We start from the raw sequence: 55,887 nt of genomic DNA, 5'->3' as shown, positions 1-55,887 counted from the left end.
TCCTCGGCGACGTCGTCGGCGAGCTCGTCGGCGACCAGGTCGACGTCGTCACCCTGATGCCCCCGGGCGCCGACCCGCACTCCGTCGAGATCTCCGCCCGCGAGGCGGCCGAGATGCTCGACGCCGACCTCGTCGTCTCGAACGGCCTGGGCCTCGAGGAGGGGCTGCAGCAGCACGTCGACGCGGCCGGGGCGGCGGGCGTGCCGGTCGTCGAGGCGGGCGACCTGATCGAGCCGCTCGCCTACGTCGACGGCGACGCGGAGGGCGAGCCCGACCCGCACCTCTGGACCGACACGGGGCGCGTGCTCGACGTCGTCGACGGGCTCGAGCCCGTGCTGGCGACCGAGGTCGACGGGATCGACGTCGACCGCCTGACCGCCGCCACCGCCTCCTACCGGGCCCAGCTCGAGACGCTCGACGCCGAGCTGACCGCGACCTTCGCGGCGATCCCGGCCGAGCGCCGCGCGCTCGTGACGAACCACCACGTCTTCGGCTACCTCGCCGAGCGCTGGGGCTTCCGGGTCGTCGGGGCGGTGCTGCCGAGCGGCACGACCCTGGCGGCGCCGAGCGCCTCCGACCTCGCCGACCTCACCGACGCGATCGAGGAGGCGGGGGTCGCGACGATCTTCGCCGACTCGTCCCAGCCCGACCGGCTGGTGCAGGTGCTAGCCGACGAGGCCGACGTCGACGTCGAGGTCGTCGCCCTGCACACCGAGTCGCTCAGCGCCCCCGGCGGGGGCGCCGCCACGTACCTCGAGATGATGCGCTCGAACGAGCAGCTCATCTCGCACGGCCTGTCTCCCTGACCGGCCGCCACCCCGAAGGAAGGACCCCATGACCCAGCGACACCAGCGACACCCGCGACGCCGCCGAGGCCTGGCCGGGCTCGCGCTCACGGCCGGCGCGGCCCTCGCCCTCACCGCCTGCTCGGGAGGCGCGGGCACCGACGCCGAGGCCGGCGCGGGCTCCGAGGCCGGCGGCACCACCGCCTCCGCCGCGCAGCCCCGCGTGGCCCTCACCTACGACGGCGGGCTGCTCGTGCTCGACGCCGACACCCTCGAGCAGCGGGCCGACATCGAGCTGGCCGGCTTCAACCGCGTCAACTCGTCCGGCGACGGGCGCCACGTGCTCGTCTCCACCACCGACGGCTTCCAGGTGCTCGACACGGGCGCCTGGACCACGGCCGACGGCGAGCACCGCGTCGCCGAGCCCGAGCTGACCGACCTCGTCTTCGACGCTCCGACCCCCGGCCACGTGGTGCGCCACGGCGACAAGACGATCCTCTTCTCCGACGGCACGGGCGAGACGACGGTCTTCGACACCGCCGACCTGCTCGACGCCTCGTCGACCGGCGAGCTGCCCGAGACCGAGCAGATCCCGGCGCCCGAGGCCCACCACGGCGTCTCGATCGAGCTCGAGGACGGCACCCTGCTGACGACCATCGGCGACAGCGAGGGCCGCACCGGCGTGCGGGCGCTCGACGCCGACCGCGACGAGATCGCGCGCAGCGAGGAGTGCCCGTCGGTGCACGGTGAGGGCACGACGGCCGACGAGGTGGCCGTCTTCGGCTGCAGCGACGGCGTGCTGGTCTACGACGACGGCACGTTCACCAAGCTGCCCGCCGCGGACGCCTACGGCCGCACGGGCAACGCGTACGTCACCGACTCGTCGCCGGTGATGTTCGGCGACTACAACTCGGACCCCGACTCCGAGGGCTACGAGCTCACGCAGCTGACCATGGTCGACACCGCGGCGAAGTCGTCGAGCGTCGTCGACCTGCCCGAGGGCGTCGCCTACACCTGGAAGGGCGTCGCCCGCACCGCCGACGACGACGTGCTCGTGCTCGGCACCGACGGGGCGCTGCACCGCCTCGACGGCGAGACCGGCGAGGCCACCGACTCGTGGCCGGTCATCGACCCGTGGGTCGGCCCGGTCGAGTGGCAGGACTCGCACCCGAGCCTGACCGTGGTCGGCGACTCGGCGTACGTGACCGACGCGTCGACGCGCTCGATCCGCCGCGTCGACGCGGCGACCGGCGAGGTGCTGGCCTCGGCCGAGCTGCCGGCCGCGCCGAACGAGATCGCCGTCGTCACGGGCTGACGCCCGAGCGACGAGCCGACGCCCCGGGGAGGCGCGGTGCCGGTGCGACCGGCAGCGCGCCTCCCCGGGGCCGTCCGTCGTGGAGCGCCCGCGCCTCAGGCCGTCGGCTCGGCGACGACGTGGTGCCGCCCGAGCGGGAGCATCATCGGCGCGCCCGTCGTGGGGTCGGCGACCACACGGCTGTCGAGGCCGAACACGGCTCGGACGCAGTCCTCCGTCAGCACCTCGGCGGGGGCGCCCGCGGCGTGCACCCGGCCCGCCGCCAGGGCGACGAGGTGGTCGGCGTAGCGCGCCGCGAGGTTGAGGTCGTGCAGCACCATGACGATCGTCGTGCCGCGGCGACGGTTGAGGTCGGTCAGCAGGTCGAGCACCTCGACCTGGTGGCTGACGTCGAGGAAGGTCGTCGGCTCGTCGAGCAGCAGCACGTCGGTCTGCTGGGCGAGCGCCATGGCGATCCAGACGCGCTGGCGCTGGCCGCCCGAGAGCTCGTCGACCGACCGGTCGGCGAGGGCGGTCGTCTCGGTGGCCTCGAGCGCCTCGGCGACGGCGCGGTCGTCGTCGCTGCTCCAGCGCGAGAGGAGGCCCTGGTGCGGGTGGCGGCCGCGGCCGACGAGGTCGGCGACCGTGATGCCCTCCGGCGCGACGGGCGACTGCGGCAGCAGGCCGAGGGTGCGGGCGAGCTGGCGCGCCGGGGTGCGGTGCACCTCGCGCCCGTCGAGCACGACCTGCCCCGACCGGGGCTTGAGGAGGCGCGACATCGACCGCAGGAGGGTCGACTTGCCGCAGGCGTTGGCCCCCACGATGGCGGTGATCCGCCCGGGCGGCACCACGAGGCTGAGGTCGTCGACGACGGTGAGCTCGCCGTAGCCGAGGGTGAGGTGCTCGGCGTCGAGCGTGTGGTCGGCGGTCACAGGGAGCCTCCCGATCGGTTGGTGCGGACGATGAGCCAGATCAGGTACGGAGCGCCCAGCACGCCCGTGACGACCCCGACGGGGAAGCGCGTGCCGAGCGCGTACTGCCCGACGACGTCGGCGACGAGCACGAGCAGGGCGCCGACCAGGGCCGACGGCACGAGCAGCGAGCCGCTCGGCCCGACCAGGCGGGCCGCGATCGGCCCGGAGAGGAAGGCCACGAACGCGATCGGCCCGCAGGCGGCCGTCGCGAACGAGATGAGCCCGACCGCGGCGACGATGACCACGAGGCGCGTGCGGTCGACCCGCACGCCGAGCGCCGACGCAGCGTCGTCGCCGAGCTGCGTCGCCGCGAGGTCGCGCGACCGGCTGAGCAGCAGCGGCGTCAGCACGACGAGGGCCACGAGCACGGGCACGACCTGGGGCCAGCTGCTGCCGTTGAGGCTGCCGGTGAGCCAGCGGGTCGCCTCCTGCAGGTCCCACTGCGCCGCGTTCGACAGCACGTACGCCGTCAGGCTGTCGAGCATCGCGGCGACGCCGATGCCGACGAGCACGAGCCGAGTGCCGGCGACCCCGCCGCGCTTCGACAGCAGGTAGACGAGCACCGCGACCGCGAGGCCGGCGGCGATGGCGAAGGCCGAGACCTGGCCGTCGTCGAGCGACAGCGTCACGATGGCGAAGGCGGCGGCGGCGCTGGCCCCCGAGCTGATGCCGATGATGTCGGGGCTCGCGAGCGGGTTGCGGAGCATCGTCTGGAAGGTCACGCCGCCGAGGCCGAAGCAGAGGCCCGCGGCCACGGCGAGCACCGCGCGGGGGAGGCGGAGGCGACCGACCGTGAACGTCGCGCCGGGCACGTCCTGCCCGAGCACCACGCCCAGCACCTCGCCGGGCCCGTAGAAGGTGCGGCCGACCATGAGGCTCAGCACGAAGACGACGACGAGGGCGGCGACGAGCACGCCGACCACGGCGCGGCGTCGGCGGCCCCGCCGGGCACGGCCCGCGGCGACCGAGGCGGCGACGGCGTCGAGGCGGCTCGAGCCGGGGCGGGCGGGCTCGCCGCCGGCGCCGCGGGGCGGCACGGGCGTCGACGCCCGGAGGTCGGTCGGCGCGCTCACAGGGCCTTCACCTTCGAGCGTCGGACGATCCAGATGAACACGGGCGCTCCGATCAGGGCGGTGACGATCCCGACGTCGATCTCGGCCGGGCGGGCCACGACGCGGCCGACGACGTCGGCGCCCGTGAGCAGCACGGCGCCGGCGACGGCCGAGAAGGGCAGCAGCCAGCGGTGGTCGACGCCGGTGAGCAGCCGGCAGGCGTGCGGCACGACGAGGCCGACGAAGCCGATCGGGCCGGTGACGGCGGTGGCCGCCCCGCAGAGCACGACGGCGCCGAGCGCGGCGGCCCCGCGGGCGACGGCGACGCGCTCGCCGAGGCCGGCTGCGAGGTCGTCGCCGAGGGCGAGGGAGTTGAGGGCCTTGGCCGAGAGCAGGCAGACGACGACGCCCACGACGAGGAAGGGCGCGACCTGCTCGAGGCTCGCCCATGTGCCGCCGCCGACCCCGCCGATCTGCCACGAGCGGATGCTCGACGCGATGTCGCCCCGGGGCAGCGCGATCGCGGTGATGAACGAGGCCAGGGCCGCCGAGGTGGCCGCGCCGGCGAGCGCGAGCTTGAGCGGCGTCGCCCCGCCCCGGCCGAGCGAGCCGATCGCGTAGACGACCAGCGCCGTGGCGCCGGCGCCCGCGACGGCGACCCAGATCGTCGTGGTCGAGGCGCTGAGGCCGAAGAACGCGATGCCCGCGACGACGGCGAGGGAGGCGCCGGTGTTGACCCCGAGGATCCCCGGGTCGGCCAGGGGGTTGCGCGTCACGCCCTGCATCACGGCGCCGGAGACGGCGAGGGCCGCGCCCGCCGCGACGGCGAGGACGGTGCGCGGCACCCGCTTCGCGACCGACGCGCGGTCGAAGCCGTCGGTCGCGCCGCCGAGGGCCGCCCACACGTCGGCGAGCGACACGTCGCGCGAGCCGACCGTCACGCTGAGCAGCACCACGCCGACCAGCACGGCCACCAGCACGAGCAGCCAGACGGCGCGCAGACGCCGCGGGCGTCGCACGACGGCGACGCCCGCGGCGGGCAGCGTGGGGGCTGTGGTCACTACGACTTCGCGGCGGCCTGCGAGAGGAGGTCGACGTAGTCGTCGAGGATCCACGAGATCGACAGCGGCGTCGGGTTGGCGGCCGTGCCGAGCGGGGTGGTGCCGGGCAGGGCGACGATGGCGCCGTTCTTCACCGCGGGCATCTGCGAGAGCACGGGGTCGGCCTCGAGGGCGTCGACGAGGGTCTCGTCGCCGTAGGTGACGATCACGTCGACGTCGTCGAACGCGTCGGCCTGCTCGGCGCTCTGCGTCAGCGAGAACAGCTCGGTCGCGTCGCTGGCCTCGGTGATGCTGCCGGGCTGCTCGAGGCCGAGGTCGTCGAAGAACTGCACGCGGGTGTCGTGCGTCGTGTAGAAGCTGACCTCGCTGAGGTCGCCGGTGTCGACGTGGGTGAGGAACATCGCCGAGGTGCCGGCGAGCTCGGGGTGGGCGTCGGCGGTGTCGCTGATCTCGGACTCGAGGTCGCTGACCAGCTGCTCGCCCTCGTCGGCCATGCCCATGGCCTCGCTGTTGAGCTCGATCATGTCGCGCCAGGCGGTGCCCCACGCGGTCTCGGGGTAGGCGACGACGGGCGCGATCTCGCTGAGGGTGTCGTAGTCCTCCTGCGTCAGGCCCGAGTACGCGGCGAGGATGACGTCGGGGTCGGTGTCGGCCACGGCCTCGAAGTCGATGCCGTCGGTCTCGTCGAAGAGCACGGGGGTCTCGGCGTCGAGCTCGGTGAGCTTCTCCTCGACCCAGGGCAGCAGGCCGTCGCCGTCGTCGTCGCCGAAGTTCGCGGCGGCCATCCCGACGGGCACGACGCCGAGGGCCAGCGGCACCTCGTGGTTCGCCCAGGCGACCGTGGCGACGCGCTCGGGCTTCGTCTCGATCGTCGTCGTGCCGAGGGCGTGCTCGATCGTGATCGGCGTGAACCCGGACGACCCCGAGGAGGCGTCGGTCGAGTCGCCGGCGTCGGCGGAGCACCCGGCGAGGCCGAGGGCGAGGGCGGATGCTGCGCTGATCGCGAGCAGGCGCGTGGTGCGGGGCATGGGTGTCCTTCCGGGACGGGTGCAGGGGCCCGGCTCGACGCTCCGGGAGGGCGTGCTCGGGAGCACGCCGCGTCGGAGGGGTGCTCGTGATCGGAGCGACCCGTGGTCGGCCTTAGGTGAGCCTTACCTTAGCAGTGGCCCCGCCGCGATCGGCAAGCCGGTCGTTCGGCGTCGAGTGATCGTCAAGATCGTGCACGACCCGCAGAGAAGGGCGGCATCATCCCGATGACCTTCTCGCAGGCCTCGACGAGGGCGAGGGAGTCCTGGAGGTTGTCGCGGACATCGTCCGGGTGGAGATCGGTGAGCGTGTAGTCGCCCTCGTGCCGCAGTCGCCTGACGACGTCGTAGACCCCCAGCAGCCCTCTCCCGCCGCCGAGCATCGACTGGACGGCTCGACGAGGGGCGATGTGCCCGCCCTTCTTGGTGGATCTGAGACCGCGGTCGAGGAGCACGGCCTCCAGCGCCTTCCTGTTGCCGGCGTGCAGGGCGTCGGCGGCGATCTCCGTGTCGTCGTCGATCAACGACCGCGCTGTCTCCACGTGTCGGCGGGCCTTGGTCAGCAGCGCTCTCGCGCCCGCGGCATCGGCGGGACAGGCCTCCAGGTCTCCGTCGGAGACCATCGCTTCGAGATCGGCCTGCCCGTAGCTCACGGGAGCAGCTCCAGCCTCGGCTCGCCGAGGATCCTCGTCACGATCTCGTCCTCAGCAGCGTCCCAGCGGTCATCGCTCAAGAATGTCACATTCACCTCGCGTCGCAGGGCCTGGTCGAGCGGGTCGAGGGCGTCGTAGACATCGCGACGGACCGGGCTCCCGACGATGAGCAGGTCGATGTCGTCCGGCGCCGCTCCCGGGGCTCCCGTGGACCGCGCGGCGAACGACCCGAAGATGAGGGCCCGGCTGATGCCGGGGACATCCGCGAGTGCCGTCGTGATCAGGGCCTGCGGGCCGCGCGACAGGGTGATGAGCGTCCGCAGCGGCGCGACGGCAGGGTTCGCCTCGTCAGGAGCGAACAGTGCGCTGCGGCCGACCGTGGTGCGTACGAGCAGCCCTGCGTCGACGAGCCTCGTGAGCTCGCGGTGGAGGGTCGGCTGGCTCGCGCCCGTCGCCGTGATGATCTCCCGCGTCGAGAGCGGCCGATCGCTCAGCAGGAGTGCTTCGAGCGCAGCAGCCTGTGCCTCCGTCTTGAAGATGGGGAGGGTGCCGTCGTTCCTATTCATGATGTGGATCATGCTATTCATTTTCTGCATGAACATGGAAATGTCCGTGTCGGGGGTGCCGGGTAGACAAGGGGCGATGACTCCCTCGCCGCTGCTCGACGTCCGTCGCATCTACGCCGAGCCCGAGGCGGCGGCGTCGCCCCGCGGGCAGGAGATCATCGGGCGCTGGCCCGAGGCCACCGTCGTGCCGGTCGAGTCGCACTGGCGGATCCCCGAGGTGCACGGCGACGAGGCGAACGTGCGCCGGTGGGTGCGCATCAAGACCGAGGCCCTCGTGCTCGGCGTCAAGAAGAGCGTCGTCACCCGGCCGAACGGGCGCTCGGCCGACTTCATCGCCCCGTCGCTGGCGAACGGCTGCGCGATGGCCTGCGTCTACTGCTACGTGCCGCGGCGCAAGGGCTACAGCAACCCGGTCACGCTCTTCACGAACGTCGAGCAGATCTCGCGGCACCTCGCGCGTCACGTGCAGAAGCAGGGCCCGAAGACCGAGCCGAACCAGTGCGACCCCGAGGCGTGGGTCTACGACATCGGCGAGAACAGCGACTGCTCGGTCGACGCGCTGCTCGCCGAGAACGTGCGCGACGTCTGCGAGCTCTTCCGCATGACGCCGACGGCCAAGGCCTCGTTCGCCACGAAGTACGTCAACCGCGACCTGCTCGAGTGGGACCCTCAGGGCCGGTCGCGCATCCGCTTCTCGCTGATGCCGGCGGAGGTCGCCAAGGTCACCGACCTCCGCACGAGCCCGATGAGCGAGCGGATCGCCGCGGTGAACGACTTCGTCGCGGCGGGGTGGGAGGTGCACCTCAACTTCTCGCCGGTGATCATGACGCCGGGGTGGCTCGACGACTGGCGCGAGCTGCTGCGGGAGGTCGACGACGTGCTGTCGCCGGCGGCCAAGGAGCAGGCGGCGGCGGAGATGATCTTCCTGACGCACAACGCCGCCCTGCACGAGGTGAACGAGCGCTGGCACCCGAGGGGCGAGGAGCTGATCTGGCGCCCTGACCTCCAGGAGGCCAAGACCTCCGAGAACGGGGCGGAGAACCTGCGCTACCGGTACGACCTCAAGGCACAGGGGGTCGCCGCCCTCACGGCGCTCGTCGCCGAGGTCGCGCCGTGGTGCCGCATCCGGTACGCCTTCTGACCGGGGAGGTACCCTTGTCGTCGTGTCCGCCTCCCTCAGTTCGTCGTCGTGCCGTCGTGCGCGCGTGCGGGCTCAGGCGTTCCCCAACCGCCTGGTGCTGACGAAGCGCACCTGCGGCACGAACGGCTGGATGAGCCTCTGGGGCAGCAACGCCCACGGCGAGATCGCCGGCTGCCCGCCGCCAGCGGCGTAGACCTGCGGGCCCCGAGCCCGGCAGGTCGCCCCCCGACCCGTCACCGCTCGACTCGACCCCTCTAGGACACCGTGCCCGACTCCGCCACGCCCGCCCCCGCCTCCTCGACGCCGCCCTCGCCCTCGGCCGCGCCCGCCTCCCGGGCCCAGCGCCTCTCGCGCTTCGTCAGCCGTGACACCACGGGCGGCCTGCTGCTGCTCGGGGCGACCGTGCTCGCCCTGGTCATCGCGAACAGCCCGGCCGGCTCGTTCTACGCGCAGGTCCGTGACACCACGTTCGGCCCCGAGGCGCTGCACCTCCACCTCAGCGTCGGCACCTGGGCCGCCGACGGCCTGCTCGCGATCTTCTTCTTCGTCGTCGGCCTCGAGCTCAAGCAGGAGTTCGTCGCCGGCTCGCTGCGCGACCCCCGGGTGGCCACCCTGCCGATCGCCGCGGCCGTGGGCGGCGTCGCCCTGCCGGCGCTGATCTTCACCGCGATCAACATCGGTGCCGGGCCCGACGCGCTGCAGGGCTGGGCCATCCCCGCCGCCACTGACATCGCCTTCGCGGTGGCCGTCGTCGCGGTCGTGGGCAAGAAGCTGCCGCCGGCGCTCCGAACCTTCCTGCTCACCCTGGCCGTGGTGGACGACCTCATCGCCATCACCATCATCGCGATCTTCTACACGGCGGGCATCGCGGTCGTGCCGCTCCTGCTCGCCCTGCTGCCGCTCGCCGCGTTCGCCGTGCTCGTGCGCCGCGGGGTCCGCTCGTGGTGGCTGCTCATCCCGCTCGGCGTCGTCGCGTGGGCCCTGGTGCACGCGTCGGGCATCCACGCCACGATCGCGGGCGTCGCGCTGGGCCTGCTGGTGCCGGCGATCGCCACCCGGCGGGCCGGCGTGACGCACGTCGACGCCGACGGCCACGAGGAGCGCCACGCGCTCACGCACCACTTCGCCGAGCGTTGGAGCCCGATCTCGTCGGGCGTCGCCGTGCCGATCTTCGCCTTCTTCTCGGCGGGCGTCTCGGTGGGCGGCTTCTCGGGCCTCACCGAGTCGCTCCGCGACAGCGTCGCGATCGGCATCGTCGTCGCCCTCGTGGTGGGCAAGTCGGTCGGCATCACGGGGGCATCGCTGCTGGTGACGCGCCTCCCCGGCATCAAGCTCGACCCGAGCCTCCGCTGGCCCGACGTCGTCGGCCTCTCGCTCGTCGCCGGCATCGGGTTCACCGTCTCGTTGCTCGTCGGCGAGCTCGCCTACGGCACCGGCAGCGAGCAGGACGACGTGGTCAAGGTCGGCGTGCTCGTCGGGTCGCTCATCTCAGCCGTGCTCGGCGGCGTCGTGCTGTCGGCGCGCGGCCGCTGGCACGAGCGCCACCGGACCGAGCAGGGCGTCACCGCCCCGTAGCCTGGCCCGATGAACGAGCGCGACGACGACGTCCGCCGCCGGATGGCGGCCCACGAACTGTACACCGACGGGGGCCCGGGCCTGGAGGACCTCGCCGAGCGGCGCGTGCGCGGCAAGGAGCTCGCGTACGACTACAACGCGACGCGGCCGCGGGAGACCGAGCGCCGCCGCGAGATCCTCGACGAGATGCTCGGCTCGGTCGGCACCGGGGTCTGGGTCGAGCCCCCGCTGCACGTGGCCTACGGCGACAACGTCGTGCTCGGCGACGAGGTCTACGTGAACTTCGGCCTGACCGTGGTCGACGACGTGGCCGTCGTGGTCGGCGACCGGGTGATGATCGCGCCGAACGTGACCATCAGCACCACCGGGCACCCGGTGCACCCCGAGGTGCGGCGCGACGGCAGCCAGTTCTCGGCGCCGGTCCACCTCGGCGACGACGTCTGGGTCGGCGCGGGCGCGGTCATCCTGCCCGGCGTGACGGTCGGCGCCGGCTCGGTCGTCGCGGCCGGGGCCGTCGTGACGGCCCACGTGCCGCCGATGGTCGTCGTCGGGGGAGTGCCGGCGCGGGTCCTCCGTGAGGTCACCGACGCCGACCGCGACCACCGCTGGCGCGAGCCGCGCTCGCTCTGAGGCCGGCAGCCCGGGGGAGCAGGGCTCCCGAGGAGTCGCGGGTCGGGCCTCAGGCGCCGGCCGGCAGCGGGGCGCGGAACCAGTCGAGCAGCGACCGGACCGACGGCTCGAGGTCCGGGCGCGAGCGCGCGACGTCGAGCGAGGCGCCCGACACGTCGGCGTAGCCCGGGATCTCGTCGACGAGGGTGTCGGTCGTGGCGCGGTAGCCCATCGTCCACGCGCCGAAGCGGCGCTCGTCGATGGTCTCGCGGAGCAGGACGTCGAGGTCGGTGTGGCGGGGGTCGGCGGCGATGAGCGCGTAGCGCTGCTGGACGGCCTCCTCGGGCCCCTCGAGCACCTGGACGAACCGGCCCTGCTTGTGCATGAGGAAGCCGGAGAGACCCAGGCGACGGTTGTTGGCGCGGCTGTTCATCAGCAGGGTGGCGAGGTCGCCGTCCGAGAACGGGGTGCGGGCGGCACTGGTGTAGACGAGCGAGAGCACGGGGTCCTTCCGAGAGAGGTGCTCACCGAGCCTGCCCCATCCCGGCACCCGGTGCCACACCCCGATCTGGGGCGTGCCGGGAGCGCGCCGGAGGCGTGGCGGGGTGCGACCACGTGCGACGAGCGGGAGTCGTGGTCCGGATCCGCTGATCCACTCCGGGGTGGATCAGCCTTCCTGGACCGTCCTGCCCGGGGGCCCAGCCGTCTCGCTCCGCTGCGCCGCGCCTCCTCGTAGGCTCCCCGCATGACCATCGACGTCGAGCACGCGTACTCGCTCCGAGCCGGCGAGTACGTCGAGCACCTCGGGTCGATGTCGTCCGTGCACCCGTCCGACCGCCAGCTGGTGGAGGCGTGGGCCGCCGACGTCGACGGGCCCCTGCTCGACGCCGGGTGCGGGCCCGGGCACTGGACCGCCCACCTCGCCGGGCTCGGTGCCGACGCCCGGGGCGTCGACCAGGTGCCGGCCTTCGTCGAGCACGCCCGCGCCGCCCACCCCGCCGTGCCCTTCACGGTCGCGAGCGTCGACGCCCTGCCCGACCGGGCCGGGACGCTCGGGGGAGTCCTGGCCTGGTACTCGCTGATCCACCACGAGCCCGCGGTGGTGGGTCGCGCGCTCGCCGAGTCCGCCCGGGCCCTCCGCCCCGGCGGGCGGCTGCTCGTCGGCTTCTTCGTCGGCGACGAGCTGGAGCAGTTCGACCACGCCGTCGTGACCGCCTGGCGCTGGCCGGTCGGCTGGCTCGCCGACGAGCTCGGCGCGGCGGGCTTCGAGGTCGTCGAGACGCACACCCGGACGGGCTCGCCGAAGGGTCCGCGGCCCCACGGTGCGGTGCTGGCCCGCTCGCGGGGCTGAGGCGTCAGGCGGGCCCTCGCCGCGCCTTCCTCACGCTCCGACGGCGGCGGCGACGAACTCGATCTCCACCCGTGCTCCGCGGGGCAGGGCTGCGACCCGGTAGAGAGCGCATCCTGGATGACGGGCCGCCGGGTGCGCCGAGCGCGCCGCGGCCGCCCCGCGCCGCGATGACGGCGGCGACCACCACGGCGGCGCCCGCGATCGTCCACGCCGCGACCGCGACCGCGCCCGCCGGGTGGACGACCGACTGCCCCAGCGACGCCTGCACGGCGAGCAGGACGGTCGCCGCCCCGTAGGCGACCGCCGCCACCAGCACCAGCCGGAGCTGGACGACCGACGACGCCAGCAGCGGCACCCGCCGCCCGAGCGCGCCGAGCAGCAGCGCCGCGAGCGGCAGGGCCTGGAGGGCGTGCATGCCGACGAAGTGGGCGACGCGGTAGTCGCCGCCGACCGTGCTCCACCCGAGCAGGGCCAGCCCCGGCCCGCCGTCGACGACGCCCACGGCGTGGGCCCCGACGATGCCGGTGGGGCTCGCGATCTGCGCCCCCGTGGGCCCGGTCATCAGGAAGGCCACGCCGATCCCGCCGAGGGCGATCAGGGCGCCCGCCCGGACGGCGGCCGTGAGGGCCGGCGTGGGGAAGCGCAGCCCGACGAGCATCAGCGACGTCACGAAGGTGCAGAGGTACATGACCGTGATCGCGACGGCCATCGTGCCCCAGACGACGACGTGCAGGCCGTCGGAGACGTTGAAGTGGCTCGTCGTGCCGGTGGCGACCGCCCAGACGATGAGCACCTGCTCGACGAGCAGCGTCGCGGCGATGACCGTGCCGAGGCGCCCGGCGAGCACCCGGCGACGCGGCAGGTGCGCGATCAGCCACGCCCAGGTCACCGCGTAGAGGCCGATCGAGAGCGAGAACTTGAGCGGCTTGGCCCACGCGGGCGCGCCGAGGATCGTCCGGGGGTCGACCACGAGGCCGATGACGCAGGCCACGGCGCACACCGCCATCACGGCGGCCAGCGCCATGAGCGGAGGGTGCCAGGCGACGGCCCGGCGCAGCCCGGCGCTCACCGGGCCACCGCTCGGGCGTGCTCGAGCGTGGCGGCGACGCCGACCGACGCCGGGGTCGCGGTGAGGCCGAGCTCGCGGGAGGCGCGGCTCGAGTCGAAGACGTACGGGGCCGTGCTCTGGTACGTGAGCTCGAGCGTCTCGCGCGCGGCCGGCGCGACGAGCGCGCCCAGGCGGAGCGTCGCCAGGCTCATCACCGACATCCGGTCGGGCGCGACGCCGGCGAGCTCGCCCCACTCCCGCCCGGTCAGGGGCGGTGCCGTCGGCACGTGCCAGGTCCGGCCCCGGGCGCGCTCGTCGGTGCCGAGCACGGCCAGCGCGTCGCCGACGTCGGGCGTGTAGGTCAGCGAGTGCGGCTGGTCGGCGTCGAGCAGCCAGGTGGGCCGCTTCCCCGCCACCACGCGGTCGACCACGAATCCCTGGAACGCGCTGGTGGCGGCGCCGGGGCCGTAGAAGTCCGCGCTGCGGGCGGTCGTCACGGTCAGCCCGCGGCTGCGGAGGGCGTCGAGCTGCCCGAGCGCCTCCGCCCGCACCGCCCCCTTGCGGCTGGTCGGGCGGAGCGGCGTCTCCTCCGTCATCGGGCCGTCGACCGGCCCGTACGCGTAGACGTTGTCGAGGTGGACGAGGTGGACGCCCTCGTCGAGGGCGGCCCGGGCGGCGTGGCGGACGACGGTCGGCCACTGCTCGCGCCAGGTGCGGGTCGAGTACGGCAGGCCCGCGACGAGGTAGGCGACGTCCGCGCCGCGCAGCGCGCGGCGCACGTCGTCGCCGTCGAGGAGGTCGGCGACGACCGAGCTGCCGTCCCCCTCCGTGACGGGGCGTCGGCCGACCGTGACCGGGTCGTGGCCGCGGGCGCGGAGCGCGCGGGCGGTCTCCCGCCCGACGACGCCGTGGCCGCCGAGGAGCACGTGCCGCGACGCGCTCACGAGCGTCGGCCGTCCTGGTCGGCGACCGGGAAGAGGTCGTGCGTGACGTCCTCGTGCGCGAGGCGGCGCAGGCCGGCGAAGAGCGGGTCGCCGAGCACGGTGCCCACGACCATCAGCTCCGCGACGTCGTCGCGGTCGTGCCGGCCGCCCAGCGCCTCCACGTCCGCCCGGGCGGCCGTCGCCGCCGCGGTCAGGTACGCCTGCAGGTAGTCGTCGGTGGGCTCGAAGTCGATCGTGGCCAGCCCGTCGAGGGCGCGGGCGGCGGCGTCGAGCCCGGGGTTCTCGTCGGTCGTCGCCCAGCCGGCGGCGCTCGTCAGCGCGGCCACGCGCTCGCGGGCCGCGGGGCTCGGCGCGGCGTCGTGCGCCCGGGGCGAGCTCATCGCGTGCTGAGCCGCGGCGAACGCCTCGGCCAGCGGGGCGTCGTCGGCGTCGAGGGCGGCGAGGACGTCCTTCGTGGCCGCGACCGAGAGGCCCCCGACCTCGAGCAGGGCCCGGACGAGGCGCACTCGCCGCACGTGCCGGTCGTCGTACGAGGTCTGGTTCGGGGCCGTCTTCTCGCCCGGGGGCAGCAGCCCCTCGCGTTGGTAGTACTTGACCGCCGTGAGCGGTGTGGTCGCCTCCTGGGCGAGTTCGGATATGCGCACTATCGGAGAGTAGCGCTATCCATTCGTGCGGCACAAGGGGTGGCGACCCCCGTCGACGACGAGGAGGCGCGGTGCAGGTCTCCCCGCACCGCGCCTCCCGCAGGCTGCTCGCGCCTACTTCGTCAGCGGACCGTAGAGCGCCGGCGACGTGCGGGCGTGGGTCGCCTGCTCGAACGCGTAGCCGAGGCCGATCAGGGTCGACTCGTCGTAGTCGCGGCCGAGGAACTCGAGGTTGACGCCCGCGCCCGTGACGGTCGCGTCGGCCGCGATCGCCTGGCCCATCGGCACCGTCACGGCCGGCATGCCCGTGTTGGGGCTGAGGCGCATGTTGGTGCTGAACGAGTTGTACGCGACCGCGGAGGGGTAGATCAGCGCGTCGAGGTCGCCCCCGTCGAGCATGGCGGTGACGAGCTGCTGGCCCGCGGCGATCTGCGTCGTGTGCGACCCGGTCGGGCCGGCCCAGGCCTGGTACTGCGCCTCGGTCACCGCGGCGCGCGCCGTGTAGATGCTGGCCCGCGACTGGACGTACCGACCCGACGCCTGGATCTCGGGGATCGTCCGCGCCGTGACCTCGGGGGCGAGGTGGTCGCGCGTGTAGGCGGCGAGGTCGTGCGCGAACTCGTTCGTGCTGCCGCTCGACTCGGAGAGCACCCGGGCGAACCCGGCGGGCGGCGTGACCGCGACGACCGTGGCGCCCTGGGCCCGGAGGGTCGCGAGTGACGCGGCGAAGAGCCGCTGCGTCGTCGCGTCGGTGCTGACCATCGAGGCGACGTAGCCGATCCGGGTGCCCTCGAGCGCCGTCGGGTCGAGCGCGGCCGTGTACGAGGTCGGCACGCGGCCCTGCTGCTCGGCGGTGACGGGGTCGCTCGCGTCGACGCCCGTGACCGCGTCGAGCGCGATCGCGGCGTCGGTGACGCTGCGGGCGAGGGGGCCGCCGGTGTCCTGGCTGAGGGCCAGCGGCACGATGCCGGTGCGGCTGGTGAGCCCCACCGTGGGCCGGACGCCGACGAGCTGGTTGTACGACGACGGGATGCGGATCGAGCCGCCCGTGTCGGTGCCGAAGCCGATGCCCGCGAGGTTCGCGGCGATCGCCGCGCCCGTGCCGCCGCTCGAGCCGCCGGCGGTGCGGCTCGTCACGTACGGGCTGGCGACGAGGGTCGTCTGCCCGGCGGGCTGGCCCGCGGTGTACTCCGAGGCGAAGCCGTAGGCGAACTCGTCGAGGCTGGCCTTGGCGAGGATCACGGCGCCGGCGTCGCGGAGCCCCGCGACCATGGTCGCGTCGTCGTCGGTCTGGTTCGCGTCCCAGCAGCCGCAACCGGCCGTGGTCGGCATGTCGAGGGTGTCGTAGTTGTCCTTCACGGCGATCGGCACGCCGAGCAGCATGCTCGTCATGCCCTGTGAGGCGCGCGTGGCGTCCGCCGCGGCGGCCGCGGCGAGGGCCTCGTCGTTCGTCGTGATGATCGAGTGCAGCGGGCGCCCGTCGGCGGCCGGGTCGACCTTCGCGGTGTCGTACGCAGCGATGCGGGCGAGGTAGTCGGTGGTGAGGTCGACCGAGCTGACGACGCCCGCGTTCATCGCGGCCTGCATGTCGACGGCGCTGGCCTCGACGAGCTGGAACTCGCCGTCGTCGTAGATCGCGCGCTGCGACACCGCGGCGACGTCGGCCACGGTGATCACGCCGTCGGCGTCGACGTCGGCCGGGGCGACCGCCTCGAACTCGGCGGAGGGCGACGTGGCCCCGAGGGCGGCGGAGACCAGCTCGAGGTCGGCCGCGGTGACCTGGTCGTCGCCCGTGAGGTCGAGCTCCGTGTAATACGGCGCGAGGAACGCCGCGACGGGCGCGTCGTCGGCGGCGGCGCCGGGCGCGACGACCAGCCCGCCGACGGCGAGGGCCGAGATGATCGAGGTCGCGGCGACCGTGGCGGTGCGTCGGCGAGGGGTCATGGCGGGCAGTCTCCGGGGTGACGGCGACGAGGGCGTCGCGGGGGCGAGGGGAGCGTGGGAGTCGCGGGCCGGCAGCCCGGCCCGGTCGCGGGCGCTCATCGGGTCGCCGCCGCACGGCGACGGAGGGCGACCGCGGCCACGACGAGCAGGCCCAGCACGAGCAGCCCTGCTCCGCCGGCCACGAGGAGCCAGCTGTCGGAGCCGGTGAACGCGAGGTCGTCGCGGGAGCCGGTGGCGGTCGGGCGGCCGGCGGCCGCGCCCGTGACGGGCGTCGCGGCGGTGGGGCTGGCCGAGGGCGCGGGCGCGCCGGCCGTCGGGCTGGCGGACGGCTGCGGGGCCACCGGCGCGGCCGCGACCGCGACGACGGCGGAGGCCGTCGGCGTGACCACGAGGCTGCTGCCGTCGGCGCCGATCAGCTCGACGGAGTCGAGGGACACCGCGGCGCCGCCCGCGGCGACCGCGGTGAACTGCAGGTCGACGGTGAGGTCGCCGGTCAGGGCCGGGGAGCTGCCGAGCCGCGTGTGCAGGATCGAGAGCGACCCGTCGGCCACCTGGACGTCGTCGAAGCCGCCGCTCGGCGAGGTGGCGCTGTCGGCGACGTAGTCGAGGGCGACGTCGTCGAAGCCGAGCTCGAGGTCGTACGCGTAGACGTCGGCGGTGCCGGTGAGCACGACCGAGACGTCGACGACGTCGCCGACCGTGGCGGTCGCGGGGGCCGTCACGGTGGCCGAGGCCAGGACGGGGGCGGCGGAGGCGGGGGAGGCGCCGAGCGCGACCGCGGCGAGGGCCAGGGCGACGGCCGTCGCGGAGCTGCGGGCGCGCGGGAGGCGCCGACGGAGGGGCTTCATCGGGAGGGAGTCCTTCTCATGGGGAGGAGCGGCGGAGGGTGGTGTGCAGGAGGCTCGAACGGTATCCAGGGCGTGTTTCCGGCTCACGCTCAGCTCCGTTTCGGGTTCGTTACGACTGGCCGAGGCTCGGGGCGACGGGCGGCGTTGTGCGCCTCTGCCCGGCCTGTCACCATGAGCGCGGGCGGAACGCCCCCCTCAGACAGGAGACGACATGGCCGACGACGGCTTCACCAAGGAGGAGCGCGCCGCGATGAAGCAGCGCGCCGCCGAGCTGCGGGTCGAGGCGAAGCGCCAGAAGCTCGCCGACAAGGCGGCGGCGGAGGAGGCCGACGCGCTCGCCGCGATCGCCGCGATGACGGACGTCGAGCGGCCGATCGCGCAGATGGTGCACGAGATCGTCGCCGAGCACGCCCCGAGCCTGCGCCCCAAGACCTGGTACGGGTTCCCCGCCTACGCGCGGGAGGACGGCAAGGCCGTCGTCTTCTTCCAGCCCGGCGCCAAGTTCGGCACGCGGTACTCGACCCTCGGGTTCCAGGACGGCGCGCAGCTCGACGACGGGGTGATGTGGCCCACGGCGTACGCCGTCACCGGCGTCGACGACGCGACCCGCGCCTCCCTGGGGGCTCTGGTCCGACGCGCCGCCGGCGACTGACGGGCGCTCACCGGCGGCGGCAGCGCCCCGGCGGTGGCAGGGGCGGACGCCGTCGGGGTCAGACGCTGTCGGGGTCGAGGTTGATCGTGTTGCCGTAGATGAGGTACTGCTGGTCGCCGGTGACGAGCAGGCCGGCGTTGAGGTAGATGAGCGCGGCCGGCGTGATGCCGAAGCGTGCCGCGACGGCGTCGATGGTGTCGCCCGCCGCGACGAGGTAGCCGCGCGGGCCGCCCGCGGGCGTCGACGACACGACGGTGCCGGTCGCGAGGTCGGCGGAGCCCGAGTCGGCGACGACGATGTTCGTCTGGCGGCCGGGCACCGACCACGTGACGGGCGTCACGGCGAGCACCTTCTCGGGGCCGATCTCGACGGGCAGGTCGGCTCCGTCGGTGGCGGCGGAGTAGGTGACCAGCGTGCCGAGGTAGCCGGGCGTGCTCGTGCCGAGCAGGGTCGAGGTGGTGAGGGCGGGCTCCGTCGTGGGGCCGCCGAGCTGGAGGTCGCCCGGGCCGTGCGCCGTGAGGCCGTCGCCGACGCTCGGCGCGATCTCGATCAGGGTCGCGCCGACCGGCACCGGCAGCGTCGAGGTGAAGCCGGAGTACTCCATCGAGAAGGTGTCGTCGCCGTTCGCGGTCGCCCGCCAGTGGTAGGCGACGCTGCCCTTCGGCGAGCGGACGTCGCCCTCGGAGACGACCGTGCCGGCGGCGACCGGCGTGACGAACGGTGCGGGGACGGCGGGGTCGGCCGGCGGCGCCGTCGCGGGCCGCGGGGTCGGCGAGCCGGTGGCTGTCGCGACGGTCGGCGTGGGCGAGGGCGTGCTCGGCGCGACGGCCTGGGCGGTGCGCGTGGCGGTGCTGACGGGCGTCGGCTCGGCCTCGCCGGGCCAGAGGGCCCAGCCGACCGCGCCGATGGCGATCGTCGCGACCGCGACGACGCCGCCGACGATCGCGATCACGCGGCCTCGGCCGCGCAGCGGTGCCTCGGTGCTCGTGGTGGTGCTGCCCGTGGTGGTGCTGTCGTCCATCTGTCGTTCCCCCTCGGGCCAGCCTAGGGGGGTCCGCGGGCCGGGCGCGAGCAGCGCCGCCCCCTGCACCGCCCCGCACCGCAGCAGCGCTCGCGCTCGCGCCGGCTCCCACGTGCGCAAGCCCCCGTCGCACATCGGACGAGGCGGGGCGCACGGCGGAGCGGAGCAATAGAGTTGGCCCCGGTCCGTCACGCGACGGCGCGTCTCCCGCGGGCCGTACCGCTCATCCGCTCCAGGAGGACCACCCGTGACCGAATCCGTTCCCGTCGACCCCACCTCGACCGAGGCGTGGCAGCAGCTCGCCCGCATCGCCGACGGCTTCTCGCCCGACCTCCGCGCCTGGTTCGACGCCGAGGCCGACCGTGCCGAGCGCCTCACCTTCCAGGCCGCCGACCTCACCGTCGACCTCTCCAAGGGCCTCGTCACCGACGAGGTCCTCCAGCACCTCCTCCAGGTCGCCACCGACACCGGCGTCGCGGAGCGCTACCGGGCCATGATCTCGGGCGAGCACATCAACGTCACGGAAGACCGCGCCGTGCTGCACACCGCCCTGCGCCGCCCGAAGGACGGCGCCGAGCTGGTCCCCGCGGCCGGCTTCGTCGTCGACGGCCAGGACGTCGACGCCGACGTCCACGCCACGCTCGACAAGGTCTACGCCTTCGCCGAGAAGGTCCGCTCCGGCGAGTGGGTCGGCGTCACCGGCAAGCGCATCGAGACCGTCGTCAACATCGGCATCGGCGGCTCCGACCTCGGCCCCGTCATGGTCTACGAGGCGCTCAAGCCCTACGTGCAGCAGGGCCTCGAGGTCCGCTTCGTCTCCAACATCGACCCCACCGACGTCTCCGAGAAGACCGTCGGCCTCGACCCCGAGACCACCCTCTTCATCGTCGCGTCGAAGACCTTCGGCACGCTCGAGACCCTCACCAACGCGCGTCTCGCCCGCGACTGGCTCTGGCGCGGCCTCGCCGCCGCCGGCGCCCTCGACGACACCGACGAGGCTCGGAAGGGCGCCGTGGCGAAGCACTTCGTCGCCGTCTCGACCGCCCTCGAGAAGGTCGCCGCGTTCGGCATCGACCCCGAGAACGCGTTCGGCTTCTGGGACTGGGTCGGCGGCCGCTACTCCGTCGACTCCGCCATCGGCACCTCGGTCGTCATCGCGATCGGCCCCGACGCCTGGCGCGAGTTCCTCGCCGGCTTCCACGCCCTCGACGAGCACATGCGCACCGCTCCGCTCGAGCAGAACGTGCCCGTGCTGATGGGCCTGCTCAACGTCTGGTACTCGAACTTCCTCGGCGCGCAGAGCCACGCCGTGCTGCCCTACTCGCAGTACCTGCACCGCTTCCCCGCCTACCTCCAGCAGCTCACGATGGAGTCGAACGGCAAGAGCGTCCGCTGGGACGGCTCGCCCGTCACCACCGACACCGGCGAGGTCTTCTGGGGCGAGCCCGGCACGAACGGCCAGCACGCGTTCTACCAGCTCATCCACCAGGGCACCCGCATCGTGCCCGCCGACTTCATCGCGGTCGCCAACCCGGCGCACCCCCTGAAGGACGAGTCGGGCGACGGCAGCACGGTCGAGCCCGGCCAGGACGTGCACGCGCTCTTCATGGCGAACTTCTTCGCGCAGTCGAAGGCCCTGGCCTTCGGCAAGACGGCCGACGAGGTCCGCGCCGAGGGCACCGCCGAGGCGGTCGTGCCCGCCCGCGTCTTCAGCGGCAACCGCCCGACGACGTCGATCCTCGCCCCGGCGCTGACCCCGAGCGTGCTCGGCCAGCTGATCGCGCTCTACGAGCACATCGTCTTCGTCGAGGGCACGATCTGGGGCATCGACTCGTTCGACCAGTGGGGCGTCGAGCTCGGCAAGCAGCTCGCGCTGCAGATCGCCCCGGCGGTCGACGGCGACGTCGCCGCGCTCGAGGCGCAGGACAGCTCGACCGGCGCGCTGATCGCGAAGTACCTGGAGCTGCGCGACTAGCGAGCGACGAGGTCACCGGGCGAGGGCCCGGGGGAGGCGCGGTGCAGGCTCGACCTGCACCGCGCCTCCTGCGTCCGGGCCGTGTCGTCGGCCCCCGCCGGGCTCAGCCCGCGGGCGGCACGCGCACGGTCAGCGCGTGGTGCGCGACCGTGATGGCGACCTCGCTGACGAGGCCGCGGGGGTCGCCGTCGATCTGGATCTCCTGCGGGGCGGCGAGCTGCACGCGCATCGCCCGCGCCTGGGCGAAGCGCATCGAGCGGGGCCGGGGGCTCCACCGGGTGACGACACGGCCGATGCCGGTGCGGTGCAGCAGGCGGTTGAAGGCGAGCCGGTAGCCGATGTACGTCCACCCCGGACCGCGCCCGGGGCGGAGCACGACGGCGTCGAGCAGCCCGTCGTCGACGACGGCGTCCGGGATCATCAGGATGCCCGCGGTCAGCGTCCCCGAGTTGCCGACGATCACCGTGTGCACGCGGGTCGACACAGGGGGCTCGTCGTCGAGCGCGTACGTCATGTCGAACTGGCGGTTGCCGAAGACGCTCCGCGCGATCGGGTCGGAGTACGCGAGCCAGCCGATCCGGGCCTTGAGCCGGGGGTCGGTGTGCCCGGCCATGTGGGCGTCGACGCCGATGCCGGTCATGACGAGGAAGGCGTGGCGCGTGCTCGTCCCGTCGGGGCGCCCGAGCTCGACGGTGCCGACGTCGACCGGGCGGTCGCGGCCGCCGAACGCGGTCTCGACCGCCGAGCGCAGCGCGTTGAGGGGCAGGCCCAGCTCCCGGGCGAACAGGTTGCCGGTGCCCGCGGGCACGAGCCCGAGCGGGGTGCCTCGCCCGGCGGCGACCTCGGCCACGGCGCGCAGCGTGCCGTCGCCCCCGGCCACCACGAGGAGTCGCGGGTCGGCCGCCAGCGCCGCCTCGGCCGCCGAGCGCCCGTCGTCGCCCGCGCTCGTCTCCCACCAGGTCGCGGGAGCCCAGCCGAGCCGCTCCTCCTGCTCGGCCACGAGCAGCCGGAGCGCGGCGACGTCGACCTTCACCGGGTTGACCACCACGGCGGCCCTGGCGGGTGTCGGAGCGTCGTGCCGGGGTGGTTCCACAGGCGAGACCCTAGTGCAGGGCGCCGGGCCGCCCGCCGGTACACTCCCAGACGGCAGATCCCCTGCCTCAGCCGCCCGTGGAGGACACCATCGCCGAGTCGTCCCCCCGCCGCGGCGGCCCGTCGGCCGACCGGCCCTCCGTGCACTGGTGGTCCGCCCGCGGCCCGGAGCGGCACCCGCCCGGAGCGCCGGTGTTCGTGCTCGTGCACGGGCTGGGCCTGTCGCACCGTTCGTTCAGCCGGCTCGCGGCCGCGCTCGTCGCCCACGGGCCCGTGCTGGCCCCGGACCTGCCCGGCTTCGGGCGCTCGCCCGGCCCGGGGCGGCGCCTGGCGATCCCGCAGCTCGCCGAGGCCCTGCTGCCGAGGCTCGACGCGCTCGCCTCGGCCCCGCTCGCCGGTCCGGTCGTGCTCGTCGGGCACTCGCTCGGCGCGCAGGTGGTCGTCGAGATGGCCCTGCGTCGCCCCGACGTCGTCGCGGGCGTGGTGCTGGTGGGCCCCGTCGTCGACCGCGTCGCGCCGAGCGTCGTCGGCCAGGGCCGCCGGCTCGCCCTCGACATGCTCGGCGAGCCGCCGCTCACGAGCGCCATGGTGACGCGTGACTACCTGCGCGGCGGCCTGCTGTCGTACGCGGCGGGCACCCGCTCGATGCTCCGGCACCCGATCGACGAGCGCCTCCCCGGTCTGGCGGCGCCGCTGCTCGTGCTGCGGGGCCGCCACGACCCCGTGGCGCCCGCCCGCTGGGCGGACGAGCTCGTCGCGCTCGTCGTCGACGGCGAGGCGCGCGACGTGCCCGCCGCCGTCCACAACGTCGTGCACTCGCGGGCCGCGGAGGTCGGCCGTGAGGTCGTCGACTTCGCCCGGCGGTGCTGCCCAGGGGCCGTGTCGCAGGTCTGACATCGATGTCGTCCACCCCTTGCCTCGGAATGAGCTGTGTGGATACGATCAGCCGGTCGAGCCCCTGGCCCCCGATCACGGGGTCGGTGAGGGCCGACGTCCCCCTGGTGAGCCACCGCGCACGATGTCGTGCGCACCGGCCCGCCTGCTCGTGATTACAAGGGAGTAGTCGTGACCGTCGTCCCCACCCGCCCACCTCGAGGCCGAGCCGGCAGGGCGACGCGCCGCGTCGCCGTCGGCACGGCCCTCACCGCCGTCTCGGCCCTGCTGCTGTCGGGCCTGCCGGCCCTCGCCGCCGTCGCCGCCCCGGTCGACCTCGCCCGCTTCGGCACCGTCACCGCGTCGGCCTCGCAGTCCGACGCCGACGGCACCTTCCCCGCCGAGGCCCTGAACGACGGCGACGCCGCGACCCGGTGGGCCAGCGGCAACGGCCCCGACGAGGACGTCCCGTTCACCGCCTCGGTGATCGTCGACCTCGGCGGCGTGGCCCGCGTCGACGCGATCGGCCTCGACTGGGAGTCGTCGTACGCGACGCGCTACACGGTCGACGTGACCACCGGCGACCCGGCGCTGGCCGAGAGCTGGACCACCGCCCAGACGGTCGACGCCGGCGACGGGCAGCGCGACGAGGTCGCCCTGTCGGCGCCCACCGACGCCCGCTACGTGCGCGTGAGCATGCTGCAGCGCTCGGCGGCGACCTGGGACGCCTCGCGGCCGCACTGGTACGGCTACTCCGCCTACGGCCTCCAGGTGTACGGCGAGGCGCAGACCCGCTCCGTCAGCTTCGACCGCGCGACCGCGACCGTCGCCGCCGGGCAGACCCTCACCGCCGGCCTCAGCCTGACCGGCACCAGCGACGAGCCCGTCAGCGTGCGGGTCCGCTCGACCGGCGGCACCGCCGTCGCCGGCACCGACTACCGGGCCGTCGACGAGACGGTGACCTTCGCGCCCGGCGAGACCACCGCCTCCGTCGCGCTCGAGACGATCTCGACCGGCGCGCTCAGCCCCCGCCGCACGGTCGAGCTGACCGCCTCCGACGCCAGCGAGCCGACCGTCGTCGGGTCGCGCGGGTCGCTGGCCGTCACGCTCACCCCGACGGGCGAGCTGCTCAACATCGGCGAGACCCGCGTGCTCGACGACTTCGAGGCCGGGGTGCCCTCGGGCTACTTCGGCTGGGGCGCCAGCGCCGCGGTCACGCCCGCGCTCTCGACCGTCGCCGCCGAGCGCGAGGGAGCCGCCGGCACCCAGGCGCTCAGCGCCGTCGTCGCCGGGCCCACCGCCCCCGACAGCTGGTACGGCTTCTCGCACGACCAGCCCGCCGCCGACTGGAGCGACGCCGACGGCTTCTCGTTCTGGTTCAAGGGCGCGGCCAGCGGCCAGCAGCTGCGGTACGAGCTGAAGAACGGCGGCGTGCTCTTCGAGACGAGCGTCACCGACGACAGCACCGACTGGAAGCGCGTCAGCGTGCTCTTCGCCGACCTGCGCGTCAAGGGCCAGCCGACCAGCGACACCCGCTTCGACCCGTCCGCCTCGACCGGCTTCGCGGTGACGCTGACGCAGCTCGGCGCCGGCACGTACCTGGTCGACGACGTCGCCGTCTTCGACCGCGCCACGATGATCGAGGACTTCGAGGGCGACGTGCCGCTCAGCACGACCGCCGACCCCGTCGGCTTCTTCACCTGGGGCTCGCCGGCACCGACCGAGCCGACCATCAGCCGCGAGGTCACCGTGCAGGAGCGCGGCGGCGACGCCGGGAACCACGTGCTCTCGGGGCAGTTCTCGATCCCCTCCGGGGGCTACGGCGGGCTGAGCCACAACCTGGCCGACAGCCAGGACTGGTCGAGCTACCAGGGCATCCGCTTCTGGTGGTACGCGTCGCAGTCGAACAACCCGGCATCGCCGACGGCGGGCGCCGACATCAAGCTCGAGATCAAGGACGGCGACCCGGCCGGCGGCGACACCGCGGAGACCAGCGAGCTGTGGGCCACGACCTTCAAGGACAACTGGGGCAGCAGCACCTCGCGCTGGAAGCTCGTCGAGCTGCCCTTCTCGTCGTTCACGCCGTCGGGCTACCAGCCGGGCGACGCCGCGACGACGAACGGCACCCTCGACCTGACGGCCTCGTTCGGCTACTCGTTCACCTTCACGCCGGGCACCCCGGCGCCCGTCGGCTGGGCGATCGACGACACGCAGCTCTACGGCACCCCCGCCTCCGCGGCGTCGGTGACCGTCGACTCCACGCAGGACGTCTGGCTCGTCGACGCCGGCCAGCCGGCCGAGGTCGCACTGACCGTGACGACCGCCGGTGACGAGCCCCTCGCCTCCGACGTGTCCGTCGACTGGGCCACCGCCGACGGCACCGCCGTGGCCGGCACGGACTACGACGCCGCGTCGGGCACCGTGACCTTCCCGGCCGGGAGCGCCTCGGGTGCTCAGCAGACGGTCACCGTGGCGACCCGCGCCTCCGCGGGGGCCGCCGAGGCCAAGGAGCTCCAGGTGACGCTCGCGTCGACCACGGCGAAGGTCGGCGACGGCCCGCGCGTCGTGCTCGCCGCGCACGACCTGCCGTACCTCGACGCCTCGCTGCCCACCGCCGACCGCGTCGCCGACCTGCTGGGCCGGATGACGCTCGAGGAGAAGGTCGGGCAGATGGCCCAGGCCGAGCGCCTCGGCCTCACGTCGACGAGCGACATCAGCGACCGCGCCCTCGGCTCGCTGCTCAGCGGCGGAGGGTCGGTGCCCGAGGGCAACACCGCCGTCGCCTGGGCCGACATGGTCGACGCGTACCAGCGCGAGGCCCTGTCGACCCGTCTGCAGATCCCGATGATCTACGGCGTCGACGCCGTGCACGGCCACAGCAACGTGGTCGGCGCGACGATCTTCCCGCACAACACGGGGCTCGGCGCCACCCGCGACCCGGCCCTCGTGGAGGAGATCGCCCGGGTCACGGCTCAGGAGGTGCGCGCCACGGGAGTGCCGTGGACCTTCGCCCCCTGCCTCTGCGTCTCGCGCGACGAGCGCTGGGGCCGCAGCTACGAGTCGTTCGGCGAGGACCCTGCGCTGGTCCGCACCTTCGCGGCCCCGTCGGTGCTCGGCCTGCAGGGCGACGACCCGACCGACATCGGCGGCGCCGACGAGGTGCTGGCCACGGCCAAGCACTGGGCCGGCGACGGCGGCACGACGTACGACGAGTCCGTGGCCGGGACGGGCGCCTACCCGATCGACCAGGGCGTCACCGAGGCCGGGTCGCTCGAGGAGTTCACCCGCCTGCACGTCGACCCGTACCTGCCGGCGCTCCAGGCCGGCGTCGGCACGATCATGCCGTCGTACTCGGCGGTCGACCTCGGCGACGGCCCCGTGCGCATGCACGAGAACACCGCCCTGAACACCGACCTGCTGAAGGGCGACCTCGGCTTCGAGGGCTTCCTCATCAGCGACTGGGAGGGCATCGACAAGCTGCCCGGCGGCACCTACGCCGAGAAGGCGGTGCGGTCGGTGAACTCGGGCCTCGACATGGCGATGGCGCCCTACAACTACGGGGCCTTCATCGACAGCATCGTCGCGGCCGTCGGCTCCGGCGCCGTGTCGCAGTCGCGGGTCGACGACGCCGTCCGCCGCATCCTCACCCAGAAGTTCGACCTCAACCTGTTCGAGCAGCCCTTCGCGGACCGCACGAACGTCGACGGGGTCGGCTCCGCCGCGAACCGCGCCGTGGCCCGCCAGGCCGCCGGCGAGTCGCAGGTGCTGCTGACGAACGAGGGAGGCGCGCTGCCGCTCTCGAAGACGGGCTCGCTCTACGTCGCCGGCTCCAGCGCCGACGACCTCGGTCGCCAGATGGGCGGCTGGACGATCAGCTGGCAGGGCGGGTCGGGCGACACGACGACGGGCACGAGCATCGCCGAGGGCATCCGCGAGGTCGCCCCCGACGCCGCCGTGACCGTCAGCCCCGACGCCTCCGCCCCGATCGGCGCCGACCAGACCGGCGTCGTCGTGGTGGGCGAGCGCCCGTACGCGGAGGGCCAGGGCGACGTGCCGAACAACGGCTCGAGCCTCTCGCTGACGCCCGCCGACCAGGCGACGGTGGCGAAGGTCTGCGCCGCGACGGCCACCTGCGTGGTGCTCGTCGTGTCGGGCCGGCCGCAGCTGCTCGGCGACGTCGTCGGCCAGGCCGACGCCGTGGTCGCCTCGTCGCTGCCCGGCTCCGAGGGCGCCGGCGTCGCCGACGTGCTGTTCGGCGACCGGCCCTTCGCCGGCCGCCTGCCCGTGACCTGGGCGGCCAGCGCCGACCAGGTGCCGATCAACGTCGGCGACGCCGACTACGAGCCGCTCTTCCCCTACGGCTGGGGCCTCCGCACCGACGGTGCGCGTGACCGGGTGGAGGCGCTGGTCGCCGGCCTGCCCGAGGGCGCGGCCCGCGAGGCGGTCCAGGCCCTGCTCGACGCCGACGTCTGGGGCGACGACGGGAGCGTGACCGACCCGGCCGCGGCCCTGCGCCTCCTCCTGGCTGCGGTGGGCCCGTTCAGCGGCACCGACCTCGGGGCGATGACCACGGCCGACGTGCTCGTGTCGCTCGCCCGTGACCTCGCGCAGGCGGCGATGACCGACGGCACGGCCGCGGCGGGCTCGGACGCCCTCACGGCCGACGCCGAGGCCGCGCTGCAGCGCGGACTGCCCGACGTGGCCCTCCGGGGCTTCGCCGCGGTGCTCGGCATCGACCTCGAGGTCGACGAGCCCACGAAGGCGATCGTGCCCGGCACGCTCGACCCCGCGACCGCCCGCCCGGGCGACTCGGTGTCGATCACGGCCACCGGCTTCGTCGCCGGAGAGGCCCTCGCCGGCACGGTGTTCTCGGAGCCGCAGTCGATCGGCACGGCGACCGCGACGGTCTCGGGCGTCGGCGTGCTGCGCTTCACGGTGCCGGCCGACCTCGAGCCGGGGGCGCACGTCGTCGAGCTCGAGGGCGCGGGGCAGATCGCCCGCGCGACGCTGACGGTGCTGGCGGCCGACGGCCCCGGCGACCCGGGCACGCCCGGCACGCCCGGTGCGGGCACGCCCGGGACGGGGGTGCCCGGTGCCGGAGCCGGCGGCTCCGACGGCCCCGGCCGCGTCTCCGCCGCCCGCGGTCCGCTCGCCTTCACCGGCTCGGACGCCTGGGTCGGCATCGGCGCCGCGGCCCTCATGATGATCGTGATGGGCGCCTGGCTGACGCTCCGTCACCGTCGTCGACAGGGCAACGACTGAGCGGTCGCGCCACGTCGCACTGACGACGGAGGCCCCCGTCCCTTCCCGGGGCGGGGGCCTCTGTCGTGCGGTGCAGGCGGTGGCCGCTAGGCGGCGACCGGCTTGCGCTGGCCGACCACGGCGCCGGCGTCGGCGGCCTGGGCGGCCTCGACGGTGACGCTCTCGCCCGAGCGGCGGACGAAGCGCTTGAGGCCGACGAGCACCACGGCCGACACCACGGTGCCGGCGAGGATCGCGACGACCCACATGCCGAGGTTCCCGATCGCGAAGAACACGAAGAGGCCGCCGTGCGGGGCCTGCGACGTGACGCCCGCGGCCATCGAGATGGCTCCGGTCACCGCTCCTCCGACCATCGAGGCCGGGATGACGCGCAGCGGGTCGGCCGCGGCGAACGGGATGGCCCCCTCGGAGATGAAGGAGGCGCCCAGCAGCCACGCGGCCGTGCCGTTCGAGCGCTCGACCTGCGAGAAGCCCTTGCGGTACAGCACCGTCGAGGCGAGGGCCATCGCGAGCGGCGGCACCATGCCCGCGCCCATGACGGCGGCCATGATCATCAGCGGTGCGGGGTTGTCGGTGAGCGAGCCCGCCGACAGGCCGGCGACGGCGAACGAGTAGGCCACCTTGTTGACGGGGCCGCCGAGGTCGACGCACATCATCAGGCCGAGCACGACGCCGAGCACGACCGCGCCCGTGCCGTTGAGGCCGTTGAGGAAGTCGGTGAGCGCGACGGTCAGCGCGGCGATCGGGCCGCCGAGCACGAGCACGAGCAGGCCGCTCGCGAAGATCGACGCGAAGAGCGGGATGATCACGACGGGCATCAGGCCGCGCAGCCAGCGCGGCACGGTGGGCCGGCCGATCCAGTACGCGGCGAAGCCGGCGAGCAGGCCGCCGACGAGGCCGCCGATGAAGCCGGCGCCCATGAAGACGGCGACGGCGCCCGCGACGAAGCCGGGCGCGATGCCCGGGCGGTCGGCGATGGCGTACGCGATGTAGCCGGCGAGGGCCGCGACCAGGAAGCCCATCGACAGGTTGCCGATCTGGAAGGCGGCGGCGCCGAGGAAGTACACCAGGCCCTCGGGCGGCAGGTTCGTCAGCGAGTAGTCCGTCAGCACGGTCGCGGCGTTGCCCGCGATCTCGTAGCCCGAGAGCAGGAAGCCCAGGGCGAGCAGCAGGCCGCCGCCGGCGACGAACGGGATCATGTACGAGACGCCGGTCAGCAGCCAGCGCTTCAGCGACGAGCCGAAGCCCTCCTTCGCGCGGGTCTCCTGAGCCGACGCGTCGTCGGCCGAGCCCGCGACGCGGGGAGCGGCGGGGTCGGTGGCCGCGGCCATCGCCTCCTTGACCATGGCGTCGGGGGCGTCGACGCCGCGCTTGACCGGCCCGCGCACGACGGGCTTCCCGGCGAAGCGCGACTGGTCGCGCACGTCGACGTCCACGGCGAAGATGACGGCGTCGGCCGCGGCGATCACGGCGGGGTCGAGCGGGGTCACCTTCGACGATCCCTGGGTCTCGATCTGCAGGTCGGCGCCGAGGCGGGCGGCGGCCGCGACCAGCGCGTCCGCGGCCATGTAGGTGTGGGCGATGCCGGTGGGGCACGCCGTGACGCCGACCAGCTGGGGGCGACGGGCGCCGTCGGCCGGGGAGGTGCCGGAGGCGCTGTTCGCGCCCGCGGGAGCGGTGCCGGTGGTGCCCCGCGCCTCCGCCACGTCGCCGCTGACCTCCTGGTCGACGAGGGCGACCACGTCGGCGGGGGTGCGCGCGGCCCGGAGCGCCGCGGTGAAGTCGTCGCGGATGAGCGCACGGGCGAGGGTGGAGAGGACCGTCATGTGGTCGCTGTCGGCGCCCTCGGGCACCGCGATCATGAAGACGATGTCGGCGTCGCCGTCGGGGGCGCCGAAGGGCACCGTGCGCGCGAGGCGCGAGAAGGCGAGCGTCGGCTCGGTGACCGAGGTCGACCGGGCGTGGGGGATGGCGATGCCGCCGGGCACGCCGGTGCCGATCGAGGCCTCTCGGGCGATCGCGTCGTCGGCGAGCGAGTCGGCGGAGCCGGCGCGGCCGGCGGCGGCCACGCGGCCGGCGAGCACCCGGATCACGTCGGACGACGTGGCTCCCAGGTCTTCGTCGAGGCCGACGAGGTCGGTGCTGATGAGTGCGGACATGGTGGGGTGCTCCTTGGGGTCGGGCGTCGTTGCTCAGCGGTGGCCGACGGCCACGGGGGCCATCGGGACGACGTCGATGTCGTCGGGGGAGGTCTGGTCGAGGGAGGGGACGATGCTGCCGGGGAGGGCCGCGGCGGCCGCGCCCGAGGCGACGGCCTGCGCGAGGCGGCCGGCCGGGTCGGCGCCGGCCTGCTCGGCGAGCAGCCAGCCCGAGAGGGAGGAGTCGCCCGCGCCGACCGTGCTCAGCGGCACGATGCGCGGGGCGGCGGCGAACCACGCGCCGGAGTCGTCGACGAGCACGGCGCCCACGCTGCCGAGGGTCAGCAGCACCGCGCCGACGCCGAGCTCGCGGAGGCGCTGGGCGCCCGCCACGGCGGCGTCGAGGTCGCGCTCGTAGGTGTCGGCGTCTCCGCCGACGACCTCGGCGAGCTCCTCCGCGTTCGGCTTGACCAGGTCGACCCGGACGCCGGAGGCGACGAGCGCGGCGAAGGGGGCGCCCGACGAGTCGACGGCGATGCGCGGCGCAGCGTCGCCGTGGGCGGCGCGGACGGCGCCGACGACGTCGGCGAGCCAGGTCACCGGCAGCCCCGGGGGCAGCGACCCCGCGAGCACGAGCCACGACGCCAGGGGGGCGTGCTCGACGACGAGGCCGGTCAGCGCCTCCACGTGGGCTCCGAGGTCGGGGCCGACCTCGTTGATCTTGGTCGTCGTGCCGCCGGGCTCGGTGACGGTGACGTTCGCCCGCAGGCGCTGCTCGATCGGCAGGTTGACGGTGGGCACGCCGCGCTGGCGGAGGGCCGTGAGCACGGGGTCGTCGAGCAGCCCGGGCAGCAGCGCGACGGTCTCGGCGCCCGAGGCCGCGAGGGCCCGCGAGACGTTGACGCCCTTGCCGCCGGGCTCGTCGGTCGTGCGGGCGGCGCGCTGCACCTCGCCACGGCGGAGCTCGTCGGTGAGCTCGATCGTGCGGTCGAGGGAGGGGTTCGGGGTGACGGTGAGGATCATCCGCCGGGCGGGGGCGCCCTCGGCGGGGCCGGTGCCGCTGCCCGCGGGGCCGTGGGCGGTCGGTGCTGTGCTCATCGTCGGACCTCGTCGTCGTCGGGAGCCTGATCGACTCCGTTCCGGACGATGAAACCACATGATCGGGCAGAGAACAACAAGAACGGGCATCCGATCTGCCCCGGATCGGTCTGCTCGTCTCGTCGACGCTCCCCGTCGCAGCGCGACGTGCCCCGTCCTGGGCCCTGCACCCGACCCAGGGCCCAGGACGGGTCACCTCGATCGGGGAACGCCGACGGGCCGCGGCCGACGACGGTGAGGTCGACGGCCGCGGCCCGGGGGAGGCGCGGTGCGGGTGCCGGAGGCGCGCCGCGGTCAGGCGCGACGGCGGCTGACGAGCACCCCTCCCGCTCCGGCGAGGAGCAGCAGCGCCGCGAGGGCCGCGCCGAGGCGAGCGTCGGCGCCGCCCGTGTAGGCGAGCGCGCCCGCACGGGTCGGGGCGCCGGCGACGCGGGTCGGCGTCGTGCCGGCCGGGACGGCACCCGTGCCCGTGCCCGTGCCGGCGCCGGGCGCGCCGGCTCCCGTCCCCGGCACGACCGGCGTCGTCGGGTCGGTCGGCGCCGTCGGCGCCTCGCACGGCAGCGTCCCGGCGCGGAGCGAGAACCCGTCCGTGTCGGCGTCGTCGGCGTAGAACGTCTGGCGCGCGCCGTCGGTGCAGGTCGCGGCGTCGGCCACGGCGAAGCCCTCGTTGGCGAGCCCGCGGTCGGCGTTCAGCGGGGCCTCGTAGACGACCTGCTCGGCGAAGGCGCCCGAGGCGTCGACGTCGAAGAGGGCGGTGCGGCCCGAGCAGGCTTCGTCGCAGACGACCCAGAGGGCGTCGAGGTCGGCGTCGAACTGCACGTCGGCGACGAGGTCGAACGAGGTGGCGATCGTCGCGACGCGCTCGGCCGAGCCGTCGGTCGAGAGGGCGTAGGCGTAGACGCTCGCGGTGCCCTCGACGCCGACGAAGAACAGGCCCTCGCCGTGGCCGGGGCGGGCGGCGGGGTCGTAGGCGGCGCCGGTCGACTCGTCGACGAAGCCGCGCTCCGTCAGCCACGAGTCGGGCACCCAGGTGACGCCCTCGAGCCCGGCGTTCGCGCCGAGGCCGGGGAAGTCCGCGGCGAGGTTCCACTCCTGCGTCGCGACGAGCGTCGTCACGCTGCCGGCGGCGGCCACCTCGTAGCGCAGCACCGAGGGGCGGCTGACGCTCGAGGCGGCGTTGTTCCGCTCGGACGAGACGTACACGCCGCCGTCGCTCGAGTCGCCGGTCACGGTGACGCCCTCGGCGTCGACGCGGCCGGTGCCGTCGGGGTAGCGCAGGGCCTTGCCCGCGGACCAGCCGGAGTCGGTGGCCGGGGCCCAGCCCCCCGCGCCGTCCGAGACGATGCGGTAGAGCAGGCCGTCGCCGTTCTGCACGGCCCAGAGGGTGCCGTCGGCCGAGGTGCCGGAGGGCTCGTAGTCCAGGCCGCTGAGGTCGCCGGTGAAGGTCGCCTCGTCGTCGAGCGGCAGCTCGTCCGGGCCGCCCGGCCACGGCTGGGTGAGGACGGTGCCCGCGGCGATGTTCGCCGAGCCCTTGGTGGCCTCGAGCGTGCCCGTGAAGTCGCCGGTGCCGTCGGGGCTGCGGCCCCAGGTCACCGCGGCGTGCTGCGTCCAGGCGTACGAGTCGACGAGGGTGACGCCGTCGCGGGCGAACAGGCGGACGCTGTCCGCGCCTCCCAGTCCGAAGTCGAACCCGGCGGGCGTCGTCGCCGTCAGCTCGTCGAGCACGAGGAAGCCCCCGGGCTGGACGACGGAGCCCGTCGGCAGCACGTACCGGTGCGTGTCGTCGCTGTCACGGAGCACGAAGCCGCTGACGTCGACGGGGGTCGCGCCGACGGTGGTCAGCTCGACCCAGTCGCCGGGCGTGCCGCCGCTCGACTCGACCTCGTTGAGGCGCACGGGGGAGGAGCAGTCGTTCGCCGCGCCCTTCGTGCTCGTCGTCGTGGTGGCGAACTCGCCGGTGCCGTCGGGGCAGCGGCCGTAGCTGACGAGGCTGTGCTCGGTCCAGCTGTAGGTGAGCGCCAGGGCGCCCGAGGCGTCGTAGAGGCGGGCGGAGTCGGCGCCGCCGAGGCCGAAGTCGAAGCCGGGGCGGACGCCCTGGGCTTGGTCGATGACGAAGAAGCCGCCGGGGGCGACGGTCGAGCCGGCGGGCAGCACGTACTTCGCGTGCGAGTCGTCGCCGTCGAGAAAGGACCAGCCGGAGACGTCGACGGCGGTGCTGCCGACGTTGGTCAGCTCGACCCAGTCGGTGTCGTCGCCGTTCGACTCGACCTCGTTGATGCGCAGCGTCGTCGCGACCGGCGCGGGTGCGGGTGTGGGCGTCGGAGCCGGGGTGGGCGCGGGGGTCGGAGCCGGCGTCGTGCCGGGGTCGGTCGGCGTCGGCGTCGTCGCCGCGGCGTTGGCCGTGCCCTTGCTCGAGGCGGGCGTGACGCCGAAGGCGCCCGTGCGGTCGGGCAGGCGCCCGTACGTCGTGGCGGCGGCGGCCGTCCAGCTGTACGAGTCGAGCAGCGTCGTGCCGTCGGCGTCGAACAGGCGCACCGAGTCGGCCTTGCCGAGGCCGAAGCTGAGGCCCGTGGCCGGGTCGGTCGACTCGTCGACGACGAGGAACCCGAGGGCCGGGAGGGTCGTGCCCGCCGGCAGGGTGAAGGCGTGGGTGTCGTCGTTGTCCTTCAGCACGAGGCCGGAGACGTCGACCGGGGCCGAGGTGGTGTTGGCGAGCTCGATCCAGTCGCCGGGCGTGCCGCCGTCCGACTCGATCTCGTTGACGACGACCGTGCCGGGGAGCGTCGGGACTCCCGTGGCGGCCGAGGCGGGGGCGGCGGTGCCGACGAGCCCGACGGCGGCGACGCAGCCGACGAGGGTCGTCGCGCCGAGGCGCCGGAGGAGGGGGTGCATGCGTGATCCGTTCGTGGGGTGACGTGGTCACCCGCACTCTCGTGCCCCGCGACGTGCAGCCGGTGAACCCCCGGTGAACGACAGGTGGTGCGCATCACCGCGTCGACCCGGAGCTCTGCCTCCCGTCGGGCCGGAGGCCTGCCCGGAGGGGGCTCAGGCCTCCTCGTCGTCCTCGTCCTCGTCGCCCTCCGCGGCGCCCGCGGCCTCGACCCAGTCGGTCGCCTCGTCGGAGAGGTAGAACTCGTCGTCGGTGCCCTCGCCGACCCAGGTGTCGTCGTCGCCCGGCTCGCCCGTGACGGCGGTGATCTGCTCGAGGATCTCCGGCGGCACGGCATCGCCGGCGTTGTCGATCAGCCACTGCCGGGTGCTCGGGATCAGGTCGGGCCACCACTCGTCGATTCGCATGCGCCGAGCCTGGCACGCCGCGGCGGGCCGTGCCAGCCCGGAGGGGCGTGGTCGGAGCGGGCGTGGTCGGAGCGATCGTGGCCCGGAAGGGTGCGACAGGCCCGGCCCGGCGCTAGTGTCCCGGCATGACCTGGCCCGTCGTCCACCTCTCCCGCTCGTTCGACCACGACGTCGCCGCGGTGTCCCGCATCGCCGGGGACCCTGCGAACCTGCCCGCGTGGGCGGCGGGCCTCAGCGCGGGCGTCCGCGAGGAGGGCGGTCGGTGGTTCGCGGACTCCCCGATGGGCGTCGTCGAGGTGGCCTTCACCGGGCCGGTGGAGCTGGGGGTCCTCGACCACGACGTGACCCTGCCCGACGGGACGACCGTACGGAACCCGTTCCGGGTCGTGGCCAACGACCAGGGCAGCGAGGCCGTGTTCACCCTCTTCCGGCGTGACGGCGTCTCCGAGGCGGCGTTCGAGGCCGACGCCGCCGCCGTACAAAGCGACCTCGACCGGCTCGCGGCGCTGCTCGACGAGCGGCTCCCTCGCACCCGCCGGGGGCCTCAGCCGACCGCGCCCGTCAGCGGGTCGACAGCCAGTCCCTGACCGTGGCCGCGACGACGTCCAGATGCGACTCGAGCAGGAAGTGCCCTCCGTCGACGAGCTCGACGCGGGCGTCGGGCGAGTCCTGCCGGAAGGCCGCGGCGCCCTCGGCGGCGAAGATCTCGTCGTGGCGTCCCCAGATGGCCAGGACGGGGACGCGGGAGTCGCGGAGCCAGTCGTGGACGGCCGGGTAGAGATCCCTGTTGGTGGCGTAGTCGCGGAAGAGCGCCAGCTGCACGTCGTCCTGGCCGGGGCGCGCGAGGAGCGCGAGGTCGTGCTCCCAGGCGTCCGGGTCGACGGTCGAGGGGTCGGGGACGCCGTGGGTGTACTGCCACTCGACGGCGTCACGGCCGAGCGCCGGGCGGAGGGCGTCGCGGGTCTCGGCTGTCCGCTCCGCCGCGTCGGCCCAGATCGGGTCCCAGAAGCTCGGCACGAAGCCCTCCTCGTAGGCGTTGCCGTTCTGTGAGATGACGCCCGTCACGGCCTCGGGGTGGTCCAGGGCCAGCCGCCAGCCGACGGGTGCGCCGTAGTCCTGGACGTAGATCGCGTACTCGTCGACCCCGACGGCGGCGAGGAACTGACCCGTCACCTCGGCGAGGGCGGCGAAGGTGTAGTCGAAGTCGTCGACGAACGGCGCCGACGATCGCCCGAAGCCGATGTGGTCCGGCGCGATGACGCGGTACCGGTCGGCCAGGGCGGGGATGAGGTGCCGGAACATGTGGGAGCTGGTGGGGTACCCGTGCAGGAGCAGGACGACGGGTGCGTCGGCGGCGCCCGCTTCCCGGTAGAACACGTCGAGGCCGTCGACGGAGACGGTGCGGTGGTGGACGGTGGTCATGACTAACCCCTAACGGCTTGATTACTGGTTAGTCAGGACGCTAGCATGATCCTGTCGGCGTGGCCGCGGAGGAGATCGGAGAGACGTGCTCGAGAACGAAGACCTCCTCCTGGCGCTGCTCAACAGCGCACCGGTGATCGACGGCGTGCCGACGGACGCCCTCGAGGGGGCGGAGGGCCGGGCCCTCGCTCTCCGGTGGGGCGGGACGGGCACCGACCGGGAGTCCGCTCAGCTCGCCGACGTCCGTCGGCTCCTCCAGGCCGTCGTCCGCGGGGGAGGCGCGGGTCCCGTCGACGAGCTCGCCGCGGTGCTCGAGGGCGCGGTCCAGGTGCCCCGCGTGACTCCGGCGGGCGTGCGCTGGGAACTCCGCGCCCCTGACGACGAGAAGCTCGCCGTCCGTGCCGTGCTGGCCTGGTCGGGCGTCGCGGAGGAGCTGCCCGGGCGACTGCGCGCGTGCGCCAACGACGAGTGCAACCTCTTCCTCGTCGACCACAGCCGCCCCGGCACGGCGAAGTGGTGCTCGATGGCCGTCTGCGGCAACCGCATGAAGGCCCGCGCGCACGCGAGCCGCGCCGCGCGCTGACCGCCTCGACGCAGACGTCCCGTACGGCCCGGCTGCTGACCCGGTCAGGCACGTCTGCGCCGCAGCCGTCGGCTACCGCACCCCGCTGCGCACGAAGCCCTGGACGAAGAAGCGCTGGAACGCCAGGAACAGCACCACCATCGGGAGCACCGAGATCACGGCCAGCGCCATGATGCCGTTGTAGTCGGGCGTCGTCTGCCCCTTGAGGTAGAGCAGCCCGACGGGCAGCGTGTAGAGGTCGGGGTCCTTCAGGGCGATCAGCGGCCAAGCGAAGTCGTTCCAGCTGCCGAGCAGCGTGAGCAGCACGAGCACCGCGACCAGCGGGCCGCTGAGCGGCAGGACGATCGCGGTGAAGACCCGCACCGGGCCCGCGCCGTCGAGGCGGGCGGCCTCGATGAGCTCCTGCGGGATGCCGAGCATGAACTGCCGCGCGAGGAACACCCCGAACGCGGTGGCTGCCGAGGGCAGGATGACGGCCCAGTAGGTGCCGTAGATCTCGAGCCCGTTCACGAGGCGGAACTGCGCGACCATGGTCGCCTGCACCGGGATCATCAGCGTCGCGAGGAAGACCAGGAAGACCGCCGTGCGCCCCGCGAAGCGCAGCTGTGCGAACGCGTACCCGGCGAGCAGGTTGACGACGACCGTCAGCACGGTGACGAAGACCCCGATCACGAGGGAGTTCCCGAACCACTCGGCCACGGGGTAGCGCTCGAGCACCCGGCTGAAGTTCTCGAGGGTGAGGCCGCTGGGGAGGAGGCGCAGGCCGCGCCCGAACACCTCGCCCCGCGGCGAGAAGGCCACGACGAGCATCCACAGCAGCGGGAACGCCACCACGACGGAGGCGACGACGGCGACGACGGTGCGGACGACGACGAAGCCGCCGCGCCGGGGAGGACGTCGACGTGGGGCGCGGGCCCCCGCGGCACGGTCGGCGCCGAGGGCGGTGCTGCGGGGCGCGCCGGCCGCAGGCGGGTCGGCGACGGTCTGGGGGATGGTCACAGGCTGGTCCTCGTCATTCGGTGAGGTCGCGGGTGCGGTTCGTGCGCCACTGCACGACGGTGAAGGCCAGCGTCACGACGAGGATCACGACGCCGAGGGCGGCCCCGTAGCCCTGCTCGCGGATCTGGAAGCCGTTGCGGTAGGCGTAGGTGCCGAGCACCGAGGTGGAGTAGCCGGGGCCGCCGCCGGTGAGGACGAAGACGAGGTCGAACACCTGGAACGACGCGATGACGTTGAGCACCAGCAGGAAGAAGGTCGAGGGCCCGACGAGGGGCACCGTGATCGACCGGAACCGCTGCCAGGCGCCCGCACCGTCGAGCTCGGCGGCCTCGTACAGCTCGGGGGAGACCGACTGCAGCCCGGCCAGGTAGATGATCATGTTCAGGCCGACGCGCAGCCAGATCATGGTGAGGATCACCGACACCATGGCCAGGGCGCCGTCCGACTGCCACGGCACCGCGCCGAGCCCGATCGCGCGGAGCACCTGGTTCACCAGGCCGTTGGCCTCCGTGAAGAGGATCACAGCGATCATCGCGCTGGCCACTCCCGAGATGACCATCGGGAGCACGAGCATCGTCCGCCAGGCTCGGCGACCGGGCAGCACCCCGTCGAGCAGCACGGCGAGGCCGAGGCCGAGGGCCATCTCGACGGGCACGGTGACGACGGTGAAGAGGACGGTGTTGCCGAGGGTCTGCCAGAAGACCGGGTCGGCGGCCATGCGCGCGTAGTTCGCACCGCCGACCCACTCGGGGTCGCCGAAGCCACGGGTCTCCTGGAACGACAGCTGCACGGCCCCGAGGATGGGCACGAGCAGGAACACCGACAGCAGCACGAGGTTCGGCCCGATGAAGGCCCAGCCGACGAGGCCCTCGCGGAGGCGCGCGGCGCGCCGCCCGGGCCGGCGCGCGCCCGTCAGCACCGTCATCAGTCGGTGGCCTGGCCGACGGCCTCGTCGATGGCGCTCAGGGTGTCGTCGACCGACTGCCCCTGGGTGAACGCCGCCTCGAGCTGGTCCTGCATCGCGACGGTGATCTCGGCCAGGTAGGGCGACGTCAGCTGCTTCACGTCGGAGGGCTCGATGGTGGTCGCCTGCTCGACGAAGACCGGCATGACGTCCGGCCGCACCGCGAAATCGATCGACGAGGCGTCGACGTCGGTGCGGGTGGGCAGCTCGTTGGTGGCGGCGCAGAACTCGGTCATCGCGTCGGCCGAGGCCATGAAGTTCAGGAACTCCGTGGCGAGCTCGCCCTGGTCGGTGTCGGCCGTCGCGACGAGGGCGTTGCCGCCGAGGTCGGTGGCTCCGCGCTCGTCGACGGGCAGGGGCACGGCCGTCCAGTCGAAGTCGGTCGACGCGAGCTCGGGCACGAGGAACGAGCCCACGAAGGCCATCGCCGTCGTCTGCTCGCTGAACAGCGTGTCGGCGTACGAGGTCGACTTGACGCTGCTGGTCGGCGGCACCCACTGCTGGTCGAAGAACGACGTCGTGAAGGCGAGCGCCTCGGCCGCCTCGGGCGAGTCGATCTCGCTCGTCGTGCCGTCGTCGCCGAGCAGCGCGCCGCCCGACTGGAAGAGCCAGCTGAGCCAGCGGGGCGTGCCGCCCTGCTGCCAGTTGACGACGAAGGGGTACTGCTCGGCCGGGAGGCTCGTGCGCAGCGCCGCGGCGACCTCGCCGAACTCGTCCCACGTCCACGCGTCGGCCTGCGTGGTCGGCAGGTCGGTCACGCCCGCCGCCGCGAGCAGCTCGGTGTTGACGAGCAGCGCCGAGACGTCGGTCTGGTGCGGCACGCCGTAGACGGCGCCGTCGTACGAGACGGCCTCGAGCATGGCGGGCTGGAAGGAGTCTTCGTCGTCGACCTGGCCGGTGAGGTCGAGCAGCTGGCCCTGGCTCGAGTAGACGCCGAGGTTGCCGTAGTCGACGCGGAACACGTCGGGCGCGTCACCGGTGGAGAGCTGCGCGTCGATGTTCGAGAACATCTGGTCGTAGGGCACGACGTTGAGGTCGACCGTCGCGCCGTCGTGCTCGCTCTCGAACTGGGTGACCAGGGCCTCGAACGACTCCTGCTCGGACTCGCTCGCCCAGGTCGTGAAGGTCAGCGCGCCGTCGGCGTCGTCGTCGGAGCCTCCGGTGAAGCCGCTGCAGCCGGAGAGGCCAGCGGCCAGGGCGAGGGTCGCGGCGGCTGCCACGGTCGTGCGTCGGGTCGTCATGTCGGTTCTCCTGGCGTCGGTTCGGTCGGGATCTGTGCGGGGGTCGTGGCAGGAGCGGGGAGGCGTTCCTCGACGAGGGACACGAGGCCGAGCGGCCCCAGCAGGTCGCGGAGACCGGCGTGTACCCCGACCGCATCCGGGTCGTGCTGCGCAGAGTGTGCTCCCTCACGCGTCGTGAAGGCCGCCGTCACGTCTTCCAGGGCCCGGACGCACGCGAATCGGATGAGCCGGCCCTCGTCGAGGGCGGCGTCGCCGTACCCCGCACGGAACGCCGCCCGGTGCTCCGGCTCGACGGGCAGCCCCGGCAGGACCCCGAGCTCGACCAGCACGAGATCGACCTCGCGGGGCGCGACGGTGGCCTCGTCGAGGTCGATCAGCCAGGGCCGGCCCCCGTCGTCGACGACGACGTTGCCGAGGTGCGGATCACCGTGGCAGGGCACCCGCGGTGCGGGTCGGCGCTCGGCCTTGAGGCGCAGGGCCGTCGCCTCGAGCTGTCGGAGGCGCCCCCGGTTCGCTCGCCAGAGGTCGGTGAGCTCGGGGTCGGCCGTCGAGGCAGCACCGTCGTCGCCCAGGAGGGCGTCCAGCTCGCGGAGGCGGACGCGTGCCCGTCGCCCCGCGCGCTTGACGCCGCTCCGGAGCGGCGCGATGCCGGCCGGGGGCTGCTGGGAGTGGATCCGTCGCACGACGGCGCCCAGCTCCGACCACTGGCCGAGGTCGAGCCCGCGGCCGTCCTCCGCGGCGTCGTCACCGAGCACCCAGGGCGACACGGAGACCGTCGAGCCCTCGTGCTCGGACCAGAGCTCGCCCGCGAGGGTCGGCAGGGGAGCGACGACGCCGGGCGCGCCGCCGAGGGAGGCGGCCAGCGCGAGGCCGAAACGGCAGTCGCGCCGCGTGGCCTTCACCGACCACAGGTCGCCTGAGCCGTCCTCCACCTGCCAGACCGAGGCGTCGGGGTCGAGACCGCCGACGATCGGCACGTCGGCCACGACGACGAGGCCCCACGCGGCGAGGGGCGGAGGCGGCGTGCGCGTCGAGCGCGCGGGAGGCTGCACCGGGCGAGCGTGTCACCCGCCACCGACATCGCGCCTCCGGCCGGGCGACGCGGCCCGGCGATCCGCCTCCGGCCTCGGCGTCCCGCCGGCAGCGTCACGCCCCGGGCGTCGCGAGCTCCCCGGTCGTGTACTGGGCGCGGCCGAAGCCGAACGACCAGTCGGCGGGCGTGTTCTCGACGAACCCGATCACGAGGTCCTCGCCCGCGACTCCCACCCCGGCCAGGGCCTCGGCCAGCGCGCGGAAGAACTCCTGTTTCTCGTCGGTGCTGCGCCCGGCCTGCGTGAAGATCTGGATGACGACGACCTGCTCTGAGCGCTCGATGCCGAGCCCGACGTCGAGGGCGGTCAGGCGGCCGGGTGCGTGTTCCGTGACGATCTGGAAGCGGTCGCGCTCCGGCAGCCCGTAGACGTCGACGAGGGTCTGCATGAGGGCGTCGCCGATCGCGGCGATCTGGTCGTCAGAGCGACCCTCGACGAGGTCGATCCTGATGAGGGGCATGTGTTCTCCTGTCGTGGGGCGGGAGCGGGCGCTCCTGGTCGAGCTGTACTCGGGGGCCTGGGTCACCCCTCGCTCGAGTCCGACCACACGGCCTCCGCGCCCGAGTGGCCGATCCGGACCGTCGTGACGATCCCGCCGATGCTCGTGCCGACGGCCAGCACCATCAGCACGACGCCGACGACCAGTCGTGCGCCGCCGCGGACGGCCGGGCGGGGTCGCTGGGCCTCGGGGGTCAGCACCCAGCGCTGCCAGATCCACTGCGCCACGGCGACGACGAACACCGCGATCGCCCAGGGCAGCAGGGTGTCGCCCAGCTGCGTGTGGGCCTCGAGCAGGGCGCTGCCGCCGACCCGCTCCTCCAGCGCCTCACCGGACGAGGTCGCGAGGGGAACTGCGATCAGCGAGACCAGGGCGATGAGCGGGGTGATGACGCCGAGTCGTCGACGGAGCGCGGGCCAGAACGCCCCGACCAGGACGAGCAGCGACGCCGTCGGGAACGCGACGGTGACGAGGTGGACGATGAGCGGGTGCAGGGGGAGGCCGTCGAACTGCCAGTCCATGGACGTGCTTCTCTCTCGAGGGGGTGGAGGAACGGGGGTCAGACACGGAGGGCGGGCTGAGCCGGTCGCCGTACCGTGAGGACGACGACCAGGGCTGCGATGGCCAGGAGGAACACGACGCTCGTGACCGTCGAGCCGAGGCCGAGCCCGCCGTCGCCCACCGGCTGCGACAGGAAGTCCCCGACGGAGGCGCCGAGCGGGCGGGTGAGGACGTACGCGGCCCAGAAGGCGAGCACCGACCCGACGCCGGCGAACCGGTGCGCCAGGGCGACGACGGCGATGGCCGCGGCGAACAGCAGCGCCGAGGGCAGGTAGCCGAGGGCCAGCTGTTCGCCGAGGAGGTCGCCGACCGCGGTGCCGAGCGCGAACGTCATCAGCACGGCTGCCCAGTAGAACGACTCGCGACGGGGCGTCGTCACCTCGTGGATCGACAGGGTGCCCTCGGCGCGGTGCCAGACGGCGAACACGGCGGCCAGCGCCACCGCGAAGACGGCCGTCGAGACCCAGAGGTCGACGCCGAGCGAGTCGGTCAGCGTGTCGGTGAGGAGGGTGCCGACGACGCTGATCAGCACGACCGCGAGCCAGTAGACGACCGGGACGTAGGCCCGCGCCCGGAACTGCACCACGAGCGCCACGACGAGCAGGGCCGCCATCACGACGCTCGTCACGGTGAGCCCGAGCCCGAGGCCGTCGGCGAGGAAGTCGGCGAACGTCTCGCCGACGGTGGTGCAGAGCACCTTGATCACCCAGAACGCGAGGGTGATCTCGGGGACCTTGTTCAGCAGGGCCCGGCGGTCGGGGGCCGTGGCCCCGGTCCGAACAGCGCGTGTCGTCATGCGATGACGGTCGCGGGTCGCCTCCCAGAAACCGCCCAGAGCGCGAGACGAGGAGGCGCGGGTCGGCCCGCCAGGGCATCTGGGCGGTTTCTGGGACGGCCGGGCGGACGCTCGGCGCATGACCGTCCTGCACCGCCCGCTCTCGTCGGCGTTCCCTCGAGGGCGCACCGCGCCTCCCTTGTTCCCCGCTGTCCGTGCCGCCGTCCGCGACCGGGCGTGGGCGGCGTGGGGCGCGACCGGCGTCGTCGGCGTCGTCGTCGCCGGGCTGCTGATCACGTCCGGAGCCGGCGGTGTGAGCGAGGTCGACCTCGACCTCGTCCAGCACGTGAGCCGCGCGCACCTTCCCGTGCTCGACGAGGCCGCGCTGCTCGTCGACCGGCTGTTCGGGCCCCAGCTCGGGGCCGCCCTCGTGCTGCTGCTGACCGTCGCGGTGTGGGTCGTGAGCCGTCGAGCGGCCGCGGCCCTGACGGTCCTGGGCGTCGCCGTCGGTCCGTGGGCCGCGGCCGAGCTGGTCAAGCTCGTCGTGCAGCGCGATCGGCCCGACCCGGGGCTCCTCGCCGACCCGTTGATCGTCGAGCCGCACTCCTTCTCGTTCCCCAGCGGGCACACGGCTCTCGCGACCGGGCTCGCGCTGGCGATCGTGCTGCTCGCAGCGGGGCAGCGCCGCGCTCTGGTCGTCATCGTGACCGGCGCGGCATCGGCTGCGGTGGCGGTCGTCGGGCTGTCGCGCGTCTGGGTGGGCGTGCACTACCCGAGCGACACCGTCGCGTCGGTCGCGCTCGGCTGCTCGGTCGTCGCGCTGGCCCTCCCGTCGTGGCTGCGCCTCCTCGACCACCTCGACGACCACCGCGGCGCCGCCCCGCCCGTCGGGCCGTCGGCACCGAACTCCCCCACGACCACCGACCCAGGACGGACCCGCGCGTGAGCATCCTCGACCCCCAGAACCTCCTCGCCGGCATGGGCCCCTGGGCCCTCGGCGGCCTGTCGCTGATGATCTTCGTCGAGTCCGGCCTGCTCTTCCCCTTCCTGCCCGGCGACTCCCTGCTGGTCACGGCGGGCCTGCTGCACCAGAGCCTCGGCCTCAGCGTCGCCCTGATCGCGCTCTGCGCGTTCCTCGCCGCGGCGGCCGGCGACCAGGTCGGGTTCTTCCTCGGCCACCGGTTCGGGCGCCGCTGGTTCCGCCCCGACGCCCGCGTGCTGAAGACGGCGCACCTCGAGCAGGCCGAGGCGTTCTTCGAGCGCCACGGCGGCAAGGCGCTCGTCCTCGGCCGGTTCGTGCCCGTCGTCCGCACCTTCGTGCCCCTCGCCGCCGGCACCAGCGGGTACCCCTACAAGAAGTTCGTCGTCTGGAACCTCACCGGGGCGTTCCTGTGGGCCGTCGGCATGACGGTGCTCGGATCGCTGCTCGGTGGCCTACCGTTCGTGGCGGACCACATCGACCTGCTCGCCGTCGGGCTCGTCGTCGTGTCGGTGCTGCCGATCGTGGTCACGGCCCTGCGGCGTCAGCACGCAGTCCGGGCCGACGAACGATCCACGGCGAGGACGAGAGGTGAGGAGGCGGCGGGTGACCGGTCCTGACACGCGCCCGCGCCTCCTGCTGGTCGAGGACGACCCGCAGCTCGGCCCCATCGTGGCCGAGGTGCTCGGCGAGGCCTGGCAGGTCGACCTCGTCGCCGACGGCCGGCGGGGCCTCGACGCCGCCCGCGCCGGCGGGCACGCCGTGCTGGTCGTCGACCGCCGCCTCCCGGGGCTCGACGGCACCGAGCTGGTCGCGGCCCTCCGTCGTGAGCACGTGACGACGCCGGTGCTGATGCTGACGGCCCTCGGCACCACGGCCGACCGCGTGGCCGGGCTCGACGGCGGTGCCGACGACTACCTCGTCAAGCCCTTCGAGTTCGACGAGCTCCTCGCCCGGCTGCGCGCCCTCACCCGCTCCTTCGCCGTCGAGGAGCGCTGGCTCGACATCGGCGAGGCGCGGCTCTGGCCCGAGAGCCGCATCGTCGTCACGCCCTGGGCGAGCCGGGTCGTGCTGAGCGAGCGCGAGTGCGCCCTGCTCGCCGAGCTGGCCCGTCGGCCCGACCACACCTTCGACCGGGCGGACCTGCTCGCCCGGGTGTTCCCGCACGGGGAGCAGCTCGGCACCGTCGACACGTACGTCAGCTACCTGCGGCGCAAGATCGACCGCGACGTCGTGCTCACCGTGCGGGGGAGCGGCTACCGGGTGGGGGCGCTGTGAGCGCGCGACGCCGTGCGGGCGGCACCGCCACCGACCCCGAGTCCGAGGCCCTGCAGGCCGCCGCCCGGTCGATCGGGCGGCAGATCGTGCTCGTCTCCGCGCTCGTCGTCGTGGGGGCCCTCGCGCTCACGATCGCGTGGGTGCTGCACCAGACCGTGCCCCGGGAGCGGCTCGAGCAGGCCGTGGCCGCGGGCCGGGGCGAGATCTTCGTCTCCGCCACCGACGTCGTGGCGGGCCTGGTGGTGCTCGGCCTCGGCGGAGTGGTCTTCGCGGGCCTGGTGACGGTGGTGATCGCCAGGCGTGCCGTCCGGCCGCTCGGCGAGGCGCTCCGCCTCCAGCGGCAGTTCGTCGCCGACGCGAGCCACGAGCTGCGAACGCCCCTCGCGGTGCTCGACGCCCGGCTGCAGGCGCTCCAGCGGGCGATCGCCGGAGGCGCGGCGACGGCCGACGAGCGGGTCACGACCGACCTCGCGAGGCTGCGCGACGACTCCCGGGCCCTCGTCGACATCGTCGGCGACCTGCTCGAGGCGGCGGGGCGCGACCCGTCCGAGGCGGCGCCCGCCGAGCCCGTGGTCGTCGACGACGTCGTCGAGGACGTGCTCCGGTCGATGTCCGTGCTGGCCGAGGAGCGCGGCGTCGCCCTGCAGTACGACGGGGCGGCCGCCGCCCGCGTCCGCGTGCCGCCCGCGAGCCTGCGGCGGGCCGTGCTGGCCCTGGTCGACAACGCGCTGAGCCACGCCCCGACCGGGTCGACGGTCACCGTGGCCACGCGTCTCGACGGCGGCGCGGCGGTGCTGTCGGTCACGGACGGCGGCAGGGGCATCACGGGCATCGACCCGGCGCGGGTCTTCGACCGGTTCGCGAGGGCGGAACCGCCGGCGACGGCCGCACCGGCCGCCCCGGCCGCCCCGGCCACAGCTGCCGGAGGCCGGGGCCCCCGCCCGAGCTTCGGCATCGGCCTCGCGCTCGTCCGCGAGATCGCCCTCCGCCACGGCGGCAGCGTCCGGGTGGCCGCGACGGGCGCGACCGGGACGACGCTCGAGCTGGCCCTGCCCGTCGCGGCGACCTCCGACTAGGCGAGGCACAGACCTCGCGGCCCGGCCCGGGAGGGCGCCGCCTAGAACGGCGCGACGCCCGAGCGGTCGATGAACGTGCCGGTCGGCCCCTGACCGCCGCGGGTCGCGAGCTCGACCACGGCGTCGGTGCCCTCGGTCACCGTCTGGTGGCCGCTGTTGCCGTTGAGGTCGGTGGCCGTGTAGCCGGGGTCGGCGGCGTTGACGCGGATCTCGGGCAGGGCCTTGGCGTACTGCACCGTCAGCATCGTGACGGCCGCCTTCGACGCCGTGTAGAGCGGCGCGACGACGGTCGACTCGATGCGGTCGGCGTCGTGCACCGCCGTGAACGACCCGAGGCCGCTCGTCACGTTGACGATGGTCGGGGCCGACGAGCGGCGGAGCAGCGGCAGGAAGGCCGTCGTCGTGCGCACGATGCTCGCGACGTTGGTGTCGAGCACCTCGAGGGCGTCGGACCCGGTGAGCTGGTCGGGCGAGGAGTGCGACCCGGTGATGCCCGCGTTGTTCACCAGGACGTCGAGGCCGCCGGCCGCGGCGATCGTCTCGGCGGCGGCGGCGACCGAGGCGTCGTCGGTCACGTCGAGCTGCACGAAGCGGGCGCCGAGCTCGTCGGCGGTGGCGCGGCCCCTGGCCTCGTCGCGGGCGCCGATCCAGACCGTGTGGCCGGCCTCGAGGAGGCGGCGGGCGGTCTCGCGCCCCAGCCCCTTGTTGCCCCCGGTGACGAGGGTGGTCGTGGTCGCGGCGGTGTCGGCGGAGGTGGTGTCGGGGGAGGGAGCGGTGCCCGTGGCGGGCGTGTCGTTCGTCATGACCCGAGTCTCCGCCCTGCCCCCGACGCTCTGCCAGGCCCGCCGCGTCGGGAGGACTCGCAGTACCACCCCGTCGGCCCTCGGCGCTGCGAGACTGACGAGGTGGACACCCCTGCCGGCGACCTCGGCGCGCTGCTGCGCGCGTGGCGCGACCGCCTCTCGCCCGTCGACGTCGGCCTGCCCGCCGGCGACCAGCGCCGGGCCGCGGGCCTGCGGCGGGAGGAGCTCGCCGCGCTCGCGGGCCTCAGCGTCGACTACGTCGTGCGGCTCGAGCAGGGCCGGGCGCAGCACCCGTCGGCACAGGTCGCCGCGGCGCTGGCGCGGGCCCTCCAGCTGAGCGACGCCGAGCGCGACCACCTGTTCGTGCTCGCGGGCCTCCTGCCGCCCTCGCCCGCCACCGTGCCCGAGCACGTGCCGCCGGGGGTGCAGCGGCTGATCGTGCGGCTCGGCGAGACGCCGCTCGCGGTCTTCACCGCCTCCTGGGACCTGCTCAGCTACAGCCCTCTCTGGGGCCGCCTCTTCGGCGAGCCCGCGGGGGAGGGGGGCGAGCGGCCGAACCTGCTGCGGTCGTGGTTCGGCGGAACGGGAGCGATCACGCCGGGCGAGCGCGTCGAGCACGGGCGCGACGGCGGCCTCCGGGCGTTCGAGGCCTCGCTCGTCGCCGACCTGCGGCGGGTGCACGGCCGCTACCCGGGCGACCCGCGCGTGCGATGCCTGATCGACGACATGACCGCCGTGAGCGACACCTTCCACGAGCTCTGGCGCACCGGGGCCGTCGGTGAGCACGTCTCCGAGCGCAAAGTTATCCGCCACCCGGTCGTGGGCGACGTCGAGCTCGACTGCGACGTGCTCACCGTGGCGGGCACCGACCTGCGCCTCGTCGCCTACACGGCCGCGACCGGCTCGCCCGCAGCCGCCGCCCTCGACTTCCTCCGCGTCTCCGCCGTCACGGCCGACGCCCGCTGAGGCGCCCCCGGCCGCGTCCCGCGCTCCGTGCTGCTGTACCCCGGCGCGCACGGCTCGTCGCCGCCCCGCAGCCGACCGGTCGACGACCGCCCGTGGCCCTGTCCCCCGAACGGGAAACGCGGGCGACTGTCCGATTCACGCAACTAGCTAGACCGTCTAGCTGTTGGGTGTCATGATCGTCCCGTACCGGTTCACGGCGGTACGCGGCCCTGGCGACAGGGCCGACCACCCGGTCACCACGGTCACCGACGGCAGCGCAGGGCTGCCAGAGACGAGCAGCACCATGAGCCTCATCCACGGCAGCAGGAGCCCCTTGTCCGAGATCCGCGACGCGGATCGTCAGATCACGCTCCTCGTCATCGCCACGTCGGCGCTGGCGACCTGCGGCACCGCGATCGCCGGCATGCTCGTCGTCCTCGGCGCCGGCGCGTGACCGCCTCCGTCGCGATGGTCGACCACCTCGACCTCCCGATGACCGAGCCCCTCGACCTGGCGGAGCTCGTCACGAGCGACGCCGCCTGACGCACCCGCGTCGCCCCGGCCCGTACCAGCCGCCCACGTCGTGGGGGGCCGACGAGGGCCACGTGCAGAGCCTCCCCCGGGAGGCTCTCCGCACGTCCGGGGGCGGCCGGGTCAGGCCGCGCCGACCAGCGCCAGGTCCTCGAGGTCCCAGGTGGGCGCTGCATAGGGGCGGCCCCACCCGTCCCGGAGCCGCGTGACGGCACGGTCGTAGGCGTCGAGGAGGTCCATGCGCGGCCGCACCATCGACTGCAGCTGCAGCCCCTCGTAGAGGGCGAGCAGCTGCTCCGCGCCGCGGGCCGGCGCCATGGTCGCGGGCTCGCGCCCGAGCTCGACGTCTCGGCGCAGGCCCTCGGCGACCATCCGGTGGAACCGGCTCCAGTCGCCCTGCAGCAGCTCGGAGAGCGGGTGCCCGGGAGTCGCGGCCACGTTGACGAGGGAGCTCAGCAACCGCATCAGCGACGGGTCCTCGATGTTCGACTGCACGATCCGGCGCAGGAAGAGCACGGTGCCGTGCGACGCCATGACCGGCACGAGGGGAGAGGTGCGCTCGGCCGTCCAGCGGTCGACGGCCGCGAGCAGCAGGCCGTTCCAGTCGGGGAAGTGCGCGGTCACCGCCTCCAGGGGCAGTCCCGCGGTCTCGGCCACCGCCTCCAGCGTGGTCTCGTGGAAGGCCCGGTGCCGGAAGGTCTCGATGGCGGCGGCCACGACGCTGCGGCGCAGCTCGACGTGGGCCGACTCGGCGTAGAAGTCGTCGGGGGAGGCGTTCTGGTCGTTCACGACAGCAATGTCACCAGAGCTGCGCGGCCCTCACGAGTCCCCGTTCTGGGGAAGGCCCGGGGAGGCGCGAGGTGCGTCGGTCGGCTGCAGCGCGGGCCGAGGGCGGTCGCCTCAGCCGCGCCGCGCGGTCACCACGAGCAGGTGATCTCCGCGAGGGCGTGGTCGAAGGCCGTCGTCGGCTCGAAGCCGGGGCGCAGCAGCATCTGCAGCTGGAGGCCCTCGAACAGCGCGATGAGGGTCGTCGCGAGCGCCTTGACGTCGACGCCGGCGGGCACGACGCCCTCGGTCACGTCGAAGGCGAGCCCCTGCTGCACCATGGTGTGGAAGTCGCAGTACCGGTCGCGGAGGTAGAGCGACGCGAGGTGTCCGGGGTCGGTGCCCTCGACCGCGAGCGACAGCAGCGTGCGGGAGAGCGCGGGGTGCTGGGCGCTGTAGGCGACCAGCCCGCGCATGAAGCCGAGCGTGGCGCCGCCGGCGGTCTCGCGGGCGACCTGCTCGAAGCGGTCCTGGTTCCAGCGGTCGAGGGCCGCGAGCACGAGGCCGAGCCACGACGGGAAGTGGCGACGGACGGCGGCGACGCTCGTCTGGGCGGTCTGGGCGACGTCCTCGAAGCTCGTCCCGGCGTACCCGAGGCGCTCGAGCGTCTCGACGGTCGCGACGACGACGTCCTTGCGGTCGGCGACGGCGAGGTCGAAGGCGCTCGGATCAGGGGCGGTCGTCTCGATCGTCACGGTTCTCCTCAAGGGGTGGTGGGGTCCTCGGCCTCAGCTTGTCGGGGTCGGCCGCCGCCTGCCACGCCCCCTTCGGGGGCGTCGGGAGCCGCGGCGTCGGGGGCTCCGGCGTGCCCTGTGGAGAGAGCGCGCCCCGCCTCGTGCCCGCTGCTACGGTGAGGGCGCTCGGTTCCGGGGGGATCCACGACCGGACGAGCAGCTGCCCTGCTCCGTTCCATCGACTCCTCAGGAGAGAACCATGACCACCCCCCAGCCCTACGGCGCCCCCGGCGCCCCCGCACAGACCGACAAGACCAACGTCCTCGCCATCGTCGGCATCATCCTCGCCTTCTTCGTGCCCCTCGTCGGCGTGATCCTCGGCTTCGTCGCGCGCTCGCAGATCAAGCGCACCGGCGAGAAGGGCAGCGGCCTCGCGCTGGCCGCCATCATCATCGGCCTCGCGCTGATCGTCATCGGCATCATCACGAGCGTCGTGCTCGGCATCGCCGCGGCGAACTCGGGCGTGTCGACCTACTAGGTCGAGCACACCACCTGGCCACGGGCCGGACGGCAGGAGGCGCGGTGAGCGATCACCGCGCCTCCTCGCGTTCCCGGGGCTCGTCAGCCGCGCCGCGCCGCGCCCGGACGCTCAGGAGGCCGGGACGCTCAGGAGGCCCCGAGGGCGACGAGCATGCCGGCCACGAGCATGCCGCAGGCCGACACCGCCGACGTCGCGACGACCAGGAGCGTCGTGCGACGCTCGGCCTCCCGCACCTCCGAGAAGGGCGAGGCCTCAGCGAACGGAGACTGTCGGAGGATGCTCATGGCGGTTCTCGTTCCTGACGGCCCTGCGCCGTCGTCCGTACCGGGCCCCGCGGGGCCGCATCGCCGTGAATCGATGCGCATGCATACTCACACACGGATAGCTAGATCGCCTAGCTACACCCGCTAGAGGTCGCGTTGAGCGGACAGGGCCCGCGACCAGCGGACCGTGACGGTCAGGAGGCCGGGCCGAGCAGCACCGCGAGCATCGTCGCGGCCGAGCCGACGAGGAAGATCGCGGTGCCGAACTGCATCGTCTTCGTCTTGTTGCGGTCGGAGACCGGGACGCTCACCTCGAGGATGGGGCAGCCCGACCAGCCGATCAGGCCGAGGCTCAGCGCCACGGCGCCGGCGCCGACCCAGAACAGCACCTCGCCGGGCGTCGACAGGAGCTCCGGCCGCCAGCCCGAGAGCAGCACCGCCGCGAACGCCACGGCCACGGCCACCACGCCGCCGACGAACCACAGCGTGCCCGTCCACATGATCCGCTGCAGGTTCTCGACCGGGCCCATCAGGTCGCGCCCGCCGGGCAGCGGGGGCTGGCCGACCGTGGGGGCGGAGTCGGGCGAGGAGGCGGGGGTGCGGGGGGTCGGGTCGGTGTCGTTCACCCCCCTACGCTGCCACTGATCGCGCCGGAACGTGCACACGACGCACGTCTCCGTGCGTCAGCGCTGCAGCGTCGCGCTCGGGTACTCGCCGAAGCGCTCGCGGTACGTGCCCGAGAACCGGCCCAGGTGCCCGAAGCCCCACCGGCGGGCCACGTCGGCCACGGTCGCCCGCCGGGGGTCGAGCTCGGCGAGCTCGGCCCGGGCCCGGTCGAGGCGGACGGTGCGGAGGTAGAGCGTCGGCGTGGTGTCGAGGTGGCGGGCGAACGCCGCCTGCAGCCCCCGGCTGCTGAGGCCGACCGCGGCCGCGGCGTCCGCCACGGCGATCGGCTCGTGCGCGTGGTCGCGGAGGTACTCGACGGCGCGGCGGAGGCGCGAGCCGGAGGCCACCAGCGCGAGGGGCGACGACGCCCCCGCCTCGTGGGGGAAGGTGTCGAGCACGGCCAGGGCGAGGTGCCGGTCGGCCTCCGACCGGGTCAGCAGCGGGGTCGCCGCGTCGAGCAGCAGGGGCGTCGTGGCCGCCAGCACGCGGCGCCACCGGGCGAGGGCGTCCCGGCCCGGCTCGGCGGCGTGGTGGAAGAGCAGGCGCCCGGGCTCGACGCCCTCGTGCTCGGCGGCCAGGCCCTCGAGGTAGCCGCCGTCGAGGTGGACGAGGTTCTGCCGGTAGTCGGCGTAGTCGAACTCGTACGCCCGGGTGGGCGCGACGTGCGGCACGTGCAGCGTCTGGACCGTCTCGTCGCGCCCCACGTCGGTCACGCCGTGGCCCTCGTGCAGCCACGAGACGATGTACTCGCGCGTCTCCTCCGCGACGCCGTGGGCGGTGCCGCGGAACTCCGACGTGCGGAGCGTGACGACCGCGTCGCCCGCCGAGGTGTAGCGGTACGAGAACGGGCCGTCGCCGTGCTCGAGCTGGAAGCCGTCGCCCGGGTAGGCCGTCTCGTAGAGCAGGCGCGCCTCGTCGAGGTCGCGACCGTCCGTGGCCGACCTCGTCATCGAGCCGTCTGCGTCATCCATCCCGACCCCGATCCTGGCACGGCCCGGGCCGTCCTCCCATCCACGTCTGCCACGATCGGTCCGACCGACCCCGACCGGCAGGAGCCGACCCATGGACAACGCCCAGATCGCCACCTTCTTCACCGTGCTCATCAGCGCCGTCACGGTCGCGGGCCTCGGCCTCGTGGTCGCGTCGTTCGTGGCCATGGGCTCCTCGAAGTAGGGCCCCGCGCAGCTGTCGGGCGTCGTGGCTACTCTCGACGCATGAGACCGCTGCAGCAGACCATCATCGCCGAGCTCGCCGTCGCCCCGCAGATCGACCCCGCCACCGAGGTCGAGACGCGCGTGGCCTTCCTCCGTGACTACCTGGAGACCACCGGCGCCGCGGGCTTCGTGCTCGCGGTCAGCGGCGGTCAGGACAGCACGCTCGCCGGTCGTCTCTGCCAGCTCGCCGTGGAGGGCGTGCGCCGCGACGGCGGCGAGGCCGAGCTCGTCACGGTTCGCATGCCCTACAAGGTGCAGGCCGACGAAGACGACGCGCAGCTCGCGCTCGGCTTCATCGACGGCGCCGACGGCCTGGTCGTGAACATCCAGGGCGGTGTCGACGGCACCGCCGGCGACGTCGCCGACGCCCTCGGGGCGCCCGTCAGCGACTTCGCGAAGGGCAACGTCAAGGCCCGCACCCGCATGGTGGCCCAGTACGCGATCGCGGGCGAGCGCGGCCTGCTCGTCGTGGGCACCGACCACGCGGCCGAGGCGCTGACCGGCTTCTTCACGAAGTACGGCGACGGCGGTGTCGACCTCACGCCGCTCACCGGGCTCAGCAAGGGCCAGGGCGCCGCCCTCCTCCGGCACCTCGGCGCGCCGGCCCGCCTCTACGAGAAGGCGCCGACGGCCGACCTGCTCGACGAGACGCCCGGCCAGACCGACGAGGCGAACCTCGGCCTCACCTACGCCGACATCGACGCGTACCTCGAGGGGCGCGACGTCGACGACGCGACGGCCGAGCTGATCGAGCAGCGCTACCTCGCCACCGAGCACAAGCGCCGCGTGCCGGCCACGCCGCACGACACCTGGTGGCGCCGGGCCTGAGCCCGCGTCGGCTCCCCCCACCGGCTCCCCGCCCCGCGGGGCGGTCCGGGGAGCGCGCCGGTCGGTGCGCTCCCCGGACACCCTCCGGTCGCTCCCAGGGTGCGGGGCCAGTGTCGGGATCACATCCGACACGACACGAAGGAAGGCAGCCATGCCCACCATCACCGTCCCCTCCGCCACCGGCCCCGAGGTCGAGCTCCACTACGAAGACGTCGGCAGCGGCGCGCCCGTCGTCCTGATCCACGGCTGGCCCCTCAGCGGCCGTTCGTGGGAGGGCCAGGTGCCCGCGCTCGTCGAGGCCGGCCACCGGGTCATCACGTACGACCGCCGGGGCTTCGGCCAGTCGTCGCAGCCGTGGGACGGCTACGACTACGACACCTTCGCGGCCGACCTCGAGGCCGTGCTCGACGCCCTCGACCTGCACGACGTGACGCTGATCGGCTTCTCGATGGGCGGCGGCGAGCTGGCCCGCTACGTGAGCACCTACGGCCAGGGCCGCATCGCGAAGCTCGTCTTCGCCAGCGCCGTGCCGCCGTACCTGTACAAGAGCGACGACAACCCCGAGGGCGGCGTCGACGACGACCTCGCCGCGTGGTTCCACGACGGCATCGTGGGCGACCGCCCCGCCTTCCTGGAGGAGTTCGTCCGCATGTTCTTCACCGCCGGCAAGCCCTCGCTGCTCAACGGCCCGAAGGTCAGCGACGCCCAGATCGCCTACAACGTGGCCATCGCCGAGATGGCGTCGCCCAAGGGCACGCTCGACTGCACCGTCGCGTTCGCGACCACCGACTTCCGCGACGACCTCACGAAGATCACCGTGCCGACGCTCGTCATCCACGGCGACTCCGACAACACGGTGCCGTTCGAGGTCAGCGGCGCGCGCACCCACGCGGCGATCGCGGGCAGCGAGCTCGTCGTGATCGAGGGCGGCCCGCACGGCGTCACCGTCTCGCACAAGGACGAGTGGAACCGCCACGTGCTGGCGTTCCTCGCCAAGTAGGCCCTCCTGCACGACCCGGCCCGCGCCTCCTCGTCACCGGGGAGTCGCGGGCCGCGTCGTGCGCGCCGGCCCGGTCAGCGGGTCGGCGGCTCCGGATCGGCCGCGAGCTGCGCGCCGCGGACGGCGTCGTGGGCGGACGGGCCCTCGGCGACGGTGTCGCCGCCGCGGCTGCCCCGCTCGCCGCCGAGCAGGAGGTTGAGGGCGATCGCGACGATCGCCCCGGCGCTGATGCCGGAGTCGAAGACCAGCGTGAACCACGACGGGAACCGCTCGTAGATCGTCGGCGACACCGTCGGCAGGAGGCCGACGCCGACGGCGAGGGCGACGACCAGCACGTTCCGGTCGGTGAACCGCACCGTCGAGAGGGTGCGCACGCCGCTCGCCGCGACGATGCCGAAGAGCGCGACGCCGGCCCCGCCGAGCACGGCGAGCGGCACGGCCTCGACGACGGCGCCGAGCTTCGGCACGAGCCCCAACGCGATCAGCATCACGCCGGCGCAGGTGGCGACCCAGCGCGACTTGACGCCCGTGATGCTGACCAGCCCCACGTTCTGCGCGAACGCCGTGTACGGGAAGGTGTTGAACACCCCGCCGAGCACGGTGGTGAGCCCGTCGGCGCGGAGCCCGTCGGCCAGGCGGCGGGGCGTCAGCGGCCGGTCGACGATCTCGCTGACGGCGACGATGTCGCCGGTGGTCTCGGTCATGATCACGAGGCCGACGATGAGCATCGAGATGACCGCCGCGGCCGGGAAGGTGGGCAGCCCGAACTGGAACGGCGTCGAGAAGCCGACCCACGGCTGCTCGCCGACGCCGCTGACGTCGACGAGGCCGAGCGGCACGGCGGCGAGCGTGCCCACGACGAGCCCGAGCAGGATCGACAGGCGCCCGAGGGCCGGCGGGGCGAAGCGCTCGATCAGCACGATGACCGCGAGGGTGCCGGCGGCGAGGGCGACGTTGACCGGCGGTGCCCCGTCGGTGGCGCCGTCGATCACCCAGCCGCCGGCCACGCTCATCAGCGAGAGGCCGATGACGAGGATGACCGTGCCGGTCACGAGCGGCGGGAAGAACCGCACGAGCTGCGAGAAGACGGGGGCGATGGCGAACATCATCAGCCCGCACATGATGACCGAGCCGTAGATGGCGCCGACGCCGTGCTCGGTGCCGATGGTGATCATCGGTCCGACCGAGGCGAAGGTGCAGCCCTGCA

55 protein-coding genes (2 of these 55 only partly in view) are annotated in these 55,887 nt (G+C 74.2%); 22 read left to right on the top strand and 33 right to left on the bottom strand.

The window, feature by feature from the left end; all coding sequences use genetic code 11:
- Positions 1-806, top strand: partial view of a zinc ABC transporter substrate-binding protein AztC gene (gene aztC / locus IFT45_RS11360; RefSeq protein ID WP_371810987.1) — the 3' portion only. Its footprint begins 124 nt before the window's first position; the window shows 806 of its 930 coding nt (coding positions 125-930); its start codon lies off the left edge, out of view; it ends in the stop codon at positions 804-806.
- 28 nt (positions 807-834) lie between these two features.
- Entirely contained in the window at positions 835-2,100 is a 1,266-nt protein-coding gene (aztD, locus tag IFT45_RS11355; RefSeq protein ID WP_192128215.1) for a zinc metallochaperone AztD, read from the top strand.
- 95 nt (positions 2,101-2,195) lie between these two features.
- Here aztD and IFT45_RS11350 read toward each other — a convergent pair whose 3' ends face one another.
- From IFT45_RS11350 to IFT45_RS11325, 6 genes are all read right to left on the bottom strand, one after another.
- Positions 2,196-3,011, bottom strand: a complete 816-nt coding sequence (locus IFT45_RS11350) for an ABC transporter ATP-binding protein (protein WP_056052440.1) — start codon at positions 3,009-3,011, stop codon at positions 2,196-2,198.
- The gene (locus IFT45_RS11345; RefSeq protein ID WP_235491129.1) at positions 3,008-4,126 is read right to left on the bottom strand and encodes an iron chelate uptake ABC transporter family permease subunit; all 1,119 of its coding nucleotides are present in this window, start codon (positions 4,124-4,126) and stop codon (positions 3,008-3,010) included. The genes IFT45_RS11350 and IFT45_RS11345 overlap by 4 nt, the downstream gene beginning before the upstream one ends.
- On the bottom strand, positions 4,123-5,166 hold the full coding sequence (locus IFT45_RS11340; protein WP_192045250.1) for an iron chelate uptake ABC transporter family permease subunit: 1,044 nt from the start codon (positions 5,164-5,166) through the stop codon (positions 4,123-4,125). The genes IFT45_RS11345 and IFT45_RS11340 overlap by 4 nt, the downstream gene beginning before the upstream one ends.
- The gene (locus IFT45_RS11335; protein ID WP_056052442.1) at positions 5,166-6,194 is read right to left on the bottom strand and encodes an iron-siderophore ABC transporter substrate-binding protein; all 1,029 of its coding nucleotides are present in this window, start codon (positions 6,192-6,194) and stop codon (positions 5,166-5,168) included. The genes IFT45_RS11340 and IFT45_RS11335 overlap by 1 nt, the downstream gene beginning before the upstream one ends.
- A 182-nt stretch (positions 6,195-6,376) precedes the next feature.
- Positions 6,377-6,844 carry a hypothetical protein gene (locus tag IFT45_RS11330; RefSeq protein WP_185231484.1) on the bottom strand — a complete coding sequence of 156 codons (468 nt, stop codon included), beginning with the start codon at positions 6,842-6,844 and terminating at the stop codon, positions 6,377-6,379.
- The gene (locus IFT45_RS11325; RefSeq protein WP_192128213.1) at positions 6,841-7,446 is read right to left on the bottom strand and encodes a MarR family transcriptional regulator; all 606 of its coding nucleotides are present in this window, start codon (positions 7,444-7,446) and stop codon (positions 6,841-6,843) included. Before IFT45_RS11325 ends, IFT45_RS11330 begins: the two co-directional genes overlap by 4 nt.
- Before the next feature lie 40 nt (positions 7,447-7,486).
- On the opposite strand from IFT45_RS11325, the gene IFT45_RS11320 reads away from it, so the two are divergent.
- From IFT45_RS11320 to IFT45_RS11305, 4 genes are all read left to right on the top strand, one after another.
- Positions 7,487-8,551 carry a spore photoproduct lyase family protein gene (locus IFT45_RS11320; protein ID WP_192128211.1) on the top strand — a complete coding sequence of 355 codons (1,065 nt, stop codon included), beginning with the start codon at positions 7,487-7,489 and terminating at the stop codon, positions 8,549-8,551.
- 22 nt (positions 8,552-8,573) lie between these two features.
- Positions 8,574-8,744: a hypothetical protein gene (locus tag IFT45_RS11315; protein WP_156369882.1), complete on the top strand. Its 171-nt coding sequence runs from the start codon at positions 8,574-8,576 to the stop codon at positions 8,742-8,744.
- A gap of 71 nt (positions 8,745-8,815) precedes the next feature.
- Positions 8,816-10,126: a Na+/H+ antiporter NhaA gene (nhaA, locus tag IFT45_RS11310; RefSeq protein ID WP_192128209.1), complete on the top strand. Its 1,311-nt coding sequence runs from the start codon at positions 8,816-8,818 to the stop codon at positions 10,124-10,126.
- Between the two features lie 9 nt (positions 10,127-10,135).
- Positions 10,136-10,756, top strand: a complete 621-nt coding sequence (locus IFT45_RS11305; RefSeq protein WP_056052449.1) for a maltose acetyltransferase domain-containing protein — start codon at positions 10,136-10,138, stop codon at positions 10,754-10,756.
- A gap of 49 nt (positions 10,757-10,805) precedes the next feature.
- Here the strand turns inward: IFT45_RS11305 and IFT45_RS11300 are convergent, their stop codons facing one another.
- Entirely contained in the window at positions 10,806-11,237 is a 432-nt protein-coding gene (locus tag IFT45_RS11300; RefSeq protein ID WP_056052452.1) for a BLUF domain-containing protein, read from the bottom strand.
- Between the two features lie 243 nt (positions 11,238-11,480).
- Between IFT45_RS11300 and IFT45_RS11295 the strand changes: the two genes are divergently transcribed.
- Entirely contained in the window at positions 11,481-12,086 is a 606-nt protein-coding gene (locus IFT45_RS11295; RefSeq protein ID WP_192128207.1) for a class I SAM-dependent methyltransferase, read from the top strand.
- A gap of 4 nt (positions 12,087-12,090) precedes the next feature.
- On the opposite strand, the gene IFT45_RS11290 is transcribed toward IFT45_RS11295, so the two are convergent.
- The 5 genes from IFT45_RS11290 to IFT45_RS11270 all read right to left on the bottom strand — a co-directional run bounded on the left by IFT45_RS11290 (position 12,091) and on the right by IFT45_RS11270 (position 17,514).
- On the bottom strand, positions 12,091-13,110 hold the full coding sequence (locus IFT45_RS11290; protein WP_244637931.1) for a hypothetical protein: 1,020 nt from the start codon (positions 13,108-13,110) through the stop codon (positions 12,091-12,093).
- A gap of 41 nt (positions 13,111-13,151) precedes the next feature.
- The gene (locus tag IFT45_RS11285) at positions 13,152-14,078 is read right to left on the bottom strand and encodes an NAD-dependent epimerase/dehydratase family protein (protein WP_192128205.1); all 927 of its coding nucleotides are present in this window, start codon (positions 14,076-14,078) and stop codon (positions 13,152-13,154) included.
- Positions 14,075-14,722 (bottom strand): MerR family transcriptional regulator, encoded by a 648-nt coding sequence (locus tag IFT45_RS17860; protein ID WP_056052461.1) that lies wholly within the window; start codon positions 14,720-14,722, stop codon positions 14,075-14,077. Before IFT45_RS17860 ends, IFT45_RS11285 begins: the two co-directional genes overlap by 4 nt.
- A 114-nt stretch (positions 14,723-14,836) precedes the next feature.
- Positions 14,837-16,666, bottom strand: a complete 1,830-nt coding sequence (locus tag IFT45_RS11275) for an amidase family protein (protein ID WP_192128203.1) — start codon at positions 16,664-16,666, stop codon at positions 14,837-14,839.
- A 95-nt stretch (positions 16,667-16,761) separates the two neighbouring features.
- A complete protein-coding gene (locus tag IFT45_RS11270; protein WP_056052467.1) occupies positions 16,762-17,514 on the bottom strand; it encodes a cohesin domain-containing protein in 753 nt (250 codons plus the stop codon).
- A 211-nt stretch (positions 17,515-17,725) separates the two neighbouring features.
- Here IFT45_RS11270 and IFT45_RS11265 point away from each other — a divergent pair, with 211 nt between their 5' ends.
- Positions 17,726-18,166, top strand: coding sequence for a hypothetical protein (locus IFT45_RS11265; RefSeq protein ID WP_167258177.1), 441 nt, complete (start codon positions 17,726-17,728; stop codon positions 18,164-18,166).
- 58 nt (positions 18,167-18,224) lie between these two features.
- On the opposite strand, the gene IFT45_RS11260 is transcribed toward IFT45_RS11265, so the two are convergent.
- The gene (locus tag IFT45_RS11260; protein ID WP_192128201.1) at positions 18,225-19,187 is read right to left on the bottom strand and encodes a LysM peptidoglycan-binding domain-containing protein; all 963 of its coding nucleotides are present in this window, start codon (positions 19,185-19,187) and stop codon (positions 18,225-18,227) included.
- A 247-nt stretch (positions 19,188-19,434) separates the two neighbouring features.
- Here IFT45_RS11260 and pgi point away from each other — a divergent pair, with 247 nt between their 5' ends.
- Positions 19,435-21,162 carry a glucose-6-phosphate isomerase gene (pgi, locus tag IFT45_RS11255; RefSeq protein WP_192128199.1) on the top strand — a complete coding sequence of 576 codons (1,728 nt, stop codon included), beginning with the start codon at positions 19,435-19,437 and terminating at the stop codon, positions 21,160-21,162.
- Positions 21,163-21,265: 103 nt separating this feature from the next.
- Here pgi and IFT45_RS11250 read toward each other — a convergent pair whose 3' ends face one another.
- Positions 21,266-22,255, bottom strand: a complete 990-nt coding sequence (locus IFT45_RS11250) for a diacylglycerol kinase family protein (RefSeq protein WP_371810979.1) — start codon at positions 22,253-22,255, stop codon at positions 21,266-21,268.
- A 77-nt stretch (positions 22,256-22,332) separates the two neighbouring features.
- On the opposite strand from IFT45_RS11250, the gene IFT45_RS11245 reads away from it, so the two are divergent.
- Together IFT45_RS11245 and IFT45_RS11240 are read left to right on the top strand one after the other, a co-directional pair.
- Entirely contained in the window at positions 22,333-23,148 is an 816-nt protein-coding gene (locus tag IFT45_RS11245; RefSeq protein ID WP_192128197.1) for an alpha/beta fold hydrolase, read from the top strand.
- 171 nt (positions 23,149-23,319) lie between these two features.
- Positions 23,320-28,389: a glycoside hydrolase family 3 N-terminal domain-containing protein gene (locus tag IFT45_RS11240; RefSeq protein ID WP_192128195.1), complete on the top strand. Its 5,070-nt coding sequence runs from the start codon at positions 23,320-23,322 to the stop codon at positions 28,387-28,389.
- An 86-nt stretch (positions 28,390-28,475) separates the two neighbouring features.
- Here the strand turns inward: IFT45_RS11240 and IFT45_RS11235 are convergent, their stop codons facing one another.
- From IFT45_RS11235 to IFT45_RS11220, 4 genes are all read right to left on the bottom strand, one after another.
- Positions 28,476-30,548: a fructose-specific PTS transporter subunit EIIC gene (locus IFT45_RS11235; RefSeq protein WP_185231498.1), complete on the bottom strand. Its 2,073-nt coding sequence runs from the start codon at positions 30,546-30,548 to the stop codon at positions 28,476-28,478.
- A gap of 33 nt (positions 30,549-30,581) precedes the next feature.
- Entirely contained in the window at positions 30,582-31,550 is a 969-nt protein-coding gene (locus tag IFT45_RS11230) for a 1-phosphofructokinase family hexose kinase (RefSeq protein WP_185234323.1), read from the bottom strand.
- A gap of 369 nt (positions 31,551-31,919) precedes the next feature.
- Positions 31,920-34,517 (bottom strand): lamin tail domain-containing protein, encoded by a 2,598-nt coding sequence (locus tag IFT45_RS17640; RefSeq protein ID WP_192128193.1) that lies wholly within the window; start codon positions 34,515-34,517, stop codon positions 31,920-31,922.
- A gap of 153 nt (positions 34,518-34,670) precedes the next feature.
- On the bottom strand, positions 34,671-34,922 hold the full coding sequence (locus tag IFT45_RS11220) for a hypothetical protein (RefSeq protein ID WP_185231502.1): 252 nt from the start codon (positions 34,920-34,922) through the stop codon (positions 34,671-34,673).
- A 125-nt stretch (positions 34,923-35,047) separates the two neighbouring features.
- Here IFT45_RS11220 and IFT45_RS11215 point away from each other — a divergent pair, with 125 nt between their 5' ends.
- Positions 35,048-35,509, top strand: a complete 462-nt coding sequence (locus IFT45_RS11215; protein WP_244637929.1) for an SRPBCC family protein — start codon at positions 35,048-35,050, stop codon at positions 35,507-35,509.
- Here IFT45_RS11215 and IFT45_RS11210 read toward each other — a convergent pair.
- Complete coding sequence (locus IFT45_RS11210; protein WP_192128191.1) at positions 35,484-36,344, bottom strand: alpha/beta fold hydrolase; 861 nt, start codon at positions 36,342-36,344, stop codon at positions 35,484-35,486. The two genes, IFT45_RS11215 and IFT45_RS11210, sit on opposite strands and share 26 nt — an antisense overlap.
- Positions 36,345-36,429: 85 nt before the next feature.
- Here IFT45_RS11210 and IFT45_RS11205 point away from each other — a divergent pair, with 85 nt between their 5' ends.
- On the top strand, positions 36,430-36,927 hold the full coding sequence (locus tag IFT45_RS11205) for a CGNR zinc finger domain-containing protein (RefSeq protein ID WP_185231506.1): 498 nt from the start codon (positions 36,430-36,432) through the stop codon (positions 36,925-36,927).
- 72 nt (positions 36,928-36,999) lie between these two features.
- Here IFT45_RS11205 and IFT45_RS11200 read toward each other — a convergent pair whose 3' ends face one another.
- From IFT45_RS11200 to IFT45_RS11170, 7 genes are all read right to left on the bottom strand, one after another.
- Positions 37,000-37,926, bottom strand: a complete 927-nt coding sequence (locus IFT45_RS11200) for a carbohydrate ABC transporter permease (protein ID WP_371810977.1) — start codon at positions 37,924-37,926, stop codon at positions 37,000-37,002.
- 13 nt (positions 37,927-37,939) lie between these two features.
- Entirely contained in the window at positions 37,940-38,851 is a 912-nt protein-coding gene (locus IFT45_RS11195) for a carbohydrate ABC transporter permease (protein ID WP_185231508.1), read from the bottom strand.
- Positions 38,851-40,131: a sugar ABC transporter substrate-binding protein gene (locus IFT45_RS11190; protein WP_185231510.1), complete on the bottom strand. Its 1,281-nt coding sequence runs from the start codon at positions 40,129-40,131 to the stop codon at positions 38,851-38,853. Before IFT45_RS11190 ends, IFT45_RS11195 begins: the two co-directional genes overlap by 1 nt.
- A complete protein-coding gene (locus IFT45_RS11185; protein WP_192128189.1) occupies positions 40,128-41,183 on the bottom strand; it encodes a phosphotransferase in 1,056 nt (351 codons plus the stop codon). The genes IFT45_RS11190 and IFT45_RS11185 overlap by 4 nt, the downstream gene beginning before the upstream one ends.
- A gap of 94 nt (positions 41,184-41,277) precedes the next feature.
- Entirely contained in the window at positions 41,278-41,682 is a 405-nt protein-coding gene (locus IFT45_RS11180; RefSeq protein WP_056052505.1) for a tautomerase family protein, read from the bottom strand.
- A 62-nt stretch (positions 41,683-41,744) separates the two neighbouring features.
- A complete protein-coding gene (locus IFT45_RS11175) occupies positions 41,745-42,242 on the bottom strand; it encodes a DUF2231 domain-containing protein (RefSeq protein ID WP_192128187.1) in 498 nt (165 codons plus the stop codon).
- Positions 42,243-42,280: 38 nt separating this feature from the next.
- Complete coding sequence (locus IFT45_RS11170) at positions 42,281-43,078, bottom strand: hypothetical protein (RefSeq protein WP_192128185.1); 798 nt, start codon at positions 43,076-43,078, stop codon at positions 42,281-42,283.
- A gap of 118 nt (positions 43,079-43,196) precedes the next feature.
- Between IFT45_RS11170 and IFT45_RS11165 the strand changes: the two genes are divergently transcribed.
- The 4 genes from IFT45_RS11165 to IFT45_RS11150 are packed head-to-tail and all read left to right on the top strand — an operon-like array spanning position 43,197 to position 46,390.
- A complete protein-coding gene (locus IFT45_RS11165; RefSeq protein ID WP_192128183.1) occupies positions 43,197-44,003 on the top strand; it encodes a phosphatase PAP2 family protein in 807 nt (268 codons plus the stop codon).
- Complete coding sequence (locus IFT45_RS11160; RefSeq protein ID WP_371810976.1) at positions 44,000-44,656, top strand: DedA family protein; 657 nt, start codon at positions 44,000-44,002, stop codon at positions 44,654-44,656. Before IFT45_RS11165 ends, IFT45_RS11160 begins: the two co-directional genes overlap by 4 nt.
- Entirely contained in the window at positions 44,643-45,314 is a 672-nt protein-coding gene (locus tag IFT45_RS11155; RefSeq protein WP_185231520.1) for a response regulator transcription factor, read from the top strand. The genes IFT45_RS11160 and IFT45_RS11155 overlap by 14 nt, the downstream gene beginning before the upstream one ends.
- Positions 45,311-46,390, top strand: a complete 1,080-nt coding sequence (locus IFT45_RS11150; RefSeq protein ID WP_192128181.1) for a HAMP domain-containing sensor histidine kinase — start codon at positions 45,311-45,313, stop codon at positions 46,388-46,390. The genes IFT45_RS11155 and IFT45_RS11150 overlap by 4 nt, the downstream gene beginning before the upstream one ends.
- Positions 46,391-46,431: 41 nt before the next feature.
- Here IFT45_RS11150 and IFT45_RS11145 read toward each other — a convergent pair whose 3' ends face one another.
- Positions 46,432-47,193: an SDR family NAD(P)-dependent oxidoreductase gene (locus IFT45_RS11145; protein ID WP_192128179.1), complete on the bottom strand. Its 762-nt coding sequence runs from the start codon at positions 47,191-47,193 to the stop codon at positions 46,432-46,434.
- A 102-nt stretch (positions 47,194-47,295) separates the two neighbouring features.
- Between IFT45_RS11145 and IFT45_RS11140 the strand changes: the two genes are divergently transcribed.
- Both IFT45_RS11140 and IFT45_RS11135 read left to right on the top strand, forming a co-directional pair.
- Entirely contained in the window at positions 47,296-48,159 is an 864-nt protein-coding gene (locus tag IFT45_RS11140) for a helix-turn-helix domain-containing protein (protein WP_192128177.1), read from the top strand.
- A 283-nt stretch (positions 48,160-48,442) separates the two neighbouring features.
- Positions 48,443-48,592, top strand: a complete 150-nt coding sequence (locus IFT45_RS11135) for a hypothetical protein (RefSeq protein ID WP_192128175.1) — start codon at positions 48,443-48,445, stop codon at positions 48,590-48,592.
- A 200-nt stretch (positions 48,593-48,792) separates the two neighbouring features.
- On the opposite strand, the gene IFT45_RS11130 is transcribed toward IFT45_RS11135, so the two are convergent.
- Together IFT45_RS11130 and IFT45_RS11125 are read right to left on the bottom strand one after the other, a co-directional pair.
- Positions 48,793-49,458 (bottom strand): TetR/AcrR family transcriptional regulator, encoded by a 666-nt coding sequence (locus tag IFT45_RS11130; RefSeq protein ID WP_192128173.1) that lies wholly within the window; start codon positions 49,456-49,458, stop codon positions 48,793-48,795.
- Positions 49,459-49,586: 128 nt separating this feature from the next.
- Positions 49,587-50,189: a TetR/AcrR family transcriptional regulator gene (locus IFT45_RS11125; protein WP_056052533.1), complete on the bottom strand. Its 603-nt coding sequence runs from the start codon at positions 50,187-50,189 to the stop codon at positions 49,587-49,589.
- Positions 50,190-50,427: 238 nt separating this feature from the next.
- Here IFT45_RS11125 and IFT45_RS11120 point away from each other — a divergent pair, with 238 nt between their 5' ends.
- Positions 50,428-50,706 carry a DUF4190 domain-containing protein gene (locus IFT45_RS11120; RefSeq protein ID WP_192128171.1) on the top strand — a complete coding sequence of 93 codons (279 nt, stop codon included), beginning with the start codon at positions 50,428-50,430 and terminating at the stop codon, positions 50,704-50,706.
- Between the two features lie 128 nt (positions 50,707-50,834).
- On the opposite strand, the gene IFT45_RS11115 is transcribed toward IFT45_RS11120, so the two are convergent.
- The 3 genes from IFT45_RS11115 to IFT45_RS11105 all read right to left on the bottom strand — a co-directional run bounded on the left by IFT45_RS11115 (position 50,835) and on the right by IFT45_RS11105 (position 52,609).
- Positions 50,835-50,993, bottom strand: coding sequence for a hypothetical protein (locus IFT45_RS11115; RefSeq protein WP_156369884.1), 159 nt, complete (start codon positions 50,991-50,993; stop codon positions 50,835-50,837).
- Between the two features lie 173 nt (positions 50,994-51,166).
- Entirely contained in the window at positions 51,167-51,598 is a 432-nt protein-coding gene (locus IFT45_RS11110) for a hypothetical protein (RefSeq protein WP_056052539.1), read from the bottom strand.
- A gap of 57 nt (positions 51,599-51,655) precedes the next feature.
- Positions 51,656-52,609 carry a helix-turn-helix domain-containing protein gene (locus IFT45_RS11105; protein WP_185231532.1) on the bottom strand — a complete coding sequence of 318 codons (954 nt, stop codon included), beginning with the start codon at positions 52,607-52,609 and terminating at the stop codon, positions 51,656-51,658.
- 243 nt (positions 52,610-52,852) lie between these two features.
- Between IFT45_RS11105 and nadE the strand changes: the two genes are divergently transcribed.
- Both nadE and IFT45_RS11095 read left to right on the top strand, forming a co-directional pair.
- The gene (gene nadE / locus IFT45_RS11100; protein ID WP_185231539.1) at positions 52,853-53,680 is read left to right on the top strand and encodes an ammonia-dependent NAD(+) synthetase; all 828 of its coding nucleotides are present in this window, start codon (positions 52,853-52,855) and stop codon (positions 53,678-53,680) included.
- 151 nt (positions 53,681-53,831) lie between these two features.
- The gene (locus IFT45_RS11095; RefSeq protein WP_192128169.1) at positions 53,832-54,680 is read left to right on the top strand and encodes an alpha/beta fold hydrolase; all 849 of its coding nucleotides are present in this window, start codon (positions 53,832-53,834) and stop codon (positions 54,678-54,680) included.
- Positions 54,681-54,754: 74 nt separating this feature from the next.
- Here IFT45_RS11095 and IFT45_RS11090 read toward each other — a convergent pair whose 3' ends face one another.
- Positions 54,755-55,887, bottom strand: partial view of a nucleobase:cation symporter-2 family protein gene (locus IFT45_RS11090; RefSeq protein WP_192045277.1) — the 3' portion only. 313 nt of this gene lie beyond the right edge of the window; only the last 1,133 of its 1,446 coding nucleotides appear in the window; its start codon lies off the right edge, out of view; it ends in the stop codon at positions 54,755-54,757.

The sequence above is a fragment of the Frigoribacterium sp. CFBP 13707 genome, from assembly GCF_014842245.1.
Taxonomy (GTDB): domain Bacteria; phylum Actinomycetota; class Actinomycetes; order Actinomycetales; family Microbacteriaceae; genus Frigoribacterium; species Frigoribacterium endophyticum.
The sequence above is the reverse complement of the archived record's forward strand: the minus strand, read 5'-3'. Positions and strand labels throughout refer to the sequence as shown.

Bases quoted from the DNA above. Each gene is read 5' to 3' on its own strand.
- aztD (WP_192128215.1), top strand. From the start codon at position 835: ATGACCCAGCGACACCAGCGACACCCGCGACGCCGCCGAGGCCTGGCC.
- IFT45_RS11335 (WP_056052442.1), bottom strand. From the start codon at position 6,194: ATGCCCCGCACCACGCGCCTGCTCGCGATCAGCGCAGCATCCGCCCTC.
- IFT45_RS11325 (WP_192128213.1), bottom strand. From the start codon at position 7,446: ATGTTCATGCAGAAAATGAATAGCATGATCCACATCATGAATAGGAAC.
- IFT45_RS11320 (WP_192128211.1), top strand. From the start codon at position 7,487: ATGACTCCCTCGCCGCTGCTCGACGTCCGTCGCATCTACGCCGAGCCC.
- IFT45_RS11305 (WP_056052449.1), top strand. From the start codon at position 10,136: ATGAACGAGCGCGACGACGACGTCCGCCGCCGGATGGCGGCCCACGAA.
- IFT45_RS11295 (WP_192128207.1), top strand. From the start codon at position 11,481: ATGACCATCGACGTCGAGCACGCGTACTCGCTCCGAGCCGGCGAGTAC.
- IFT45_RS11290 (WP_244637931.1), bottom strand. From the start codon at position 13,110: ATGGCGCTGGCCGCCGTGATGGCGGTGTGCGCCGTGGCCTGCGTCATC.
- IFT45_RS11275 (WP_192128203.1), bottom strand. From the start codon at position 16,666: ATGACCCCTCGCCGACGCACCGCCACGGTCGCCGCGACCTCGATCATC.
- IFT45_RS11270 (WP_056052467.1), bottom strand. From the start codon at position 17,514: ATGAAGCCCCTCCGTCGGCGCCTCCCGCGCGCCCGCAGCTCCGCGACG.
- IFT45_RS11265 (WP_167258177.1), top strand. From the start codon at position 17,726: ATGGCCGACGACGGCTTCACCAAGGAGGAGCGCGCCGCGATGAAGCAG.
- IFT45_RS11260 (WP_192128201.1), bottom strand. From the start codon at position 19,187: ATGGACGACAGCACCACCACGGGCAGCACCACCACGAGCACCGAGGCA.
- IFT45_RS11235 (WP_185231498.1), bottom strand. From the start codon at position 30,548: ATGTCCGCACTCATCAGCACCGACCTCGTCGGCCTCGACGAAGACCTG.
- IFT45_RS11230 (WP_185234323.1), bottom strand. From the start codon at position 31,550: ATGATCCTCACCGTCACCCCGAACCCCTCCCTCGACCGCACGATCGAG.
- IFT45_RS17640 (WP_192128193.1), bottom strand. From the start codon at position 34,517: ATGCACCCCCTCCTCCGGCGCCTCGGCGCGACGACCCTCGTCGGCTGC.
- IFT45_RS11220 (WP_185231502.1), bottom strand. From the start codon at position 34,922: ATGCGAATCGACGAGTGGTGGCCCGACCTGATCCCGAGCACCCGGCAG.
- IFT45_RS11215 (WP_244637929.1), top strand. From the start codon at position 35,048: ATGACCTGGCCCGTCGTCCACCTCTCCCGCTCGTTCGACCACGACGTC.
- IFT45_RS11210 (WP_192128191.1), bottom strand. From the start codon at position 36,344: ATGACCACCGTCCACCACCGCACCGTCTCCGTCGACGGCCTCGACGTG.
- IFT45_RS11195 (WP_185231508.1), bottom strand. From the start codon at position 38,851: ATGACGGTGCTGACGGGCGCGCGCCGGCCCGGGCGGCGCGCCGCGCGC.
- IFT45_RS11190 (WP_185231510.1), bottom strand. From the start codon at position 40,131: ATGACGACCCGACGCACGACCGTGGCAGCCGCCGCGACCCTCGCCCTG.
- IFT45_RS11180 (WP_056052505.1), bottom strand. From the start codon at position 41,682: ATGCCCCTCATCAGGATCGACCTCGTCGAGGGTCGCTCTGACGACCAG.
- IFT45_RS11175 (WP_192128187.1), bottom strand. From the start codon at position 42,242: ATGGACTGGCAGTTCGACGGCCTCCCCCTGCACCCGCTCATCGTCCAC.
- IFT45_RS11170 (WP_192128185.1), bottom strand. From the start codon at position 43,078: ATGACGACACGCGCTGTTCGGACCGGGGCCACGGCCCCCGACCGCCGG.
- IFT45_RS11165 (WP_192128183.1), top strand. From the start codon at position 43,197: ATGACCGTCCTGCACCGCCCGCTCTCGTCGGCGTTCCCTCGAGGGCGC.
- IFT45_RS11145 (WP_192128179.1), bottom strand. From the start codon at position 47,193: ATGACGAACGACACGCCCGCCACGGGCACCGCTCCCTCCCCCGACACC.
- IFT45_RS11135 (WP_192128175.1), top strand. From the start codon at position 48,443: ATGAGCCTCATCCACGGCAGCAGGAGCCCCTTGTCCGAGATCCGCGAC.
- IFT45_RS11120 (WP_192128171.1), top strand. From the start codon at position 50,428: ATGACCACCCCCCAGCCCTACGGCGCCCCCGGCGCCCCCGCACAGACC.
- IFT45_RS11115 (WP_156369884.1), bottom strand. From the start codon at position 50,993: ATGAGCATCCTCCGACAGTCTCCGTTCGCTGAGGCCTCGCCCTTCTCG.
- IFT45_RS11105 (WP_185231532.1), bottom strand. From the start codon at position 52,609: ATGGATGACGCAGACGGCTCGATGACGAGGTCGGCCACGGACGGTCGC.
- nadE (WP_185231539.1), top strand. From the start codon at position 52,853: ATGAGACCGCTGCAGCAGACCATCATCGCCGAGCTCGCCGTCGCCCCG.
- IFT45_RS11095 (WP_192128169.1), top strand. From the start codon at position 53,832: ATGCCCACCATCACCGTCCCCTCCGCCACCGGCCCCGAGGTCGAGCTC.